At 62.2% G+C, this 55,132-nt stretch carries 54 protein-coding genes and 10 tRNA genes (1 of these 64 only partly in view); 14 read left to right on the top strand and 50 right to left on the bottom strand.

Annotation, left to right across the window (positions count from 1 at the left end):
* Positions 1-60 precede the first annotated feature (60 nt).
* The 12 genes from ACNFHO_RS21930 to gltX all read right to left on the bottom strand — a co-directional run bounded on the left by ACNFHO_RS21930 (position 61) and on the right by gltX (position 6,168).
* On the bottom strand, positions 61-504 hold the full coding sequence (locus tag ACNFHO_RS21930; RefSeq protein WP_054893093.1) for an Hsp20 family protein: 444 nt from the start codon (positions 502-504) through the stop codon (positions 61-63).
* A gap of 142 nt (positions 505-646) precedes the next feature.
* A complete protein-coding gene (locus ACNFHO_RS21925) occupies positions 647-1,627 on the bottom strand; it encodes a tRNA dihydrouridine synthase (RefSeq protein WP_416767334.1) in 981 nt (326 codons plus the stop codon).
* 51 nt (positions 1,628-1,678) lie between these two features.
* Positions 1,679-2,113, bottom strand: a complete 435-nt coding sequence (locus ACNFHO_RS21920) for an acyl-CoA thioesterase (protein WP_054893091.1) — start codon at positions 2,111-2,113, stop codon at positions 1,679-1,681.
* 43 nt (positions 2,114-2,156) lie between these two features.
* A complete protein-coding gene (locus tag ACNFHO_RS21915; RefSeq protein ID WP_416767332.1) occupies positions 2,157-2,990 on the bottom strand; it encodes an alpha/beta fold hydrolase in 834 nt (277 codons plus the stop codon).
* A 25-nt stretch (positions 2,991-3,015) separates the two neighbouring features.
* Entirely contained in the window at positions 3,016-3,555 is a 540-nt protein-coding gene (locus ACNFHO_RS21910) for a TetR/AcrR family transcriptional regulator (protein ID WP_054893089.1), read from the bottom strand.
* Between the two features lie 166 nt (positions 3,556-3,721).
* Positions 3,722-3,797: transfer RNA gene (locus tag ACNFHO_RS21905), tRNA-Glu, on the bottom strand.
* A 41-nt stretch (positions 3,798-3,838) separates the two neighbouring features.
* Positions 3,839-3,914: transfer RNA gene (locus ACNFHO_RS21900), tRNA-Ala, on the bottom strand.
* A gap of 67 nt (positions 3,915-3,981) precedes the next feature.
* Positions 3,982-4,057: transfer RNA gene (locus ACNFHO_RS21895), tRNA-Glu, on the bottom strand.
* A 42-nt stretch (positions 4,058-4,099) separates the two neighbouring features.
* Positions 4,100-4,175: transfer RNA gene (locus ACNFHO_RS21890), tRNA-Ala, on the bottom strand.
* 53 nt (positions 4,176-4,228) lie between these two features.
* Positions 4,229-4,304, bottom strand: a tRNA-Glu gene (locus ACNFHO_RS21885).
* Positions 4,305-4,375: 71 nt separating this feature from the next.
* Positions 4,376-4,451: transfer RNA gene (locus ACNFHO_RS21880), tRNA-Ala, on the bottom strand.
* A 235-nt stretch (positions 4,452-4,686) separates the two neighbouring features.
* Complete coding sequence (gene gltX / locus ACNFHO_RS21875; RefSeq protein ID WP_054893088.1) at positions 4,687-6,168, bottom strand: glutamate--tRNA ligase; 1,482 nt, start codon at positions 6,166-6,168, stop codon at positions 4,687-4,689.
* A 143-nt stretch (positions 6,169-6,311) separates the two neighbouring features.
* Between gltX and ACNFHO_RS21870 the strand changes: the two genes are divergently transcribed.
* Both ACNFHO_RS21870 and ACNFHO_RS21865 read left to right on the top strand, forming a co-directional pair.
* Positions 6,312-7,385 (top strand): HlyD family secretion protein, encoded by a 1,074-nt coding sequence (locus ACNFHO_RS21870; protein ID WP_054893087.1) that lies wholly within the window; start codon positions 6,312-6,314, stop codon positions 7,383-7,385.
* A 49-nt stretch (positions 7,386-7,434) separates the two neighbouring features.
* A complete protein-coding gene (locus tag ACNFHO_RS21865) occupies positions 7,435-8,925 on the top strand; it encodes an MDR family MFS transporter (protein ID WP_177339334.1) in 1,491 nt (496 codons plus the stop codon).
* Positions 8,926-8,962: 37 nt separating this feature from the next.
* Here the strand turns inward: ACNFHO_RS21865 and uvrB are convergent, their stop codons facing one another.
* The gene (uvrB, locus tag ACNFHO_RS21860) at positions 8,963-10,978 is read right to left on the bottom strand and encodes an excinuclease ABC subunit UvrB (RefSeq protein ID WP_054893085.1); all 2,016 of its coding nucleotides are present in this window, start codon (positions 10,976-10,978) and stop codon (positions 8,963-8,965) included.
* On the opposite strand from uvrB, the gene ACNFHO_RS21855 reads away from it, so the two are divergent.
* The 3 genes from ACNFHO_RS21855 to ACNFHO_RS21845 all read left to right on the top strand — a co-directional run bounded on the left by ACNFHO_RS21855 (position 10,977) and on the right by ACNFHO_RS21845 (position 12,600).
* On the top strand, positions 10,977-11,138 hold the full coding sequence (locus ACNFHO_RS21855; RefSeq protein WP_155738200.1) for a hypothetical protein: 162 nt from the start codon (positions 10,977-10,979) through the stop codon (positions 11,136-11,138). The two genes, uvrB and ACNFHO_RS21855, sit on opposite strands and share 2 nt — an antisense overlap.
* A 127-nt stretch (positions 11,139-11,265) precedes the next feature.
* Entirely contained in the window at positions 11,266-12,462 is a 1,197-nt protein-coding gene (locus ACNFHO_RS21850) for an amino acid aminotransferase (protein ID WP_065861187.1), read from the top strand.
* Positions 12,463-12,524: 62 nt separating this feature from the next.
* Positions 12,525-12,600, top strand: a tRNA-Asn gene (locus tag ACNFHO_RS21845).
* 80 nt (positions 12,601-12,680) lie between these two features.
* Here ACNFHO_RS21845 and ACNFHO_RS21840 read toward each other — a convergent pair.
* From ACNFHO_RS21840 to ACNFHO_RS21765, 16 genes are all read right to left on the bottom strand, one after another.
* A complete protein-coding gene (locus ACNFHO_RS21840) occupies positions 12,681-13,241 on the bottom strand; it encodes a DUF1285 domain-containing protein (protein ID WP_416767331.1) in 561 nt (186 codons plus the stop codon).
* 10 nt (positions 13,242-13,251) lie between these two features.
* A complete protein-coding gene (locus tag ACNFHO_RS21835; RefSeq protein ID WP_054893082.1) occupies positions 13,252-13,857 on the bottom strand; it encodes a DUF4823 domain-containing protein in 606 nt (201 codons plus the stop codon).
* A 65-nt stretch (positions 13,858-13,922) separates the two neighbouring features.
* Positions 13,923-14,891, bottom strand: a complete 969-nt coding sequence (locus ACNFHO_RS21830; RefSeq protein WP_416767330.1) for a GTP 3',8-cyclase MoaA — start codon at positions 14,889-14,891, stop codon at positions 13,923-13,925.
* Positions 14,892-15,021: 130 nt separating this feature from the next.
* On the bottom strand, positions 15,022-15,657 hold the full coding sequence (locus ACNFHO_RS21825) for a TetR/AcrR family transcriptional regulator (protein WP_054893080.1): 636 nt from the start codon (positions 15,655-15,657) through the stop codon (positions 15,022-15,024).
* A 568-nt stretch (positions 15,658-16,225) separates the two neighbouring features.
* The gene (locus ACNFHO_RS21820; protein WP_416767329.1) at positions 16,226-17,008 is read right to left on the bottom strand and encodes a TatD family hydrolase; all 783 of its coding nucleotides are present in this window, start codon (positions 17,006-17,008) and stop codon (positions 16,226-16,228) included.
* 36 nt (positions 17,009-17,044) lie between these two features.
* A complete protein-coding gene (locus tag ACNFHO_RS21815; RefSeq protein ID WP_414155041.1) occupies positions 17,045-18,031 on the bottom strand; it encodes a DNA polymerase III subunit delta' in 987 nt (328 codons plus the stop codon).
* Positions 18,024-18,656 (bottom strand): dTMP kinase, encoded by a 633-nt coding sequence (tmk, locus tag ACNFHO_RS21810; protein ID WP_054893077.1) that lies wholly within the window; start codon positions 18,654-18,656, stop codon positions 18,024-18,026. The genes ACNFHO_RS21815 and tmk overlap by 8 nt, the downstream gene beginning before the upstream one ends.
* 9 nt (positions 18,657-18,665) lie before the next feature.
* Positions 18,666-19,850 (bottom strand): endolytic transglycosylase MltG, encoded by a 1,185-nt coding sequence (gene mltG / locus ACNFHO_RS21805; RefSeq protein WP_416767328.1) that lies wholly within the window; start codon positions 19,848-19,850, stop codon positions 18,666-18,668.
* A 3-nt stretch (positions 19,851-19,853) separates the two neighbouring features.
* Positions 19,854-20,675 (bottom strand): aminodeoxychorismate lyase, encoded by an 822-nt coding sequence (pabC, locus tag ACNFHO_RS21800; protein WP_112897753.1) that lies wholly within the window; start codon positions 20,673-20,675, stop codon positions 19,854-19,856.
* Positions 20,675-21,919: a beta-ketoacyl-ACP synthase II gene (gene fabF, locus ACNFHO_RS21795; RefSeq protein WP_054893074.1), complete on the bottom strand. Its 1,245-nt coding sequence runs from the start codon at positions 21,917-21,919 to the stop codon at positions 20,675-20,677. Before fabF ends, pabC begins: the two co-directional genes overlap by 1 nt.
* Before the next feature lie 175 nt (positions 21,920-22,094).
* On the bottom strand, positions 22,095-22,331 hold the full coding sequence (gene acpP, locus ACNFHO_RS21790) for an acyl carrier protein (RefSeq protein ID WP_054893073.1): 237 nt from the start codon (positions 22,329-22,331) through the stop codon (positions 22,095-22,097).
* 204 nt (positions 22,332-22,535) lie between these two features.
* Positions 22,536-23,276 (bottom strand): 3-oxoacyl-ACP reductase FabG, encoded by a 741-nt coding sequence (gene fabG / locus ACNFHO_RS21785; RefSeq protein WP_054925392.1) that lies wholly within the window; start codon positions 23,274-23,276, stop codon positions 22,536-22,538.
* 17 nt (positions 23,277-23,293) lie between these two features.
* On the bottom strand, positions 23,294-24,232 hold the full coding sequence (gene fabD / locus ACNFHO_RS21780; RefSeq protein ID WP_112897752.1) for an ACP S-malonyltransferase: 939 nt from the start codon (positions 24,230-24,232) through the stop codon (positions 23,294-23,296).
* 127 nt (positions 24,233-24,359) lie between these two features.
* Positions 24,360-25,370, bottom strand: coding sequence for a phosphate acyltransferase PlsX (plsX, locus tag ACNFHO_RS21775; RefSeq protein WP_081255216.1), 1,011 nt, complete (start codon positions 25,368-25,370; stop codon positions 24,360-24,362).
* Between the two features lie 3 nt (positions 25,371-25,373).
* Positions 25,374-25,556, bottom strand: a complete 183-nt coding sequence (gene rpmF / locus ACNFHO_RS21770; protein ID WP_008096416.1) for a 50S ribosomal protein L32 — start codon at positions 25,554-25,556, stop codon at positions 25,374-25,376.
* A gap of 13 nt (positions 25,557-25,569) precedes the next feature.
* On the bottom strand, positions 25,570-26,097 hold the full coding sequence (locus tag ACNFHO_RS21765; RefSeq protein WP_081255215.1) for a YceD family protein: 528 nt from the start codon (positions 26,095-26,097) through the stop codon (positions 25,570-25,572).
* Positions 26,098-26,192: 95 nt separating this feature from the next.
* Between ACNFHO_RS21765 and ACNFHO_RS21760 the strand changes: the two genes are divergently transcribed.
* A complete protein-coding gene (locus ACNFHO_RS21760) occupies positions 26,193-26,771 on the top strand; it encodes a Maf family protein (protein WP_063543828.1) in 579 nt (192 codons plus the stop codon).
* 33 nt (positions 26,772-26,804) lie between these two features.
* Here ACNFHO_RS21760 and ACNFHO_RS21755 read toward each other — a convergent pair whose 3' ends face one another.
* The 3 genes from ACNFHO_RS21755 to rluC are packed head-to-tail and all read right to left on the bottom strand — an operon-like array spanning position 26,805 to position 29,446.
* Positions 26,805-27,800, bottom strand: a complete 996-nt coding sequence (locus ACNFHO_RS21755; RefSeq protein ID WP_416767327.1) for a S49 family peptidase — start codon at positions 27,798-27,800, stop codon at positions 26,805-26,807.
* Positions 27,801-27,802: 2 nt separating this feature from the next.
* A complete protein-coding gene (locus ACNFHO_RS21750) occupies positions 27,803-28,483 on the bottom strand; it encodes an HAD family hydrolase (RefSeq protein WP_416767326.1) in 681 nt (226 codons plus the stop codon).
* Between the two features lie 6 nt (positions 28,484-28,489).
* A complete protein-coding gene (gene rluC / locus ACNFHO_RS21745) occupies positions 28,490-29,446 on the bottom strand; it encodes a 23S rRNA pseudouridine(955/2504/2580) synthase RluC (RefSeq protein ID WP_063543827.1) in 957 nt (318 codons plus the stop codon).
* 742 nt (positions 29,447-30,188) lie between these two features.
* Here rluC and rne point away from each other — a divergent pair.
* Positions 30,189-33,419, top strand: a complete 3,231-nt coding sequence (gene rne, locus ACNFHO_RS21740; RefSeq protein ID WP_416767325.1) for a ribonuclease E — start codon at positions 30,189-30,191, stop codon at positions 33,417-33,419.
* A 100-nt stretch (positions 33,420-33,519) separates the two neighbouring features.
* Here rne and murB read toward each other — a convergent pair whose 3' ends face one another.
* The 8 genes from murB to ACNFHO_RS21700 form a co-directional block, all read right to left on the bottom strand.
* Positions 33,520-34,539: a UDP-N-acetylmuramate dehydrogenase gene (murB, locus tag ACNFHO_RS21735; protein ID WP_112897749.1), complete on the bottom strand. Its 1,020-nt coding sequence runs from the start codon at positions 34,537-34,539 to the stop codon at positions 33,520-33,522.
* Positions 34,536-35,000: a low molecular weight protein-tyrosine-phosphatase gene (locus tag ACNFHO_RS21730; RefSeq protein WP_323453847.1), complete on the bottom strand. Its 465-nt coding sequence runs from the start codon at positions 34,998-35,000 to the stop codon at positions 34,536-34,538. The genes murB and ACNFHO_RS21730 overlap by 4 nt, the downstream gene beginning before the upstream one ends.
* Positions 35,000-35,764: a 3-deoxy-manno-octulosonate cytidylyltransferase gene (gene kdsB / locus ACNFHO_RS21725; protein ID WP_054893061.1), complete on the bottom strand. Its 765-nt coding sequence runs from the start codon at positions 35,762-35,764 to the stop codon at positions 35,000-35,002. Before kdsB ends, ACNFHO_RS21730 begins: the two co-directional genes overlap by 1 nt.
* Entirely contained in the window at positions 35,761-35,946 is a 186-nt protein-coding gene (locus ACNFHO_RS21720) for a Trm112 family protein (protein ID WP_054893060.1), read from the bottom strand. Before ACNFHO_RS21720 ends, kdsB begins: the two co-directional genes overlap by 4 nt.
* Before the next feature lie 41 nt (positions 35,947-35,987).
* Positions 35,988-36,983: a tetraacyldisaccharide 4'-kinase gene (gene lpxK, locus ACNFHO_RS21715; protein WP_054893059.1), complete on the bottom strand. Its 996-nt coding sequence runs from the start codon at positions 36,981-36,983 to the stop codon at positions 35,988-35,990.
* Positions 36,983-37,417, bottom strand: coding sequence for an ExbD/TolR family protein (locus ACNFHO_RS21710; protein WP_054893058.1), 435 nt, complete (start codon positions 37,415-37,417; stop codon positions 36,983-36,985). The genes lpxK and ACNFHO_RS21710 overlap by 1 nt, the downstream gene beginning before the upstream one ends.
* Positions 37,414-38,049 (bottom strand): MotA/TolQ/ExbB proton channel family protein, encoded by a 636-nt coding sequence (locus ACNFHO_RS21705; protein ID WP_054893125.1) that lies wholly within the window; start codon positions 38,047-38,049, stop codon positions 37,414-37,416. The genes ACNFHO_RS21710 and ACNFHO_RS21705 overlap by 4 nt, the downstream gene beginning before the upstream one ends.
* Before the next feature lie 110 nt (positions 38,050-38,159).
* Positions 38,160-40,382, bottom strand: coding sequence for a DNA internalization-related competence protein ComEC/Rec2 (locus ACNFHO_RS21700; RefSeq protein ID WP_416767323.1), 2,223 nt, complete (start codon positions 40,380-40,382; stop codon positions 38,160-38,162).
* A gap of 142 nt (positions 40,383-40,524) precedes the next feature.
* Here ACNFHO_RS21700 and ACNFHO_RS21695 point away from each other — a divergent pair, with 142 nt between their 5' ends.
* Positions 40,525-41,151 carry a DUF2062 domain-containing protein gene (locus tag ACNFHO_RS21695; protein ID WP_151924181.1) on the top strand — a complete coding sequence of 209 codons (627 nt, stop codon included), beginning with the start codon at positions 40,525-40,527 and terminating at the stop codon, positions 41,149-41,151.
* Here the strand turns inward: ACNFHO_RS21695 and ACNFHO_RS21690 are convergent.
* The 3 genes from ACNFHO_RS21690 to ACNFHO_RS21680 form a co-directional block, all read right to left on the bottom strand.
* Positions 41,035-41,814, bottom strand: a complete 780-nt coding sequence (locus ACNFHO_RS21690; protein ID WP_054893055.1) for an ABC transporter permease — start codon at positions 41,812-41,814, stop codon at positions 41,035-41,037. The two genes, ACNFHO_RS21695 and ACNFHO_RS21690, sit on opposite strands and share 117 nt — an antisense overlap.
* Positions 41,811-42,743, bottom strand: coding sequence for an ABC transporter ATP-binding protein (locus tag ACNFHO_RS21685; RefSeq protein WP_416767322.1), 933 nt, complete (start codon positions 42,741-42,743; stop codon positions 41,811-41,813). The genes ACNFHO_RS21690 and ACNFHO_RS21685 overlap by 4 nt, the downstream gene beginning before the upstream one ends.
* A 147-nt stretch (positions 42,744-42,890) precedes the next feature.
* Entirely contained in the window at positions 42,891-43,514 is a 624-nt protein-coding gene (locus tag ACNFHO_RS21680) for a glutathione S-transferase (RefSeq protein WP_416767321.1), read from the bottom strand.
* A 184-nt stretch (positions 43,515-43,698) separates the two neighbouring features.
* Between ACNFHO_RS21680 and ACNFHO_RS21675 the strand changes: the two genes are divergently transcribed.
* Positions 43,699-46,146 carry an acyl-CoA dehydrogenase gene (locus ACNFHO_RS21675; RefSeq protein ID WP_416767320.1) on the top strand — a complete coding sequence of 816 codons (2,448 nt, stop codon included), beginning with the start codon at positions 43,699-43,701 and terminating at the stop codon, positions 46,144-46,146.
* A gap of 137 nt (positions 46,147-46,283) precedes the next feature.
* A complete protein-coding gene (locus ACNFHO_RS21670; RefSeq protein WP_416767319.1) occupies positions 46,284-46,694 on the top strand; it encodes a PA2817 family protein in 411 nt (136 codons plus the stop codon).
* 100 nt (positions 46,695-46,794) lie between these two features.
* On the opposite strand, the gene ACNFHO_RS21665 is transcribed toward ACNFHO_RS21670, so the two are convergent.
* From ACNFHO_RS21665 to ACNFHO_RS21655, 3 genes are all read right to left on the bottom strand, one after another.
* Positions 46,795-46,870: transfer RNA gene (locus ACNFHO_RS21665), tRNA-Gly, on the bottom strand.
* An 85-nt stretch (positions 46,871-46,955) separates the two neighbouring features.
* Positions 46,956-47,031, bottom strand: a tRNA-Gly gene (locus ACNFHO_RS21660).
* A 2-nt stretch (positions 47,032-47,033) separates the two neighbouring features.
* Positions 47,034-47,109 (bottom strand) — tRNA-Glu (locus tag ACNFHO_RS21655).
* Positions 47,110-47,446: 337 nt separating this feature from the next.
* Between ACNFHO_RS21655 and ACNFHO_RS21650 the strand changes: the two genes are divergently transcribed.
* Entirely contained in the window at positions 47,447-48,214 is a 768-nt protein-coding gene (locus ACNFHO_RS21650; RefSeq protein WP_054893050.1) for a hypothetical protein, read from the top strand.
* Positions 48,215-48,265: 51 nt separating this feature from the next.
* On the opposite strand, the gene ACNFHO_RS21645 is transcribed toward ACNFHO_RS21650, so the two are convergent.
* Positions 48,266-48,748, bottom strand: a complete 483-nt coding sequence (locus ACNFHO_RS21645; RefSeq protein ID WP_416767317.1) for a GAF domain-containing protein — start codon at positions 48,746-48,748, stop codon at positions 48,266-48,268.
* Entirely contained in the window at positions 48,745-49,635 is an 891-nt protein-coding gene (locus tag ACNFHO_RS21640) for an ATP-binding protein (RefSeq protein WP_054893048.1), read from the bottom strand. Before ACNFHO_RS21640 ends, ACNFHO_RS21645 begins: the two co-directional genes overlap by 4 nt.
* A gap of 225 nt (positions 49,636-49,860) precedes the next feature.
* Between ACNFHO_RS21640 and ACNFHO_RS21635 the strand changes: the two genes are divergently transcribed.
* Positions 49,861-52,173: a response regulator gene (locus ACNFHO_RS21635; protein ID WP_416767314.1), complete on the top strand. Its 2,313-nt coding sequence runs from the start codon at positions 49,861-49,863 to the stop codon at positions 52,171-52,173.
* Here ACNFHO_RS21635 and ACNFHO_RS21630 read toward each other — a convergent pair.
* Together ACNFHO_RS21630 and msrB are read right to left on the bottom strand one after the other, a co-directional pair.
* Positions 52,163-52,651, bottom strand: a complete 489-nt coding sequence (locus ACNFHO_RS21630; protein ID WP_063543806.1) for a glutathione peroxidase — start codon at positions 52,649-52,651, stop codon at positions 52,163-52,165. The genes ACNFHO_RS21635 and ACNFHO_RS21630 overlap by 11 nt on opposite strands.
* A gap of 12 nt (positions 52,652-52,663) precedes the next feature.
* The gene (msrB, locus tag ACNFHO_RS21625) at positions 52,664-53,059 is read right to left on the bottom strand and encodes a peptide-methionine (R)-S-oxide reductase MsrB (RefSeq protein WP_054893045.1); all 396 of its coding nucleotides are present in this window, start codon (positions 53,057-53,059) and stop codon (positions 52,664-52,666) included.
* A 168-nt stretch (positions 53,060-53,227) separates the two neighbouring features.
* Between msrB and ACNFHO_RS21620 the strand changes: the two genes are divergently transcribed.
* Positions 53,228-54,439, top strand: a complete 1,212-nt coding sequence (locus ACNFHO_RS21620) for a pyridoxal phosphate-dependent aminotransferase (protein WP_054893044.1) — start codon at positions 53,228-53,230, stop codon at positions 54,437-54,439.
* A gap of 227 nt (positions 54,440-54,666) precedes the next feature.
* Positions 54,667-55,132 carry the 5' portion of a protease HtpX gene (htpX, locus tag ACNFHO_RS21615; protein WP_402763611.1) on the top strand. 422 nt of this gene lie beyond the right edge of the window, so the window shows 466 of its 888 coding nt (coding positions 1-466); it begins with the start codon at positions 54,667-54,669; its stop codon lies off the right edge, out of view.

The following is a 55,132-nucleotide window of genomic DNA, read 5'->3' as shown; positions in this document are numbered from 1 at the left end:
GGTGTGCCCCATAAATGCGAAAGGGCACCCTAGGGTGCCCTTCCATTCACTTCACTGCATTCAATTCAGTGCAGCCTTTTCACCATTGATCGGAATACGCTTGGCCTTGGCTTCTTCCGGCACGATGCGCAGCAGGTCGATGCTGAGCAGGCCGTTAGCCAGACCGGCAGCTTTTACTTCAATGTGATCCGCCAGGCGGAACGACAGCTTGAAAGCACGCTGGGCGATACCCTGATGCAGATAGGTGACTTCGGCAGCGCCATTTTCGCGCTTGCCACCGGTAACGGTCAGGACGCCTTTTTCGACCTGAAGGTCGAGATCCTGCTCCTGGAAGCCGGCTGCAGCAACCACGATGCGATAGTGGTCATCGCCATGCTTTTCGACGTTGTAGGGCGGGTAGCTGCTACCGGCCTCATTACGTGCCGCGGATTCGAACAGGTCATTGAAACGATCGAAACCTACGGAATGGCGGAACAGTGGTGCGAGGGAGAAAGCAGTAGTCATGGTCATAAACTCCTGAGATTCAGCAAGTAAGTCACTACGCGACCCGACTTCGGCATCGCGTACTCAAGAGATAGGGTCAGGCAACGGACTTTCAAGGGCTCTCATGAAAAAATCTTCCCACCCCGCTCGACGCAGTTGCACATCAGGCGACGCACTCGGTGAAAGAGGCCGTTTTCACTGGCTCGACACCCAGCAGCCGGCTGATGCGGGCGCAGTCATCCTCGCGCCGCAACTCGGCGAACAACAGCACCGCCTCTGGGTAGCTGCGGGTCAACATCGCCAACCACTGCTTCATCCGCCCGGGCGCATAGCGCGGCGACAGTTTGGCTTGCGCCTGGCGCCAGAACTCGCGCAGCAGCGGTAGCAGGTCGCTCCACACCATCGGCTGGTAGTCCCGCCCCTCGCGCGCTGCGGCGATCTGCAAGCCCAGATCCGGCCTCGACACCAGCCCGCGCCCGAGCATGATGTTTTCAGCGCCGCTGACTTCGCGGCAGCGTCGCCAATCATCGACGGTCCAGATCTCGCCATTGGCAAAGACCGGCACCTTGACCACATCCTGCACCCGCGCCACCCACTCCCAGTGAGCCGGCGGCTTGTAACCCTCTACCTTGGTTCGCGCATGCACCACCAAGTGCTGCGCCCCACCGTCGGCCAGCGCGATGCCACACTCCAGCGCACCATCCGGGCTGTCGAAGCCCAGACGCATCTTCGCCGTCACCGGGATCTGCGCCGGTACCGCCCGTCGAACTTCACGAACGATGGCATGCAGCAGCTCGGGCTCCTTGAGCAGCACAGCGCCCCCGCGAGACTTGTTCACGGTCTTGGCCGGGCAGCCGAAGTTGAGGTCGATTACCGGTGCCCCGAGTTCACAGGCCAGGGCGGCGTTGTCCGCCAGGCACAGCGGATCGGAGCCCAGCAACTGCACACGCATCGGCGTGCCGGCAGCCGTGCGCGCACCGTTGCGCAACTCGGGTGCCAACTTGTCGAACGACGAAGGTGGCAGCAGGCGATCACAGACACGGATGAACTCGGTGACACACCAGTCGATACCCCCGACGCGGGTCAGCACGTCGCGCAGGATGTTGTCGACCAGCCCCTCCATGGGGGCCAGGGCAATTTGCATTTCAGGGTCCCGACGAGAAAAGGCGGCAGTCTAGCAAAAAATGCCCGTGGATCAGGCGCCGATCAGCGCCGGACCATAGCCCTCGATGAACTCGGCCGGCATCCGCCTGGGCTTGCCGCTGGACAGTTCGATACAGGCAAAGGTGGTTTGCGCGCGCAACAGGGTGACGCCGTCACGTGGGCGCTTGAGTTGAAAACGACGGGTCATGCGCAGGCGCTGATCCCAGTCGATGATCCAGGTGGCCAATTGCAGCTCGTCGTCTTCGTACGCCGCTGCCAGGTAGTCGATCTCATGGCGCACCACGGCCATTGCCCGGTCCAGACGACGGTACTCGGCCAGGTCCAGTCCCAGGCGCTGAGAGTGGCGCCAGGCGCAGCGCTCCAGCCAGGTGACGTAGACAGCGTTGTTGGCATGACCGAGGCCGTCGATATCCTCGGTGCCAACGCGAAGGTCGATGATGAATGGCGCTGCCAGATCCCAGCTCATGCCCGCTCCTGTAGTCAGTGAACGGGCAAAGTGTAACGGATGCTCAGGCGCTTTGCCGTGCCGGTTGCGTCGTACGCGCCAGCAGCTCGAGCACAGCCTGGGCCAGACGCGGGTCAGCCAGCACCCGTTGATGCCCACCTTCCTCCAGCAGCAACAGGCGACTGTCGAACCAGGCCTTGTGGATGAGCTGCGCCTCACTGGCCGCGACCAGCGCATCGTCGGCTGCATGAACCACCAACCCAGGCAACTCGAGCTGGTAGCCACTGACATCCAGCCGATCGATCTGCACGCCCACGTCACGCTCGACCTGGCGGATGAAGGCTGCACGCGCCCGCTTGGGCATCCCCAGGCGCCGGGCAAAACCGCGCAACACCCCGAGCAATTGAGCAGGTGCCGCAATGCTCACCGCCGACTCGGCACGCAAGCCCCACTGCAAGGCCAACATGACACTGGCGCCCCCCATCGAATGACCGATCACGGCCCGCAACGGCGGCAGCTCCGCCGCGGCTTCAAGCAGTGCCCGGGCGAACAGCACCACATGCGCCTGCTGCCCCGGCGAACGGCCATGGGCTGGCCCCTCCAGGGACACGACCGTGTGTCCTGCCTGCACCAGGGCTTCGATCAGCGCGGCAAACTGGGTGGGCCGCCCTTCCCAGCCGTGCATCAGGAGCACCGTCGGCCCCTTGCCCCAGCGCAAGGCCGAAAGACCGAAGCGCAGGGTGATACGCTCGGCCGAAGCCAATAGCGGCAACTCCCACTGCCGCGCAGGCAGGTTACGCGGCGTCATGAAGGCGCGCCGCATGCGCCCGGCGACATGCTCGGGGGCCAGATGGCCGAGGGTGCCGTTGACGCTGCGAATCCAGCTCAGGGTCGTCATCGCCTTGCTCCAGAGTTGAGGTTGCTCAGATAACCGCCGACTTGGCGGCGCGCAGAATACGGTCGGAAAGTTCGGTAGCGCCCAGGGCTCGGGCCAGGGCCAGGCCGCCGACCATCAGGGCGAGGTCGGCGAACGCCTTGTCGATATCCTCGGGACGATCGACCATCTGCGCCGTCATAAGCTCGAGGTGTTCGGCCAACATTTCGCGAAAGGCTGCCGGCAAACGCTGCATCTCACCCAACGCGTTAGGCAAGGGACAGGCGTGCTCATGGGCATCACGGTGCTTGCGCGACAGATAGAAAGCCGCTGCCAGCGCACGACGCTCAGCACCAGACAGGCTGGGGTCGACCTGCGAAAGCAAGGCCCGTCGCTCACCGAGCAACTGGTCGAATGCCGCCAGCATCAATTCATCCTTGCTATCGAAATGGGCGTAGAAGCCTCCAACGGTGAGGCCTGCTGCAGCCATTACCTGACCTACGCTGGGGTCGGCTGGCCCCTGCTGGATCAGTGCGCTACAGGCGGCGTCGAGAATACGTTCGCGAGTCCTGGTCTTTTTATCGTTCATGGGCACCCCCAAATATGATGATAGAAATATTACGCATGTAATATTTTCTGGCAAGCGAAATCGTGTACCGCTGATCGGGCACCTGAAACATGAAGGAGGTAGAAAAACAAAAGGCCCATTCAATAATCGAATGAGCCTTTGAAGTCCCGTAAAACACGGGTAAAAGTGGCGTCCCCTAGGGGACTCGAACCCCTGTTACCGCCGTGAAAGGGCGGTGTCCTAGGCCACTAGACGAAGGGGACGTAACCTTCGTGCCGATCCGTTTTCACGAACCGTGGCAGATTGGTGGAGCTAAGCGGGATCGAACCGCTGACCTCCTGCATGCCATGCAGGCGCTCTCCCAGCTGAGCTATAGCCCCGAAACAAAACAAAAAGCTCACTCAACAGTCGAATGAGCCTTTCAACCCCGCAAAACGCGGGAAGAAATGGCGTCCCCTAGGGGACTCGAACCCCTGTTACCGCCGTGAAAGGGCGGTGTCCTAGGCCACTAGACGAAGGGGACGTAACCTTCGTGCCGATCCGTTTTCACGAACCGCGGCAAAATTGGTGGAGCTAAGCGGGATCGAACCGCTGACCTCCTGCATGCCATGCAGGCGCTCTCCCAGCTGAGCTATAGCCCCGGATTTCTAGCCTCTCGGCCCAGCGACATCATGAAATATCGCTTGTGCAATACTGGCGTCCCCTAGGGGACTCGAACCCCTGTTACCGCCGTGAAAGGGCGGTGTCCTAGGCCACTAGACGAAGGGGACGAACCTTCTTACCTTCAAGACCTGGTTGCTGGACCAGTCTTGCTTCACGACCTTGATCACGAAGCGGAATTTGGTGGAGCTAAGCGGGATCGAACCGCTGACCTCCTGCATGCCATGCAGGCGCTCTCCCAGCTGAGCTATAGCCCCACAATGTCGCTTTGAACTGAATCACCGGCTGGGTGCCTGGTGCTTCATTTTCGTTCATCGCTGTGGACGGGGCGCATATTAAGATCGGATTGCAGCACTGTCAAACGAATTCGTGAAAATATCAAAAATTTTTTTCACAGATAACAATCACTTACCGCCCTGCCCTGCTCCCGGCGATTGCCAGGTCCTGTGGCAGCGGGCAAGCCCACTGCCACAGGAGCGTGAGATAAGCCAATCAGGCGATGTTCGCCAGCAGCTTTTCCCACTCCTTGTTCTCTTTCTTCGACACGCCGCCCAGCAGTTCCAGCGCCTGGCGCAGACGGTAGCGGGTCAGGTCGGGGCCGAGAATCTCCATGGCATCGAGCACCGACACCGAGCTGGCCTGCCCCGAAATTGCGGCGAACATCAGCGGCATGGCGTCACGCAGCTTCAGCTCCAAGGCCTCGACCACCGCCTGGATGCAGCCGGTAATACGCTCCTTTTCCCACTGCCGCAGGCTTTCGAGCTTCCACAAGATCAACTGCATGACCTGACGCACCTGATCGGGCGACAGTTTCTTGTGCTCGAACAGCTTGGCATCGAGCTTGAGGGCGCCCTCGAAGAAGAACCCGCCCAGTGGCGCGATCTGGCTGAAGGTTTCGACACGACCCTGTACATGCGGTGCGATCTTCATCATGTAGTCGCTGTTGAACGCCCACTTCTGCACGCGCGCAGCGAACTCCTCGACCGGCAGGTCGCGCAGCCACTGGCCATTGAGCCAGGACAGCTTCTCGATGTCGAAGATCGGCCCGCCAAGGGAAATACGCGACAGGTCAAAATGCTCGACCATTTCTGCCAGGGAGAACTTCTCGCGCTCATCAGGCATCGACCAGCCCATGCGCCCCAGGTAGTTGAGCATGGCTTCAGGCATGAAGCCCATACGCTCGTAGAACGTGACCGAGGTCGGGTTCTTGCGCTTGGACAGCTTGGATTTGTCCGGGTTACGCAGCAGCGGCATATAGCACAGCTTGGGCTGCTCCCAGCCAAAATACTCGTAGAGCTTGATCAGCTTCGGCGCCGACGGCAGCCACTCCTCGCCTCGCAAGACGTGGGTGATGCCCATCAGGTGGTCATCGACCACGTTGGCGAGGAAGTACGTCGGCAGGCCATCGTTCTTCATCAGAACCTGCATGTCCATGCGGTCCCATGGAATCTCGACATCGCCACGCAGCATGTCCGGCACCACACAGATACCTTCGCTCGGCACTTTCATGCGAATCACGTGGGGCTCGCCAGCGGCCAGTCGACGCTGCACTTCCTCGGCGCTCATTTTCAATGCGCGGCCGTCATAGCGCGGTGTTTCGCCACGGGCCATCTGTTCGGCACGCATCTGATCCAGCTCTTCGGCGGTGCAGAAGCAATAGAACGCATGGCCGGCATCGACCAGTTGCTTGGCGTACTTGGCGTAGATCTCGCCGCGCTCGCTCTGGCGGTACGGGCCGTGCGGGCCGCCAACGTCCGGACCTTCATTCCATTCGATACCGAGCCAGCGCAGGGCATCGAAAATCTGCTGTTCCGACTCGCGGGTCGAACGCAACTGATCGGTGTCTTCGATGCGCAGGATGAACTCGCCGCCGTGCTGCTTGGCGAAGCAGTAGTTGAACAGGGCGATGTAGGCAGTGCCGACGTGGGGGTCGCCAGTGGGCGATGGCGCGATACGCGTGCGAACGGTGGTCATGGACAGTCTCGGACGAAAGATGAAACAAAGGCGGGATGTTAGCAGGGTGCGGGCATCGGGCTCCAGCAATGGCGCTATCGTCACTTGTGACGGTGCATTGCCGAGCTGTTAAATTTGCTTACATTTCTGGAACGATAGTCCCTATGCCTGCTCAACTCAAACGCCGCCTGCTGATCTTTCTCACCTTGGTGGTGCTGATCGCCCTCGCCTTTCTCGCCCACTGGTATTTCAAGGGGCGTTTCTACGAGAGCACCGACAATGCCTATGTGCAGGGTGAGATCACTCGCATTTCCAGCCAGCTGGGTGCGCGGGTCGACGAGGTGCTGGTAGAGGACAATCAACACGTTACGCAAGGCGATCTGCTGGTCCGCCTGGAGGTCGCCGACTTCCAGCTGGCGGTCGAGCGTGCCCGCGCGGCACTGGCTACGCGTGAAGCCGAACGCGTCCAGGCGCAAAGCCGACTGACCCAGCAAGACAGCTTGATCGCCGCCGGCCGAGCCCAGGTGGCCGCCAACCAGGCCACCCTTGATCGCTCGCGCCTGGACCTCAATCGTGCCGAAGCCCTGCGCAAACCTGGGTTCGTCTCGGAGGAGCGAGTCACCACCCTGTCTGCGGAAAACCACGTCGCCCGCTCCCAAGTCGACAAAGCCCAGGCCGACCTGCAGAGCCAGCGCCAGCAGATCGATGCATTGACGGCCGAGCTCAAGCGCCTCGATGCGCAAATTGCCAACGCCCGCGCAGATCTGGCACAGGCAGAACTCAACCTTACCCGCTGTGAAATCCACGCCCCCATCAGTGGCACCATCGGCCAGCGCAGCGCCCGCAATGGCCAGGTGGTGCAGGCCGGCGCCTATCTGCTATCGATCGTCCCGGACGAAGACATCTGGGTGCAGGCCAACTTCAAGGAAACCCAGATCGGCAACATGCATCGGGGTCTGCGTGCCGAACTGATCTTCGACAGCTATCCCGACACCCCGATCGAAGGCCGTGTCGACAGCCTGTTCGCCGCATCCGGGGCGCAATTCAGCCTGCTGCCTCCAGACAATGCCACCGGCAACTTTACCAAGGTGGTGCAACGCATTCCGGTCAAGCTGACCTTTGCAGCCAATAACCCCTTGCACGGTCGCATTCGCCCAGGCATGTCGGTAACCGCCACCGTCGACCTGCGCAACAGCGCCGATCAGGCAGAGCGCGGCGAAACTCACGATGGCCGGTGACCAACTGCTGCGACCGACTGCGGAGCCTAGCCGGCGCGACTGGATTGCGGTGATGAGCGTGATGCTCGGTGCATTCATGGCCGTGCTGGACATTCAGATCACCAACTCCTCGCTCAAGGATATCCAGGGGGCATTGTCTGCCACCTTGGAAGAGGGCTCGTGGATCTCGACCTCCTATCTCGTGGCGGAAATCATCATGATTCCGCTGACCGCCTGGCTTGTGCAGTTACTATCCGCGAGGCGCCTGGCGGTGTGGGTCTCGCTTGGTTTCCTGGCGGCCTCGCTGTTGTGCTCGATGGCCTGGAACCTGGAAAGCATGATCGTGTTTCGCGCTCTCCAGGGCTTTACCGGCGGCGCACTGATTCCGCTGGCCTTCACCCTGACCCTGATCAAGTTGCCCGAACACCATCGAGCCAAGGGCATGGCGATGTTCGCCATGACCGCGACCTTCGCCCCTTCCATCGGTCCGACCCTGGGCGGTTGGCTCACCGAAAACTGGGGGTGGGAATACATCTTCTACATCAACATCCCGCCGGGGCTGGTGATGATCGCAGGGCTGCTCTACGGGCTGGAGAAGAAAGAGGCGCACTGGGAGCTGCTCAAAAGCACCGACTACGCCGGCATCGTCACCCTGGGGGTCGGCCTGGGCTGCCTGCAAGTCTTTCTGGAAGAAGGCCATCGCAAGGACTGGCTGGAGTCGAGCCTTATTGTCGGCCTGGGTACCGTGGCCCTGCTCTGCCTGATCACCTTCGTCATCCTCCAGCTTTCGCGGGCCAACCCCCTGATCAACCTGCGCATCCTCGGCAACCGCAACTTCGGCCTGTCGAGCATCGCCAGCCTGGGGATGGGTGTTGGGCTTTATGGTTCGATCTATCTGCTGCCGCTGTACCTTGCGCAGATCCAGGGCTACAACGCCCTGCAGATCGGCGAGGTGATCATGTGGATGGGAATTCCACAGCTGTTCCTGATTCCGCTGGTGCCGCAACTGATGAAGGTGATTGCGCCCAAGTTGCTCTGTGCACTGGGCTTTTGCCTGTTCGGGGCTGCCAGCTTCGGCTCGGGAGTGCTCAACCCGGACTTCGCAGGGCCACAGTTCAACCATATCCAGATCATTCGCGCACTCGGGCAGCCCATGATCATGGTCACCATCTCGCTGATCGCCACAGCTTACATTCAGCCCCAGGATGCGGGCTCGGCTTCGAGCCTGTTCAACATCCTGCGCAACCTGGGCGGCGCCATTGGTATCGCCTTGCTGGCCACCTTGCTGGATGCAAGGACCAAGGTGTATTTCGACTACCTGCGCGAATCAGTGGTGCCAAGCAACCCGCAAGTGGCGGAGCGGCTGGCCCAGTTGGCCGAACGACTGGGCAGTGACAGCGCGGCACTGGGGCGCTTGAGCGAAATCACCCACCAGCAGGCATTGATCATGGCCTACAACGATGCCTTCCATCTGGTAGGGATCGGTTTGGCGGTCAGCATGGTGGCGGTCTTGCTGACACGCAAACTGCCGCAGGGGCTGAAGGCCGGCGAGGCACACTGACCCTGTAACCCGGCCATTTCTGCGCCGACGAGTGCACTCAGCTGGCGATCAGGCGCTCACGCAGTTGCCCGATCTCGTCGCGCAACTGGGCGGCGGCCTCGAACTCCAGGTCGCGCGCCAGCTGGAACATCTTCTCTTCCAGCACCTTGATGCGCTTGGTGATCTCGCCAGGAGTGGCGAGCTCTGCCTCGTAGCGCGCAGCCTCCTCCGCCGCCTTGGCCATGCCCTTGCGCTTCTTGCTGCGCGCACCGGGCACCGTGGCGCCTTCCAGGATATCGGTGATGTCCTTGACCACCCCCTTGGGCACGATGCCATTCGCCTCGTTGAACGCCACCTGCTTGGCCCGACGCCGCTCGGTCTCGTCGATCGCCCGCTGCATGGAGCCTGTCACCTGGTCGGCATAGAGAATCGCTTTGCCGTTTAGGTTGCGCGCAGCGCGGCCAATGGTCTGGATCAGCGAACGCTCCGAACGCAGGAAGCCTTCCTTGTCGGCATCGAGAATGGCCACCAGCGACACCTCCGGCATGTCCAACCCCTCACGCAACAGGTTGATGCCCACCAGTACATCAAAGGTACCCAGACGCAGGTCTCGGATGATCTCCACCCGCTCCACGGTGTCAATGTCCGAGTGCAGGTAGCGCACACGCACATCGTGGTCTGCGAGGTAGTCGGTAAGGTCCTCGGCCATGCGCTTGGTCAGGGTCGTCGCCAGCACCCGTTCCCCCACCGCCACGCGCTTGCCGATTTCCGACAGCAGGTCATCCACCTGAGTGAGGGCTGGACGCACCTCTACCTGAGGATCGACCAGACCGGTTGGCCGCACCACCTGCTCGACCACACGCCCGGCATGCTCTGCCTCGTAAGGGCCAGGCGTCGCCGAGACGAAGATGGTCTGCGGGCTGACTGACTCCCACTCGTCGAAGCGCATAGGCCGGTTATCCAACGCCGATGGCAGGCGGAAGCCATACTCCACCAGTGTCTCTTTGCGAGAACGGTCGCCCTTGTACATGGCGCCGACCTGAGGAACGCTGACGTGTGACTCATCGATCACCAGCAACGCGTCGGCAGGAAGATAATCGTAGAGCGTCGGCGGCGGGGCGCCAGCCGGGCGACCGGACAGATAGCGCGAGTAGTTTTCGATACCGTTGCAATAACCCAGCTCGAGAATCATCTCAAGGTCGAAGCGCGTACGCTGCTCCAGACGCTGGGCCTCTACCAGCTTGTTGGCCTTGTTGAGGTACTCCAGCCGCTCGCCGAGCTCCTCCTTGATGCCGTCCACCGCCTCGAGCAGAGTCTCGCGCGGGGTCACATAGTGGCTCTTGGGGTAGAAAGTGAAACGCGGCAGCTTGCGGATCACTTCGCCGGTCAAGGGGTCGAAGGCGGCAATGTTCTCCACCTCGTCGTCGAACAGCTCGATACGGATGGCCTCAAGGTCCGATTCGGCCGGAAAGATGTCGATCACATCACCACGCACCCGGAAGGTGGCACGGGCGAAGTCCATCTCGTTGCGGGTGTACTGCAGGTCGGCCAGCCGGCGCAGCAGTGCGCGCTGGTCGAGCTTGTCGCCGCGATCGACGTGCAGAACCATCTTCAGGTAGGTTTCCGGGCTGCCCAGGCCATAGATACACGACACCGTGGTGACGATGATCGCGTCGCGCCGCTCCAGCAATGCCTTGGTCGCCGACAGGCGCATCTGCTCGATGTGGTCGTTGATCGAGGCATCCTTCTCGATGAAAGTGTCCGACGACGGGACGTAGGCTTCCGGCTGGTAGTAGTCGTAGTAGGAGACGAAGTACTCCACCGCGTTGTGCGGGAAGAAGGCCTTGAACTCGCCATACAGCTGGGCAGCCAGCGTCTTGTTCGGCGCCAGCACCATGGTCGGGCGCTGGACCTGTTGAATGACATTGGCGATGCTGAAGGTCTTGCCGGAGCCGGTCACCCCGAGCAGGGTCTGGTGCGACAGGCCCGCTTCGATACCCTCGACCATCAGGCGAATGGCTTCGGGCTGGTCGCCGGCCGGCTGGAATCGGGTAACGAGCTGGAACTCGGACATGACGGACCTCTTGGATGTCGCGGCAACTGTAAATTTAGCCAGTAGTCTATACGCAAAAAGACGCGTCGGGGTGGCCTTTGCCGCCGCAGATGTGAACGCTCATTGCGGTGGACAAGGCAATTCGACCAATGGTCGAAAAATATTTGCGCAAAGCGCCTGAAAACCTGTGCCAGAGTGTCGCAGTGACCGATCGGTATCACTATACTGACTCCCCGTTTGCACCGCTTCAGTGCACTGGGCTGGAGGGTGCATTTCCTATCACTCTCCTATTCAGAGCCAAGGTAACAATGAGCCTGTTTTCCGCTGTCGAGCTGGCACCCCGCGACCCCATCCTGGGCCTCAACGAAGCATTCAACGCTGACCCACGTACCGACAAGGTCAATCTGGGCGTTGGCGTCTATTGCAATGAGGAAGGCCGCATCCCGCTGCTGCGCGCGGTGATCGAAGCCGAAACCCAGCGTGTCGCCCAACATGCCTCCCGCGGCTACCTGCCGATCGACGGTATCGCTGCCTACGACCAGGCCGTACAAAAACTGCTGTTCGGCGCTGAATCCGCACTGCTGGCTGAAGGCCGCGTTGTGACCGTGCAGGCTGTCGGCGGTACCGGCGCCCTCAAGATCGGTGCCGACTTCCTCAAGCGCCTTTCGCCGAACGCGGTAGTCGCCATCAGCGATCCGAGCTGGGAAAACCATCGCGCCCTGTTCGAGACTGCAGGCTTCCCAGTACAGAACTACCGCTATTACGACGCACCGAGCAACGACGTCAACCGTGCCGGCATGCTCGAAGACCTGAACAAGCTGCCCTCGGGCTCGATCGTCGTCCTGCACGCCTGCTGCCATAACCCGACCGGTGTCGATCTGTCGCTCGACGACTGGAAGAACGTACTGGAAGTGGTCAAGGCAAAAGGCCACGTGCCATTCCTCGACATGGCCTACCAGGGCTTCGGCGAAGGCATCGGCGAAGATGCCTTCGCCGTACGCCTGTTCGCCGAGTCGGGCCTGGAGTTCTTTGTCTCCAGCTCGTTCTCCAAATCGTTCTCGCTGTATGGCGAGCGCGTCGGCGCGCTGTCGATCGTCACCGCTTCGAAAGACGAGAGCACGCGCGTGCTGTCGCAGGTCAAGCGCGTGATTCGCACCACCTACTCCAACCCGCCGACTCACGGTGCAACCATCGTCGCCACCGTGCTCAACAGCCCGGAACTGCGTCAGATGTGGGAAGCCGAACTGGGCGAAATGCGTGAACGCATCCACGGCATGCGCAAACAGATGGTCTCGCTCCTGGCCGAGTACGGTGCCAACCGCGACTTCAGCTTCGTCGGTCGCCAAGTCGGCATGTTCTCCTACTCGGGCCTGACCGTGGAACAGGTCGCGCGCCTGAAGAACGACTTCGGCATCTACGCGCTGGACACCGGTCGCATCGCTGTGGCGGCACTGAACCAAAGCAACATCCACGTGGTCACCAAGGCCATCGTCGAAGTGCTGTAACTGCTTGATTTGCCAGGGGGCAGCTTGACTTCCCCTTGGCATTCAGTAAGATACGCGCAGATTCCGCGATAGCTCAGTCGGTAGAGCAAATGACTGTTAATCATTGGGTCCCTGGTTCGAGTCCAGGTCGCGGAGCCAGACACTGAAAAACCTCCAGATGCGCAAGCACTGGAGGTTTTTTGTTTTTCCGGGATCAGAAAGATCGTCGCAAGATGCGCTCAGTGGTCGCGCCCGATGGGGTAGAACACCCCGCCACTCCAAACCCCCAACCACTCCTCGCCATCGATCACGCGTGGCACCGCAAGCTCCACCAGTTGGTAGAACACATTGCGGTGGATGAGCGCTTCGAGGTTGCTGCGCATCAGCAGGTAAGGCGATGGCTCATGCGTTGTCGGATCGGTCTCTACCCGAATGGGGTGATCAGGACCGGCCTCGACCTGATCCTCGACATTGCTGGTGAATCGCAGGACCTGCTGCTCACCACTGCCCTCCACTTCCAGCCTGACCGCCACGAACGGCGCATCATCGACACGAATGCCGACCTTCTCCACAGGCGTTACCAGGAAATAGTCATCACCGTCGCGACGAATGATAGTAGAGAACAAGCGCACCATCGGCTTGCGCCCGATCGGCGTCCCCAGGTAGTACCAGGTGCCGTCGCGGGCGATGCGCATATCGATGTCGCCGCAGAAATCGGGATTCCACAGATGTACGGGAGGCAGCCCCTTCTCCTTGGGTATCTGCGCCAGAAGATCGTTGGCCTTGCCCGTACCTGTCATCGCCCGTTCCTTACCGACTCATTCCCAGGAGGCTACGAGCGTACTCGCGCATGGGTGCCGCGAGCAAATCCTGCGGCGTATTGTCGTGGAACGTCAACAAACCGCCACGGCTCTTGATGCGTGCGGTATCGATCAAATAGCGCGTGCTGGTTTCGATCAGCATCATCTGCACCACACCCGTGTCCCAACCAAGGCGATCCACTGCCTGCTCGTCGTACCATTCGTCGCCATTACCAATGCGGTCATCGGTGCGAGCGAAACGGGTATAGAGCACGTAATGGGCTCCGACCGAACGCGCCTCGGCTATCGCGTCCTCCAACCCCAACGGCGCCCTGGCGCGACGCACCAGCGGGAAGTACTCGACGAAGCTCTTGAATGCTTCTTCTGCAACGGCATTCTGCTGCGGCACCGGCCCTTTTCCAGGCGGTACGAAAGCGCCCTGGCCAATGAAGATGAACGAATCAGGCTGCAGCCGAACCGACAGGGTTCGAGCGGTATCGCTGTGATCGAGCAGACCGGCGTCGCTCATCTGATAGCGAACACCTTCGCCCATGTCGCTGACTTTCATGCAGCCGCTCAACGCCATCAGCGCCAGCAGCAAGACCAGGCTACGCATCTTTCCTCCAGTGACCGGTGACGAAAAACCGGCGAATAGCCGCCAGATGCAGCTTTTGCGCCAGCTCAGCCGCCGATCACCTTCATCACTGTCACACCCCCCGAGAACGCCAGCTCCTGCTTGTCCGCCAGAGCCTTGACCAGCAGCCGCTGAATCACTGGAAGTGCCTGGTGACGCGGCTTGTCGAGCAGATCGCCGATAAAGTGGCGATTGCCCGAAGACAGGCAGCCATGCAGCCAGCCAGTAGAGGACAGACGCAAGCGCGAGCAGGTCCGGCAAAACGGCACGCTCTCGTTGGCAATCACACCAAAGTAACCTTGGCCCGGAATCTGGTAGCGCAGGGCCGTTGCATCCAAAGCCGCTGGCGCCTGCTGGAAGTGATGATGATCGCCGATCAATGCCAGCAATTGCTCGAGACTGACGAACTGACGCAGGAATGCATTCGAATCAAGCGCCAGGTGACCCATGCGCATCAACTCGATGAAACGCAGTTCATAGCCTCTTGCCAGGCAGTAGTCGAGCAGCGGCACCACCTGATCGAGATTGTGCCCGCGCATCGGCACCATGTTGACCTTGATGCGCATACCCGCCGCACTCGCCTCCTCCATACCCCTCAGCACGCTGGCCAGGTCGCCGCCCCGAGCGATGCTGCGAAACGCGGTGGGGTCGAGGGTATCGAGCGAGACATTGAGCCGGTCGATACCCGCTGCACGCAACATCGCAAGCTTGCGACTGAGCAACTGACCGTTGGTGGTCAAGGCGATATCCTTGAGCCCCAAGCCACCGATAACCTTCAGGAACGGCTCCAGGCGGGGGCTGATCAATGGTTCGCCACCGGTGATGCGCAGACGCTCGATACCTGCGGTATCGACCAGAAGAGCCACCCCGCGCGCCAGTGCATCGGCAGACAGCTCATCCTGCGCCGCCACCAGGCGCTTGCCATCGGGCACACAGTAACTGCACGCATAGTTGCAGGCAGCTGTCAGGCTGACGCGCAGGTTGCGAAAACGCCTGCCTTGACGATCGACGATCATGGGTGACTCCGGCATGAGAAAAGCGGGCCGGCAAAACTTGACTCAAAGATCAGGTTTTTGCAAGCCCTGTCGCCGAAGCAGAAGTGACTGGCGGAGCCTGTCCGTCATGGACAACGCTCCGCAGGGGTCTTCAGGTGGCCGGTTCCGGGTCGCGCTTGCGCTTGTTGCCCATGCGCACGCCGATGTCCATCAGGAACTGGAAGAAACCTTCCTGATCCTCGAGAACGTTGCTCCAGAACGGCGAGTGATACAGCGCTACGGCGCCATGCACCAACGCCCAGGCAGCGCAGTAGTGGAAGTATGGCGGCACATCCTCGAGCTTGCCTTCACTGATACGGCCCTTGATCAGCTGGGTCAGTCGCTCGAAATTGGAGGCGCGAATACGGTGCAGTTCCTCGACCATCTCCGGCACCTGGTTACCCTTGACCACCTTCTCCTCGAGACGGTCGAACAAGCGGTAGCGCTGGGGATCGCGCATGCGGAACTCGAAGTAGGCTCGCGACAGGGCTTCTTTGTCGCGATCGACGTCGTCCGAATGCAACAGCGCGTTCAAATCACGCTCGTAGTCGAGCATCAGGCGCAGGTAGATCTCCGCCTTGGACTTGAAGTGCTTGTAGATCGTGCCTTTGCCGATACCGACCGCGTCGGCGATCATCTCGACGGTGACACTGTCTTCACCCTGTTCGAGAAACAGCTTGAGCGCCGTGTCGAGGATTTCTTGCTCGCGGCGACGAAACTCACGGACCTTACGAGGTTCTTTCTGCATAAGAAGGACTGGATGACAATCGAAGCGGATTATTATGCCTAACTTGCAGCAAATTGCACGGATCATCCAACCATATCTGTGTTTCATGATGAGTTCGAGTGCAGACCGGGTCTGCTTGGTCTGAATCCCAGGGATGCGTGAGATACTCCGCGCCCGACTGACACTCGTCTACAACCGACGCGGCAGGGCTCGCCAGACACGCCAGGCTCATCGAACGCTGTACGCGGCCGGGACGCCGCGCACACTCTACGCACCCTTTAAACTTTTCACCGTACATCAATACAGATAGCTACGTAATAGCGGCAAACTCATCCGATTTCTGCCGGCTGCCATACCCTGATGGCCCATTGGTTGTCAGGTGTATTCCAAATCTGTTTAAAAAACGACCAACTGACGCTGGCAGTGCGAGGATACTCGCCAATACTTGAAGTGTTGGCGCGGCGCATCCCCCCAAGTGGCGCGCCGATAAAGGTGCCCAGGGACCGCGTACCTTTGTTTTACTCCTAATGGTCTTAACCCGGATTCCTCCCCCAGAATCCGGGTTTTTTTTGCCCGCCTTGCTTTAGCTTCAGGCGACGCGTGCCAAGGGGAACAGGCGCTTGAAGTTGGCGGTCGTCTGCTCGGCCAACTGCGCGTAGCTCACCCCTCGCAATGAGGCGACGTACTCGGCGACCTCACGCACGTACTGCGGCAGATTGGGTTTGCCGCGATACGGGATGGGCGCCAGGTATGGCGAGTCGGTCTCTACCAGCAGCCGGTCGACAGGCACCTGGCGTGCGACCTCGCGCAGGGCGTCGGCATTGCGGAAAGTAACGATTCCGGAGAGCGAGATGTAATACCCCAGATCGAGTGCAGCCTTGGCCATGTCCCAGTCTTCTGTAAAGCAGTGCAACACGCCCGCCTGCGGCAGACTGGCCTCGCGCAGCAGCGCCAGGGTGTCGGCCCGCGCCGCGCGCGTGTGAACGATCACCGGCTTGCCTGTCTGCCGGGACGCCTCCAGGTGCAAGCGGAAAGACGCCTGCTGCAACTCGGCGGCCTCAGGCTCGTAGTGATAGTCCAATCCGGTTTCGCCAATGGCCACCACGTGCGGGTGAGCCAGTTCGCGCAACAACCATTCCAGCGCCGGCGTCTCCCCCGGGGCCAGGTCGAGCGGGTGCACGCCCACCGAACAGTCGACGTCGGCGTACTGCTCGCTCAGGGCCTTGACCGCCCCGGCGTTCTCGGCGCTTACGCCGATGCACAGAAAATGCCCGACCCCACGCTCGCGGGCCGCCTGCAGGGCGGCGTCGAGCGAGCCCGCATGGGCGCTCAGGTCAAGTCGGTCGAGGTGGCAATGGGAATCTACGAGCATGGAATGAAAGCACACATGAAAATGAACGATGGGGAATCAGCGCGTGGCCAGCATCTGCAGCCAATGGGCCAACAGGGCTTCGAGCAGCAGCACGCGATTGAGGTTGGCCTTGCCCTGCACTTTCTGGCGCTGCTCGAGAATCCAGGCCTGGACCTCGAGCACCCTGCCCTGCCTGCTCTTCTGCGCAAGGTATTGTATGACCTTGCGCATGTCGGCCAAGCCTAGCCCGTCTTCGTCCTGGGTCAATTGGTAGCGCAGGATCAGGTGCGACCAGTCGCAGAACCAGTCGAACAGCAACAGCAGCGGCACGTTGTTCCAGGCCTCGGCCAACTGGCTGGGCGATTGCTGCTGCTTGATCAGCTTCTTCACCCCCTCGGTGACCAGTGCCCGTTGCTCGCGCACACCCTGGGACTGCAACTTTACAGCCATCAGAGGCGACTCTGCCGCCAGGGTCAGCAGTTCGTCACGCTCGACCTGATCGAGCTCCGGGAGCGCCGTCGCCAGCCAGGCCTGACTCTGCGCAAGCGTCGGCTGCGCACAGGCGACTTGCTGGCAACGGCTCTTGATCGTTGGCAACAAACGGCTGGGCTGATGGCTCACCAGCAGCAGCACAGTATCGCCCGAAGGCTCTTCGAGACTCTTGAGCAAAGCGTTGGAGGCGTTGACGTTCATCGCTTCGACCGGCTCGATCAGTACCACCTTGCGCCCGCCCAGCTGCGCAGTCTGCACCACGAACGAAACCAGATCCCGCACCTGGTCGACCTTGATGGGCTTGTCGGCCTCTTCGGGTTCCAGCACGAAGTTATCGGGATGGCTGCCAGCCTTGAGCAACAGGCACGACTTGCATTGCCCGCAGGCATCCACCCCTTGCGGCTGCTGGCACAGCAGGCGAGCCATCAGGCGCTCGGCCATGGCGCGCTTACCGATACCCTGCGGCCCGTGCAACAGGTAGGCATGGGCATGCTGGCTGCGCCCGGCCAACTGCTGCCAGAGCGCTTGCTGCCAGGGGTAGGCCTCAGCCACGGCAACGCTCCAGGATACCTGGCAGCAATGCGTCGATGGCGCGCTGCACCGCCTCAAGCGGCTGCCCGGCATCCAGCAGGCTGTAGCGCTGCGGCGCTTGGCCTGCGCGCTGCAGATAAGCCTGACGCACCGCCTCGAAGAATGCCTGGCCCTCCTGCTCGAAGCGGTCCAGGCGACCGCGGGCGGCAGCACGGGCAAGACCGACTTCTACTGGCAAATCGAAGACCAGGGTCAGGTCTGGGCGCAGCGTACCCTGTACGAAGTCTTCCAGCACCGCGATGCGCTCCACGGGCAAGCCACGTCCCCCGCCCTGATAGGCGTAGGTGGCGTCGGTGAAACGGTCGCAAAGCACCACGGCGCCCCGCGCCAGTGCTGGGCGAATGACCTCGGCCAAGTGCTGGGCGCGCGCAGCGAACATCAACAGGAGCTCGGTGTCGACCGCCATGGTTTCGTCGCTGGGAGCGAGGAGCAACTCGCGGATACGCTCGGCCAACGGCGTACCACCAGGCTCACGGGTCATGACCACATCCACGCCCTGCTCACGCAGGCGCGCGGCCAGGTACTCGCGATTGGTGCTCTTGCCTGCACCTTCGGGGCCTTCCAGAGTGATGAACAAACCGCTCACGGGCATTCCTTACTGTTTTTCGGTGGGCGCCGGCGCTTGTGCGGGCGCGGGCTCTTCGGCGGACTGGGCTGGTGCGCCTTCAAGGGGTTCGCCGGACCGAGGCGCGGCGTCAGTCGGCGGCTCGGCGTTCGGTGCCTGATCGGCCGTACCCTGCGGGGCTTGTGGCGCCGGACTGGAACGGTAGTCGGCGCGGCGCTTGAGCTGGTATTCGCGCACAGCCGTGTTGTGGTCGTCCAGGTCATCGGAGAAGACGTGGCTGCCATCGCCACGCGCGACGAAATACAGGCTGGTACCGCCTGACGGATTCAGCGCGGCGTGAATCGCTTCGCGCCCGACCATGGCGATCGGTGTCGGCGGCAGGCCGGTCATGGTGTATGTGTTGTAGGGTGTCGGTGCACGCAGGTCGGCACGCGTGATCTTGCCGTTATAGCGCTCCCCCATGCCGTAGATAACCGTAGGATCGGTCTGCAGCATCATGCCCAAGCGAAGGCGGCGCACAAATACGCCTGCGATCTGCCCTCGCTCCTGAGGAATACCGGTTTCCTTCTCCACCAGCGAGGCCATGATCAGCGCCTGGTAGGGATCACGGTATGGCAAATCGGTCATCCGATCCGCCCACTCCTTGGCCAGCACCTCCTCAAGGCGCATGTAGGCTTGCTGCAACAGTTCGACATCGGTCATGCCGCGCACGAAGCGATAGGTGTCCGGGAAGAAACGCCCCTCAGGGAAAACACCGGTATGCCCAAGCTTGTCCATCACTTCAGTGTCGGAGAGCCCGTCGAGGGTGTGCTTGATCTTTTCATGCCTGGCCACGGCCGTGCGCACCTGGCGGAAGGTCCACCCCTCGACCAGGGTGAGGTTGTACTGCACCACATCGCCACGGCGCCAGGCGTCGAACAGGGCTTCGACGGTCATTCCGGGCGTCAGGCGGTACTCACCCGTATGCAGTGCGGTGCCAGCCATATTGAAACGCCAGTAAAGACGCAACCAGAAGGCATCGTCGAGCAGCCCCTCGCTCTGCATGCGGTAGAACATGCGGTTGGGGTTGGTGCCATTGGGCACATCGAGCAGGCGCTCTTCGGTGACATGCAGCGGCTGCTCCAGGACCGAGTTAACCTTCCAGGCCGACCAGCCTACGGCCAGGCCGGCAAGGATCAGGCCCATTTCCAGCAGCAGCAGGATTTTGCGTCTCACGAATCAGGTATCCAGTAACGTACGGGCAACGGCCTGCAGTTTACGGGTGAGCGGCCCGGCCGGCCAGTCGAGGTTGAGCGCAGCGACAGTACGCACGGGCCAAATTCCATACACGCTGTTGCAGACGAACACCTCGTCGGCCGCCTCCAGATCGGCTTGCACAAGGTCGCCGGTCCGGACTTCGATACCCAGCGCCGGGGCTTCGTCCAGCAGCGCAGCGCGCATGACGCCTGCCACGCCGCAGCGGCTCAGGTCGGCAGTCAGCAGCACGCCGTCGCGGACCAGGAACAGATTACTGTAGACCCCTTCGATCAGGTGCCCCTGCACGTCACGCATCAGACCCTCGGCATAGGCAGAGTCCTGCCATTCGGCGCGAGCCATTACCTGCTCCAGGCGATTGAGGTGCTTGAGCCCGGCCAGCAGAGGCTGCTGCGCAAGACGGGTCTGGCAGTCGAACAGCCCGATGCCTTGCTCCGCGTTGCCCGCAGGATAAGCTGGCATTGGACCGCCCTGGAGAATGCGTCGGGTCAAGGCTTCGGAGGCGGGCGCATAGCCGCGCTGGCTATCACCACGAGTGACGATCAGTTTGGCTACGCCTTCACCGAGCTGGCTGGCGTAGCGCAGCAACTCGTCGCGAACAAGCGCAAGATCGATATCGATCGCCAGCCGCTGGCAACCCAGCGCGAGACGTTCGAGATGTCGCGACAGCAGGCTGGGCCTGCCGCCGCGCACGGCGATAGTCTCGAACAGACCATCGCCATAGGCCAGGCCGCGGTTCTGCAGGTTGACTGCAGTCGCCGGCTGGCCGTCGATCCAGCTGTGCATCAATCGGCGAACCGGCGGAATACCAGCGAACCGTTGGTACCGCCAAAGCCGAAGGAGTTGGAGAGCACGACATCGATCGGCATGCTGCGCGCCTGGTGCGGCACGAAGTCCAGATCGCAACCTTCGTCGGGCTCGTCCAGGTTGATCGTCGGCGGCGCCATCTGGCTGTTGATCGCCAACACGCTGAAGATCGCTTCTACCGCACCGGCAGCCCCCAGCAGATGGCCGGTCATCGACTTGGTCGAGCTGACGGCCAGCTTGTAGGCGTGCTCGCCGAAGACACGCTTGATGGCCGCCACTTCGGCGATATCGCCAGCAGGAGTCGAGGTGCCGTGGGCGTTGATGTAGCTGACCTCTTCAGGCTTCACACCCGCATCACGCAGGGCGTTGACCATGCAGCGTGCAGCGCCGTCGCCGGTATCCGGTGGCGACGTCATGTGGAACGCGTCGCCACTCATGCCGAAACCGACCAGCTCGGCATAGATGGTCGCGCCACGAGCCTTGGCGTGTTCGAGTTCCTCCAGCACCAGGGCACCGGCGCCATCGGACAACACAAAGCCATCGCGCCCCTTGTCCCACGGACGGCTGGCACGGGACGGCTCGTCATTGCGAGTCGAAAGCGCCCGCGATGCGCCGAAACCGCCCATGCCCAAACCGCACGCCGCCATTTCCGCACCGCCGGCGATCATCACGTCGGCCTCGCCATAGGCGATATTGCGCGCAGCCATGCCGATACAGTGGGTACCGGTGGTGCACGCAGTGGAGATAGCGTAGTTGGGGCCCTGCAGCCCAAGGTGGATCGACAGGAAGCCGGAGATCATGTTGATGATCGAGCCGGGGACGAAGAATGGCGAAATCCGGCGCGGCCCTTGCTCGTGCAGGGTTCGGCTGGTGTCTTCTATATTGGTCAAGCCACCGATGCCCGACCCCATGGCCACGCCGATACGCTCGCGGTTGGCGTCGGTCACTTCCAGGCCGGCATTGCGCACCGCCTGGAAACCGGCCGCCAGGCCGTACTGGATGAACAGGTCAAGCTTGCGAGCTTCCTTGGCCGACAGGTACTGCTCGACCTCAAAGCCCTTCACCGAGCCGCCAAAACGGGTGGAGTAGGCACTCAGGTCCGTGTGTTCGATCGGACCGATGCCACTGCGGCCAGCCAGAATGCCCTGCCAGGTGCTTGGTACATCAGTACCCAGTGGCGACAGCATACCCATACCGGTGACCACGACGCGTCTACGCGACACAGCACTCTCCTTTTCTAATAACAGAGTCTCTTGCGATTGCATTCAGCATGGCCGAATGAAATGGCAACAGGCTCTCGATTGCCCGGTGAATGACGCCAATGGCTCGCAAAGAAAAAACCGCACGCCGGCAAAGGCAGTGCGGTTTTTCCCGACAAGAAGCGTCGACTGGAACGTCTTAGGCCTTGTGGCTGTTGACGTAGTCGATTGCAGCTTGAACGGTAGTGATCTTCTCGGCTTCTTCGTCAGGGATTTCGGTCTCGAATTCCTCTTCCAGAGCCATCACCAGCTCAACGGTGTCAAGCGAATCGGCACCCAGGTCATCAACGAAGGAAGATTCGTTCTTGACTTCCTCTTCCTTGACGCCCAGTTGCTCGGCGACGATTTTCTTGACGCGTTCTTCGATGGTGCTCATACCTAGTTTTCACTCCTAATGGACATATGTCATGCAGCTGGCCGGTGACCAAGTTTATAGGAAGACGCCTGCTTTTCAAGCGTAACGCGCCTTCACGAGAGACACCCGGCCTGCCACCTGGAATCTGGTTGCAGCTTTATAACGGATTTTAGGCTTGCAGTATGACTGTTTTTTTAAGCAATCCGTCACATTGAGTTGCTGATGTTACATGTACATCCCGCCGTTCACCGGCACGGTAGCGCCTGTGACATAGGCTGCGCCGTCGGATGCCAGGAAGGAAACCACTTTCGCGATCTCCTCGGCCTGACCCAGGCGGCCCAGCGGAATCTGGGTCTGCAGCGCTTCACGCTGCGCTTCGGGCAGCTCGCGGGTCATGTCGGTATCGATGAAGCCCGGGGTGACCGAGTTTACAGTGATACCGCGCGAGCCGACTTCACGCGCCAGGGCACGGCTGAAACCTTCGAGGCCCGCCTTGGCAGCGGCGTAGTTGGCCTGGCCGGCGTTACCCATGGCACCGACGACCGAACCGATGCTGATGATACGACCCCAGCGCGCCTTGGTCATGCCGCGCAGCACGCCCTTGGACAGACGGTAGAGGCTGTTGAGGTTGGTGTCGATGACATCGAACCATTCTTCATCTTTCATGCGCAGCATCAGGTTGTCGCGGGTGATGCCGGCATTGTTGACCAGGATCGCCGGAGCACCGAACTGCTCGGTGATCGCTGCCAGCACGGCACTCACGGACTCTTCGCTGGTGACATTGAGCTCAAGACCGGTACCGGTGATACCGTGCTCCTTGAGGGTCTCGGCGATACGCTGGGCACCCGAAGCGGAAGTGGCGGTACCGATTACGGTAGCGCCCTGGCGGCCCAGTTCCAGGGCGATGGCCTGGCCAATACCACGGCTGGCGCCGGTGACCAGTGCAACTTTACCTTGCAGGCTCATGCAAGTTTCTCCAGATATCAGGCCAGCGCCGCACGGGTGGCGGCGACGGCGTCAGGGGTATTGAGGTTGTAGGTGGTAACGCCATCGGCGCAACGCTTGTTCAGGCCAGCCAGGACCTTGCCCGGGCCGCACTCGACCAGATTGACCGCACCGCTGGCCGCCAGGGTCTGCACACACTCCACCCAACGTACCGGCTGGTACAACTGCGCCAACAGGTCGCGCTTGAGTGCGTCGAGATCGGCGGCGATGGCGGCGGTGACGTTCTGCACTACCGGAATCTGCGGCGCCTTCCACTCGATGGCGTTGACCGCTTCAGCGAAACGCTCGGCAGCCGGCTTCATCAGCGCACAATGCGACGGCACGCTGACCGCCAGTGGCAGCGCACGCTTGGCGCCCTTGGCCTTGCACAGCTCGATCGCACGATCGACCGCCGCCTTGTTACCGGCGATGACGACCTGGCCCGGGGAGTTGAAGTTGACCGCACTGACCACTTCATCCTCGGCAGCCTCGGCGCAGATGGCTACCACATCAGCATCATCCAGGCCGAGAATCGCAGCCATGGCACCGTGACCTGCAGGCACGGCCTCCTGCATCAGCTGGCCACGGCGCTCGACCAGGCGAACGGCGTCTTTGAGCGACAGGCTACCGGCAGCGACCAGGGCACTGTACTCACCCAGGCTGTGACCAGAGACCAGAGCCGGTTGCGCACCACCCTCCTCCAGCCACAGACGCCAAAGGGCAATCGAGGCCGTCAGGATCGCCGGCTGGGTCTTGTCGGTTTGATTGAGTTGTTCTTCCGGACCTTCCTGGACCAGCTTCCACAGGTCGTAGCCCAGAGCCTCGGAAGCTTCCTTGAAGGTCTCGACGATTACCGGCTTTTCAGCGCCGAGCTCGGCGAGCATGCCCAGCGACTGGGAGCCTTGACCAGGAAAGACGAATGCGAGGGATGCAGACATTGAACAAGCCCTTATGATCTTGTCGTCGGATAGGGTGCGCCCCACCAATGGCGAGGCGCGGAATCTGAAAACTTGGATGGAAACGCAGACCAAGCGGTCACATTTAACCACTTCATCGCCAATATGCCTAAAGCAACAGGTCTTCGAGACGACCGTGCAGCCGCTGCGGCAGGTTTTCCTGGATCTCGATCAGCGCGCGCTGGATGGCGCTCTGCAGGCCCTGTACGCCCGCCGAACCATGACTCTTGATGACGATCCCCTGCAAACCGAGAAAACTTGCGCCATTGTGTCGCGCCGGCGCCAGGTCAGCCTGCAGGCGCCTGAGCAACGGCATCGCCACCACCCCGGCCGCACGAGAAAACAGCCCACCCTTGAACAGCGCCTCTATACGCGCACCGATCATGCTCGCCAGCCCTTCGCTGGACTTGAGCAGGATATTGCCGACGAAGCCGTCGCACACCACCACATCCGCCTCGCCGCGATACAGGCCATCGCCTTCGACAAAACCGATGTAGTTCAGCCCACGGGCATTGTGCAACAGACTGGCGGCCAGTTTGACCTGCTGGTTGCCCTTGATATCCTCGGTACCGACATTGAGCAACGCCACGCGCGGTCGCTGGATCCCCAGGGCCTGAGCCGCCACCGACCCCATCACGGCGAACTGGTAGAGGTTCTCGGCACTGCAATCGACATTGGCCCCCAGGTCAAGCAACTGACAATAGCCAGCCTGGGTCGGAATCGCCGCCACCATGGCGGGGCGATCGATGCCCGGCAGCGTCTTGAGGACAAAGCGCGACAGCGCCATCAGCGCCCCGGTATTCCCGGCGCTCACACAGGCCTGAGCCTTGCCGTCACGCACCAGCTCAAGGGCGACGCGCATCGACGAATCAGGCTTGCCGCGCAACGCCTGCGAAGGCCGCTCGTCCATGCCCACCACCTCGCTCGCCGCGACAATTTGCAGGCGCGCACGATCGGCAGCTGCAAGGCCACTGACAAGTTCTTCAAGGAGAGAGGGTTGACCGACGAGGGTCAGGTGCAGCGAGGGGGTAGCCGAAAGGCAGGCAATGCTAGCCTGGACAATGCTGCGGGGACCGAAGTCCCCGCCCATTGCGTCGATCGCGATGATCTGAGCGGACAAGGATTACTCGTCAGCGCCCTTGTCGATCACTTTGCGACCACGGTATACGCCTTCTGGCGAAACGTGGTGGCGCAGGTGTACTTCACCGGTGCTCTTCTCTACGGACAGCGCGTTTTCCGACAGGGCGTCGTGCGAACGGCGCATGTCACGGGCAGAGCGGGATTTTTTGTTCTGCTGAACAGCCATAATTGATTAACTCCTAAACGTTTGGGTCACGCTTTAACTGCGCCAAGACACTGAACGGGTTGGACCGCGATACCTCGTCCTTGCTCGATTCGGGCTCGTCTGCGCCCGCCGGCTGCTGGCATTCTTCCGGATGATGAGCAGGCACGATGGGGAGGGCGAGCAAAAGCTCCTCCTCGATCAGCGCCTGCAGATCCAAAGGATCTTCGCCCAGTTCCAGCACGTCATAGCCTTTCGGCAACGACTGGGTATTCGCACCCTCCTTCACCACGGCATAAGTACATTCGCTGTGGATCGGCAGGGTGACCAGCTCAAGACAACGCTGGCAAACCATTTTGACTTCGACATTCAGATCGCTGTGGATAACCACAACGTGCTGCTCGTCTCGCTCAAAATCGAACTTCGCCTGCACCGTACCGACATTATCGGAAAGCGGGTCGCAGAGTCTTTCCAAATCAGCGAGTTGCAGCGAACCTTGGAGGGTTACGCCACGATCGGCTAATTTGCGCGGGTCAACGTGAGGTGGAATCGGGTCATTCAACATAGGCGCAGCATTCTAGGGATGCCCCCCGCCCCTGTCAAAGGAAATTAGGCGGCATCACGCATGTTAGAATCGGTTCAATTGCGAAGGAGTCTACCATGCTTCCCCTGCTGCTTGCTTCAAGCTCCCCCTACCGGCGCGAATTGCTCCAGCGCCTGCGCCTGCCTTTCACCTGGGCAAGCCCCGATATAGACGAAGGGCGCAATGCCGAGGAGCCGGCCACCGAACTGGTTCGCCGCCTGGCCCGACAAAAAGCCGAAGCCCTGGCGAACAGCCATTCGCAACACCTGATCATCGGCTCGGACCAGGTCGCCGTGCTGGGCGAGCAGATCCTTGGCAAGCCACACACCTTCGAACGCGCGTGCGAGCAATTGCTGGCTGCCAGCGGCCAGCAAGTCACTTTCCTGACCGGCCTCGCCCTGCTCAACAGCAGCACAGGGCAATGCCAGGTCGACTGCATACCATTCACCGTAACCCTGCGCGAACTGGACCGCGAACGAGTCGAGCGCTACGTGCACGCAGAGCAACCACTGGACTGCGCAGGGAGCTTCAAGGCGGAGGGATTGGGGGTGACACTGTTCCAGAGCACCCACGGCTGCGATGCGACGAGCCTGATCGGGCTCCCGCTGATTCGCCTGGTGGACATGCTGCACGCAGAAGGTGTGCAGCTACCCTGAAAGACGGGGCTGCCAAGCAGCCCCACTCATGATTCAACGCAGGGATGACCCCTGGAAGCCCATGTACATGGCCAGACGCTCGGCGACGCTGGCACCGATACGCTTGGAGAAGCGATCGAACGGCGATTCCTGCACCGTGAAGTCCACCAACTCCTTCTCGCCGACAATGTCACGCGCCACATAGCTGGCACTGCCCAGGCCATCGATCAAGCCTAGCGTCTTGGCCTGCTCGCCCGACCAGATCAAACCACTGAACAGCTCGGGATGCTCCTTGTCCTTCAGACGCTCACCTCGCCCCTGCTTCACCATGGCGATGAACTGATTGTGCGTGGTATCCAGCACACCCTGCCAGAACGCTGTCTCTTCAGGCTTTTGCGGCGAGAACGGGTCGAGGAAGGCCTTGTGCTCACCAGAGGTATAGGCACGACGCTCGACACCAAGCTTCTCCATGGCGCCGACGAAGCCGTAGCCCGCGGCAGTTACACCAATGGATCCGACCAGGCTGGCCTTGTCGGCGTAGATCTCGTCCGCCGCACTGGCGATGTAGTAGGCGCCCGAAGCACCAAGGTCAGTGATCACCGCATACAGCTTGATTGCCGGATATTCAGCACGCAGCCGACGAATCTCGTCATATACGTAACCCGCCTGCACCGGGCTGCCGCCCGGACTGTTGATGCGCATCACCACAGCCTTGGTCTTGGCGTCCTTGAACGCCTCGCGCAGGCTCTTGATGATGTTGTCGGCGCTGGCAGCTTCCTGATCGGCGATCACCCCGCGCACTTCCACCAAGGCGGTATGATTGGCACTGCGCGAAGCCGTGCTCTCCATATCCATCAGCGGAGAGAACAGGAACAGGAGACCGAACAGGTAGAGAAAGGTCAGCAGCTTGAAGAAGATCCCCCAGCGCCGCGCACGACGCTGCTCCTGAACACCCGCCAGGAGCGTCTTCTCGAGCAGCTTCCAACTCTTGCGCTCTTCCTTGTCCTGCGCTGCACCCTCGGACTCAGGGGCTTTCCACTCGTCAGCCATGCTCACCCACCTTGGAATTGAAGCTGCGCGGGACCAGCCAGCCACTCACGCAACTGTGAAAAATGCTCGACGCACACCTGCGGCCCGAATTCGCTCAGCGCCTGCAGCGACATCGCGCCATACCCCACGGCAACCGAATGCATGCCTGCATTACTGGCCATCTGCAGATCGAATGCCGAATCTCCGACCATCAGCGCCCTGCCAGGTTCGACCCGGCAATGGGCGAGAATTTCCTCAAGCATCAACGGATGGGGTTTACCGCGGGTTTCGTCAGCGGCCCGAGTGATATCGAAATACCCTTCCCAGCCATTGGCCTTGAGCACCCGGTCGAGCCCACGACGCGCCTTGCCGGTGGCCACTGCCAGACGATAGCCCTCACTACGAAAGGCTTCCAGCGACTCCACCACCCCTTCGAACAGCGGTGAGGGCTGCTGATCCAGCGCCGTGTAGATATCTGCATAGTGCTGGCGAAAAATCTCGAGCTGCCGGGCATCCAGATGCGGATAGAGCACCGAGATCGCCTCGCTCAAGGCCAGGCCAATGATGCCCTTGACCGCAGCGTCAGCACTGGGAGCCTCGCCGGCACGCTCGGCAGCGGCATTCATCGCTTCGACGATGCGTCCGATGGAGTCGGCAAGGGTGCCATCCCAATCGAAGATCAGCAGCTCGTAGGGTTTGCTCATGACAGATCAGGTCGCACTCAGGCGCTCCACGGTCTTGGCCCACATCTCGTCCACCGGCGCCTCGAGCTTCAATTCGCCACCGTCCGGCAGGGGCACGGTCAACGCATAAGCGTGGAGGAACAGGCGCTTGCCCCCCAGATCACGAATTTCGCGAGTGAAGTCTTCATCGCCGTACTTGCTGTCACCGGCGATCATGTGCCCGGCATGGAGCGTGTGCACACGGATCTGGTGGGTGCGACCGGTAATCGGACGCGCCTCGACCATCGTGGCGAACTCACCGAAGCGACGCAGCACGCGGAACAGCGTCAACGCTTCCTTGCCCTCTTCGTCTACTTCGACCATGCGCTCGCCAGAGCGCAGGTTGCTTTTCTGCAAGGGCGCATTGACCTGTTTCTTCGACGTTGGCCAGTGCCCACGCACCAACGCCATGTAACGCTTGTCGACGCCATCGCCACGCAGCGCTGCGTGGAGGTGACGAAGCATGCTGCGTTTCTTGGCGATCATCAGCAGGCCCGAGGTGTCGCGGTCCAGCCGGTGCACCAATTCGAGCTCCTTGGCATCCGGACGCAACTGGCGCAGCGCCTCGATCACCCCGAAGCTCAGGCCACTGCCACCATGCACGGCAATACCGGCGGGCTTGTTCATCACGATCAGCGCCTTGTCTTCGTAGACGATCGCCGCCTCCAGCCGCTGTAGCAACCCCTGCGCCACGGGAGCCGGCTCGTCGCGCTCGGGCAATCGGACAGGCGGCACGCGCACGATGTCACCCGCCTGCAGCTTGTATTCGGGTTTGATGCGCCCCTTGTTCACCCGCACCTCACCCTTGCGCAGGATGCGATAGACCAGGGTCTTGGGCACGCCCTTGAGGGCCGTGATGAGGAAGTTGTCGATGCGTTGGCCGGCAAGTTCCGGCGCGACTTCGATCAGCTGAACGCCGGAAGTCGGGGGATTATTGGTCGTCATTGCTGGATCATAACAATTTTTTATGGAATTGAAGCACTTAATGATTACTGCTATAGTCGCGAACGCCGCCAAAAGCGGTAGGTCAGTACCGCACGGTTTCGAACCGGCCCTGACCAACGCAATTCTCGAGGACGCGAGGCCGTCCGACGGGGTTTTCGCCAGTTTACCGAAATGCCTGGAATCGCCACCAGCGCCGAGCAGAGAAGAACGAAAAAAAACGACAAGTGCGGTGTTTCACCTCCCTCCTGTTCTTTTTCGCATGCCCCTGCCCCGCCTCGTCGCTTCCGTGCAGCGCCTGGCGAATGCTTCGGAAATACCTGCCTTGGACATGAATGGCGCCAGCCCAGAATCTGCGCTGGCGAAAAATGCAACCCGTTGCGGATTCAGCGCGCGGCAGCACCCGAATTATCAGGGATACGTGCAGGGTGGAGATGTACAGCCCGGACCGTACAGCACGGCCGGCCACCGGCCCACTGTAATGGCCCGGCGAGCGGAACCGGTGTTTGCAGATGCCCCAGAGGCGTCCACGGCCCTCGGCTGATTCCTCCTCCTGACTGAGTGCGATAGGCACCGCAGCAAACAGGACGCGTCGTCGCGACAACGGCAGGCTGGGCAACCGGCTGGTGCCGAACGTCGTTGGACACGGGGGTGGCACGCCACCCTTTGCGCACCTTGGCACCGACCATGAGAAGTCGTGTGTGCCGAACGCCGTTTCCGGCAGCCCGGAAACCGACGGTACAACATGAAAAGAATGCTGATTAACGCAACTCAACCCGAAGAGTTGCGTGTAGCCCTGGTGGATGGCCAACGCCTCTACGACCTGGATATCGAGTCCGGCGCGCGTGAGCAGAAAAAGGCCAACATCTACAAAGGCAAGATCACCCGCATCGAACCCAGCCTCGAAGCCGCCTTCGTCGACTTCGGTTCCGAACGTCACGGCTTCCTGCCGCTGAAGGAAATCTCCCGCGAGTATTTCAAGAAGTCGCCTGAAGGTCGGGTGAACATCAAGGAAGTGCTGAGCGAAGGCCAGGAAGTCATCGTCCAGGTCGAGAAAGAAGAACGTGGCAACAAGGGCGCTGCCCTGACCACCTTCATCAGCCTCGCCGGCCGCTACTTGGTCCTGATGCCGAACAACCCACGCGCTGGCGGCATTTCCCGCCGCATCGAAGGCGAAGAGCGCAACGAGCTGCGCGAAGCCCTCAACGGCCTGACCGTTCCTGGCGACATGGGCCTGATCGTGCGCACTGCCGGCCTGGGCCGCAGCAGCGAAGAGATGCAGTGGGACCTCGACTACCTGCTGCAACTCTGGACCGCCATCAAGGAAGCCTCCCAGGATCGCGTCGCGCCCTTCCTGATCTACCAGGAAAGCAACGTCATCATCCGCGCCATTCGCGACTACCTGCGCCAGGACATCGGTGAAGTGCTGATCGACAGCATCGATGCCCAGGAAGAAGCCCTGACCTTCATCCGCCAGGTGATGCCGCAGTACGCCAGCAAGGTCAAGCTGTACGAAGACAGCGTCCCGCTGTTCAACCGCTTCCAGATCGAAAGCCAGATCGAGACCGCCTTCCAGCGCGTGGTCGACCTGCCGTCCGGCGGTTCGATCGTCATCGATCCGACCGAAGCCCTGGTCTCCATCGACATCAACTCGGCGCGCGCCACCAAAGGCAGCGACATCGAGGAAACCGCCCTGCAGACCAACCTGGAAGCGGCTGAGGAAATCGCCCGCCAGCTGCGCCTGCGTGACATCGGTGGCCTGATCGTCATCGACTTCATCGACATGACCCCGGCCAAGAACCAGCGCGCCGTCGAGGAACGCGTTCGCGAATGCCTCGAAGCCGACCGCGCCCGCGTCCAGGTCGGCCGCATCTCGCGCTTCGGCCTGCTGGAGATGTCTCGCCAGCGCCTGCGTCCGTCGCTGGGCGAAAGCAGCGGCATCGTCTGCCCGCGCTGCTCGGGCACCGGCATCATCCGTGACGTCGAGTCCCTGTCGCTGGCGATCCTGCGCCTGATCGAGGAAGAAGCACTGAAGGACCGTACCGCCGAGGTACGCGCACAGGTGCCGATCCCGGTAGCCGCCTTCCTGCTCAACGAGAAGCGCAACTCGATCACCAAGATCGAACTGCGCACCCGTGCACGCATCATCATCCTGCCGAACGACCACCTGGAAACCCCGCACTTCGAAGTCCAGCGCCTGCGCGACGACAATCCGGACGTGCTGAACAACCAGTCGAGCTACGAGATCGCCACCAGCGAAGCCGAGGAAGCGCCGCAACCAACCGCTACCCGCACCCTGGTTCGCCAGGAAGCTGCAGTGAAGACCGCTCCGGCTCGCACCAACGCTCCCGAGCCTAGCCCGAGCGAAGAAAAACCTGCTGCAACCACTCCAGCGCCTGTCGCCGCGCCAGAGCCAAGCCTGTTCAAGGGCCTGGTCAAGTCGCTGGTCAGCCTGTTCGCCGGCAAGGAAGAACCCGTCGTCGCTCCCGCCGCCACCCCCGAGAAGCCAACCACCGAGCGCAGCCAGCGCAACGAGGAACGCCGCAACGGCCGTCAGCAGAGCCGCAACCGCAATGGCCGTCGCGATGAAGACCGCAAACCGCGTGAAGAGCGCAGTGAGCGCACCCCACGCGAAGAGCGCCAGCCACGCGAAGAGCGCGCACCTCGTGAAGAACGTGCACCACGCGAAGAACGTGCACCTCGTCAACCACGCGAAGACCGCCGTGGTAATCGTGAAGAACGCGTCCGCGAATTGCGCGAGCCACTGGATACCGCCCCGGCGGCCCGTGAGGAGCGTGCTCCACGCGAAGAGCGCGCACCTCGCGAGGAACGCGTAGCCCGCGAAGAGCGCGCGCCACGTGAGGAACGCGCACCACGCGAAGAACGTGCCCCACGCGAAGAGCGCGCACCTCGTGAAGAGCGCCCGGCCCGTGAGGAACGCGCACCACGCGAGGAGCGTGAAGAGCGCGCACCACGCGAAGAACGGCAACCACGCCAGCCGCGCGAAGAGCGCCAGCCACGTGCCGCCGAACAGGCTGCCGAGGCGAGCGAGGAGCAACTGCCTAACGAAGAACTGCTGCAGGATGAGCAGGAGGGTGCCGATGGCGAACGCCCTCGCCGCCGCTCCCGTGGCCAGCGTCGCCGCAGCAACCGTCGTGAGCGCCAGCGCAATGCCAATGGTGAACTGATCGACGGCGATGATGAAACCGGCGAAGAGCAGCAGCCACAGCAGCACAAGGCCACTGAGCTGGGTGCCGAACTGGCCGCAGGCCTGGCAGTCACCGCTGCCGTTGCCAGCAGCAATATCAGTGCCGACGCCGAGGCCCAGGCCAACGAGCAGGCCGAGCGCGCCACCGCCACTGTCGTGGAGGCTGACGACCGTGAAGTGGTTCAGCCCGCCGAGCCGGCCGAGGTTGTCGCCAAAGCTGAGGAAGTCGCGATCGCGCCTGTCGTCGAGCAGCCGGTCAATGCGCCTGTGACCGTGGTCGAACCAGGCATCGAGCCTGTCGTCGAAGCGCCTGCACAACCACAGGCCGAAGTGGCCACCAGCGAGCCTGCGCCTGCAGTCGAAGCGCCAGCCACCGAAGCACCGGCCGTGGAAGCGAGCGAAGCGGAGAAGGCACCGGTTGCTGAAACTGCCGTAGAGCAAGCACCCGCTGTCGAAGCCGAAGTGATCGAGCCTGTCGTGGTCGAGCCAGTGGCTGTCGAGGCAGCACCGGTCGTCGCTGAAGCAGCCCCTGCCGAAGAGCCTGCCCCTGCCGTAGCTGAAACTGCTCCGGCCCAAGAGCCGGCTGTAGAAGAAGCGGCCACCATCATGCTGCCGAACGGCCGTGCGCCGAACGACCCGCGTGAAGTGCGTCGCCGCAAGCGTGAGGCTGAAGCCGCTGCCGCTGCTGCTGCCGCAGCCCAGGCTGCCGCCGAAGCTGCCCCGGCACTGGAAACCACCGAGGATGAGCACAAACCTCACCACGGTTGATTCCAGCAGCTGAATGAAAAACCCCCGCCAGTGCGAACTGGCGGGGGTTTTTCTTTATCGCTCAAAACCCAGGAAAGCCGGGCCAGCCTGGTGGTGGCGATCAGTACAGATTTGGCTCCATCTCCAACTCGACGCCAAACCGTTCAAGGATATCCGCCTGGATTCGCTGCGCCAGGGCGTGCAACTGTGCGCCACTCGCCTGGCCGTAATTGACCAGCACCAGCGACTGCAAGCGATGCACACCAGCATCACCCTCACGGTAGCCCTTCCAGCCCGCCTGCTCGATCAGCCAGCCTGCCGCCAGCTTGACCTGCCCCTCAGACTGGGGATAGGCGACCAGACTCGGATAACGTGCGCGAATACTCTCAGCCAACTGCACCGAGACCACCGGGTTCTTGAAGAAGCTGCCAGCATTGCCCAGCTCTGCCGGATCCGGAAGCTTTTCGCGACGAATACTGCAGATGGCATCGCTGATGGCCTGTGCAGTCACTTCCTGCACGCCCTGCTCTTGCAAGCGCTGTCGAACCGGCCCGTAGTCCAGGTGCGCACGCAATGTACGGCTCAGCACAAAACGCACACGCAGGATCAACCAACGGCCCGGGTTGCGCTTGAACACACTGTCGCGATAGGCGAACGCACACTCGTTCAACGTGAAGTCGCGCAGCTGGCCGGTCTCACGGTCCAGAGCGGTCAAGCCTGCGAACACATCCTTGATCTCGACCCCGTACGCACCGACGTTCTGCATCGGTGCCGCCCCGACCGTGCCGGGAATCAGGCTGAGGTTCTCCAGCCCGCACAAGCCCTGCGCCAGGCTCCATTGCACGAACGGATGCCAGGGCTCGCCTGCCTCGGCCTCGATCACGACACGCTCGCCATCGTCACTGAGGATGCGTCGGCCACGACTGGCCACGTGCAGTACCAAGGCATCGACGTCGCGGGTCAGCAGCAGGTTGCTGCCGCCGCCGACCACCAGCACCGGCAACTGCCGTTGCGCAGCCAGTGCCAGAGCCTGGCGGACCTCATCGTCGTCATGGGCCAAAGCGAGGTAGCGCGCCTTGACGTCGATACCGAAGGTGTTGAACGGCTTGAGCGATACACGCTCCTGCCACTGCGCTGTCATAACCGCCCCTTGATTTCCACGACCAGCTCGCGACAGGCCGCTTCGATCAGGTCCAGAACCTGCTCGAAACCTTCGGCACCGCCATAGTAAGGGTCCGGCACCTCATCCAGCATCGCGCCATACCTGCGCAGGAACAGGTCGAGCTCGCCGCGCGCATCGTGCGGGCGTAGCGCCTGCAGGTTACCCAGATTGCTCTTGTCCATGGCCAGGATCAGGTCGTACTCACCGAAGTGAGCGGCCTTGACCTGCTGTGCGCGCTGGCGCGACAAGTCATAACCCCGTACCAGTGCAGCCTTGCAGGTACGGCTGTCGGGCGCCTTGCCCACGTGCCAGTCTCCGGTGCCTGCTGAGGCCACGTGCACGCGCTCTGCAAGCCCTGCAGCCTGCAATTGGTGGCGCAGAACACCCTCGGCGGTGGGTGAACGGCAGATATTGCCCAGGCAGACGAACAATACGCGCATCAGGCCTCCAGCAAGCGCCGTACGCGCTCCAGGTCTTCAGGGGTATCGACACCCACTGCCGGCGCTTCGATGGCATCCTCGACATGGATACGCACCCCATGCCAAAGCGCCCGCAACTGCTCCAGCGCCTCGGTCTGCTCGAGCCAGCACGGGCCCCAACCGACGAAATCCTGCAGGAAGCCGACACGGTAGGCATACATGCCGATATGACGACGATACGGCACCCCTTCCGGCAACAGGTCGCGGCCTTTGGCGAAGGCATCGCGCGCCCATGGCAGCGGCGCACGACTGAAGGTCAGGGCAAGGCCATTCTTGTCGCTGACCACCTTGACCGCGTTGGGGTTGAACACGCTTTGCGGCTCGTGGATCGGTTCGGCCAGGGTTGCGATACCCGCCTCGGGGTGAGCCGCCAGATTGGCGGCCACTTGGTCGATGATCACCGGCGGAATCAACGGCTCGTCGCCCTGCACGTTGACTACGATGGCGTCTGGCGGCAGACCCAGATGCGCGACCACCTCGGCCAAACGGTCGGTACCCGACTCATGGTCGGCACGCGTCATCAGCACTTCGGCGCCAAAGGCCTGGCATGCTTCGAGAATACTGGCATCGTCGGTAGCAATGACTACCCGTGCAGCACCGCTCTTGAGGGCCTGTTCCCAGACATGCTGGATCATTGGCTTGCCGGCGATCGGTAGCAACGGCTTGCCCGGCAGGCGCGTGGAGCGCAGCCTGGCAGGAATCACCACAGTGAAATTCAGGCTCATTTGTCCAGGCGCTCGTCGTCGCTCAGGGTGCGCGCCTCGCTCTCCAGCATGACCGGGATGCCGTCGCGGATCGGATAGGCCAGGCCGGCGCCCTTGCTGATCAGCTCGGTCTTGTCGGCGCTGAGCTTGAGTGGGCTTTTGGTGATCGGGCAGGCCAGGATATCGAGCAGTTTGGTGTCCATGGAGGTGTCCTTGAGGCCGGAGGCCGGAAAGTGGAAGTGATTCAAGGCAGCAGACGAGCGAGCTGCGCATCGAACCAGGCGACGAAGGATGGAGACGGTTCGGCATCAACGGCCAGGTACCACCAGTCGTCACCTGCAAAGTCACGGCATTTCACCGCGTCCTTTTCAGTCATGACCAATGGCAGCGGTGGCTCGAATGCCAGGCTCTGGGCATCGAACTGCGCATGGTCGGCGAAAGGGTGCGGCACGGGCTGCCAGTTTAGCCCTTGCAGGGTGTTGAAGAAACGTTGCGGGTTGCCAATGCCAGCCACGGCATGAAGGGCCTGACCGGCAGGAAAATGCTCGAGCGGACGACGCTCGCCGGTACGTAGGTTGACCAATGCACTCGGGCGCAGACCGAACGCGAATCCACGCGGCGGATCGACGGTCGCACCGTTGTGCAGCACTGCACCGACGTCATCCAGGCGCTCGACCGGCTCACGCAACGGGCCGGCCGGCAGGCACCGGCCGTTGCCGAGACCACGGGCCGCGTCGATCAGCACCAGCTCCAGGTCGCGCGCCAGCCGGTAATGCTGCATGCCGTCATCACAGAGAATCAGGTCCAAGGGCTCGCTGGCCAACAGCGCTCGCACGGCACGGGATCGGTCAGGGTCGATCATCAGCGGCACGTCGGTACGCTGCACGATCAGCAACGGTTCGTCTCCGGCCTGCGCAGCGCTCTGACTGGCGCGGACCCGCCAGGGGAAATGAGGCGGCTTGGCGCCATATCCACGACTGACCACGCCGACCTTCAGCCCCAGGCTTCGGCAATGCTCGATCAACCAGAGGATCATCGGCGTCTTGCCGGTCCCTCCGACGGTGATATTACCCACCACGATGACCGGCACCGGAGCCCGATAGCTGGCGCTTTCGCCACTGAGGAAGCGCGCACGCTTGCGCGTCACCACCCGCCGGTAAAGGGCCTCGAGCGGGCGCAACAGCCCCAGAGCGGGATGGCCTTGGTACCAGGCGGCGAGCAGGCGATCGGTGAAAGCCATCAGGGCGTCCCCGGAGCCGCCTCGACGGTGGTCATGCGCAGGTGGCTGAAGCCGAGCTTGCCGGCAGCATCCATCGCCGTGATCACCGCCTGGTGCGGGGTCTTGCCATCGGCACTGATCGCCAGAGGCAATGTGTTGTCCCCCCCGGACTCTCGCTCAAGGGCCTCGGTCAGGGTGGCCAGGTCGCTCTTGGGCAGCAGGTGGTTGTTCACCGAATACACGCCATCCGCGCTGATCGTCACCTCCACCAGCTTGCCATCCTGCGGCGCGGCCGGTGCGCCGCTGGCGGCCTCGGGCAACTCGACACGCAGTTGGGTCTCGCGGGTGAACGTGGTGGTGACCACGAAGAACAGCAAGAGCACGAACACCACATCGATCAGCGATGCAAGGTTGATGTCGACGTTCTCACGTTGTCGATTGCGCCGGAACTTCACGCCTTGCCTCCGGCCACCTCGACCTCGCGATCGCCCTGCAGCACCTCGACCAGCTTGATCGCCTCCTGCTCCATGCCAACCACCAGCTCATCGATGCGGCGCAGCAGGAAACGGTGGAAGAATACGGCGGGGATACCAACCATCAGGCCCGCTGCGGTGGTCACCAGCGCCTTGGAAATACCCCCGGCGAGCACCGCAGCGTTGGCAGTCATCTGCGAGCCCATGAACGCACTGAAGATGTCGATCATGCCAAGTACGGTGCCAAGCAGACCGAGCAACGGCGCCATTGCAGCGATGGTGCCCAGCGTGCTGATGTAGCGCTCGAGCTCGTGGATGACCCGGGAGGCGGCCTCCTCGATGCATTCCTTCATGATCTCGCGGCCATGGCGGGAGTTTGCCAGGCCCGCGGCGAGGATCTCGCCCAAGGGGGAGTCGGCGCGCAAGGCCTTGAGCTTGTCACTGGTCAGTTGCTTGTCCTTGATCCACATCCATACCTGGCCCAGCAGGTGCGGCGGGGTGACGCGACTGGCACGCAGGGTCCACAGGCGCTCGACGACAATTGCCATGGCTGCGACGGAGCTCAGAATGATCGGCAGCATCATCCAGCCGCCGGACTTGACCAATTCCCACACAGTAAGCATCCCCCTGAAAAAGGCCGCCACTCTACCATAGGCAGACATGGGGCTCATCTGCCGAAGGTCAGGGGCTGGCGGGTGACCAGCATATTTCAGGTGTGCACGGCCTAGGAAGGCGGCTCACGCCAGAAGCGCCGCTGCGCACGCAATCCCTCGACCTCTCCGTGCCTGCCCAGTCGCAGGCGCAGCGCCCCTTGCAGTGCCGTGTCATGCACTGCCAGCCCATGCCGCCGATAGCGCTCGATCACCTGCGGGTGCGGGTGACCGAAACCATTGTGTCGCCCACGGGAAATCATCACGCCACGCGGCGCGATGGCGCGGATGAAAGGCTCGGTGGAGGAACTACGGCTACCATGATGCGGGGACTGCAGCCAGTCGATACGCGCCGCATCGGCGGACTCCAGCCAGGCACGCTCGGCACCGGCCTCCATGTCACCAGCCAGCAGCAAGCGCTCCCCTTGGGCCTCGACCAGCAGCACACAGGAGCGGTCGTTGCTGTTCTTGCCACTGGGCCAGTGCCACAGCGAGAACATCACGCCATCCCACTCCCAGCGCTCACCACTGCTGCACACCTGTGCGCCCAAGACAGCGGGCAACTCCCGAGCCTCGCCAGCCAGCACCCGCGCCACCGGCAGGCCGCGCTGCACGGCGAGAGCGCCGCCGGCGTGGTCGGCATGTGCATGGCTGATCAGCATCAGATCGAGCTGGTTGACACCCATCCTGCGCAAGGTCGGCAGCACCACGGTCTGCCCAAGGTCACTGGTGCCCATCGCCGGCCCGGCATCGTAAAGCAGGCTGTGATGCCGCGTGCGCAACAGCACCGCCAAGCCTTGGCCAACGTCCAGTTGCCAGACTTCCACCTCTGCGTGCGGCACCTGCTCGCGAGGCGCCCACAGCGCCAGCAGCATCACCGCCCCCAGTCCTCGCAGCGGCACGCCGCGTGGCAGCAAGAGCAGCAACGCGCCCGCACACACCAGCGTCCACGCCCACAGCGAAAGCGGCGGGGGCGTCCAGGGTGGACGCCATTCGGCCAGCAGGCCGAGCGCGCGAAACATCAGGTCGATCAACCCACCCGCCAGCCACAGCAACGATTCCCCCACCCCTGCCAACGGCAGCGTCGCCGTTCCGAGCAGGGCCAATGGCAACACCGCCAGGCTGATCCAGGGTACTGCCAGGAGATTGACCAACGGCGCGCTGAGGCTGACAGGCAGACCCAGCGCCAGCATCGCGGGCAGCAAACCAATGGCGATCACCCATTGAGCACGACTCCAGGCCTGCCAGGGCCGCCAGCCACCCAGACGCGCGCTGAAGCAGTAGATCAGCACTGCCACCGCCGCGAAAGACAGCCAGAAGCCCGGCATCAGGCTGGCCAGGGGCTCGAACAGCAATACACCTATCAAAGCCAGCAACAAGGGGAAGAACGCCCCCAGATGACGAAAGCGCAGACGCCAGACCAAGACAGTGGCCAGCATCTGGCATGCACGCTGCACCGGCACCTGAAAGCCAGCCAGGGCGCCATAGGCCAAGGCTGCTGCCATTGCCAGGCCGCACGCCCAGGGCAACCACGGTAGCCTCCCTGGCCAGGCACCCAGACGGGCCAGTCCGGCAACCAGCCCATAGATCAGCCCCGCCAGCAAGCCAATGTGCTGCCCCGAAATCACCATCAGGTGCACGGTGCCGGTCGCCTGCAAGGCCTGCCAGTTCTCCCGCGCCAGCCCAGAACCGTCACCGAGCACCAACGCCGCCAGCACCACCTCCCGCCCTTGGGCGTCCACCGCCAGCAAGCGCTGGCGCAGCCTGTCTCGCCAGCCCCCGCTCGCCGGGGCCAGCATCTCCCCGGCCTTGACCGTTCCTGTGGCACCAATGCGCCGTGCCAGCAGCATCGCTTCGCGGTCGGGACCATGGGGATTGAGCAGCCCATGAGGGCGTCTGAGGTTGACCGCGAGCCGCCAGCGCTCGCCAGTCCGGACCATGGGACCGTCGAACCAGCTCAGTTGCATCCGGCGGGGTAACTTCGCACGCCGGGACTGTGCCTCGTCCAGCTCGAAACGCACGCTGCGCCCGGACTGCGTCGCCAGCCCCGTCACCCTGCCCTCCAGCCACAGCGTGCGCCCATCGAGCTCGGCGATGAGGCGATCATCAAGGGCCTGCTGCGACGACCAGCAGGCCCAGCTCAGCCCCAGCAGGAACCACCCTATCGGCCAGACGCGAGTGAACAGGCACATCAGTGCCGACAAGAACAGAAGGAACAGCCATCCGACCGACGGCAAGACAGGCAAGAGACCCAGGCTCAACAACCCGAGCGCCAGCGCAGACATCCCTGTGCGCATGAAGTAAAGCTCCGCAAGCGTAATCGCCCCGTCAGGCTAGGCCTGTTTGGCCGCCGAGCTCACTCAACAATTGTCACAAACTCTGAACGAGGCCGACGTGGAATCAAGGCATACTCGCCCTATTCGAGCACCGGGAGCCTACATGCCGCGCCGCCTCTTCAAACGCTACATGCCGGATCCGACCAGCATTCGGGAACACAAGTCCTTACGCTTTTTCGGCCGATTGCTGCACGACCCCAACCTCTGGCACCTGAATCGCCATTCGGTCGCTCGGGCCATGGGCGTAGGGTTGTTCGCAGCGCTCATCCCCATCCCCATGCAGATGCTGCTGGCCGCCAGCCTGGCGATACCGGTACGCGGCAACCTCCCTATTGCGGTCAGCCTGGTCTGGCTGACCAACCCGCTGACCATGCCACCGGTGTTCTTCGTCACCTACATGACCGGCGCGTGGTTGATGCAGATTCCTCCGCGAACGCTCCCGGAAGAACTGACCTTCGAATGGATCACCGACCAACTGTCCACCGTCTGGCAGCCGTTCCTGCTCGGCTCGGTGGTGTGCGGCGTGATACTGGGCGTTGCCGCCTACTTCACTACCTTGCTCTACTGGCGCTGGTGGGTCGGCCGGCAGTGGCGCCGGCGCAAGTGCAGGGTGTCATGCACGCATGCCGCGACCACTGACCAGCAGGCGGACGCACAGGGTATAGAGCACCGCGGTAGCCACCAGCATGAAGGTGATCGCCGTACCAATGCTGATATCCGACACCCCTAGAATGCCGTAGCGGAACGAGTTGACCATGTGCAGCACCGGGTTCGCCAGCGACACGGTCTGCCAGAACGGCGGCAGCAGGTTGATGGAGTAGAACACGCCACCCAGGTAGGTCAGCGGTGTCAGAACAAAGGTCGGAATGATCGAGATATCGTCGAAATTACGTGCGAAAACGGCATTGACGAACCCCAGCAGCGAGAAGATCGTCGCCGTCAGCAGCACCACAACGATGGTCACACCCAAGTGATGCACCTGCAGGTGGGTGAAGAACATCGACAGGATGGTCACGATCACGCCGACCGCCAGGCCGCGTAACACACCACCGAGGGCGTAGCCGACGAGAATGGTGTGCGGCGAGACCGGCGAGACCATCAACTCTTCGATCGAACGCTGGAACTTGCTGCCGAAGAAGCTCGACACCACGTTGCCGTAGGAGTTGGTGATCACCGACATCATGATCAGCCCCGGCACGATGTACTCCATGTAGGTGAAGCCACCCATGTCGCCGATCTGACGGCCGATCAGGTTACCGAAGATGACGAAGTACAGCACCATGGTGATCGCCGGCGGCAGCAGGGTCTGCGGCCAGATACGCAGAAAGCGTCGAACCTCGCGATAGACGATCGTATTCAGGGCGACCCAGTTGGTGCGCAGTTCCACACTCATACCGCCACCTTCGACAGATTCTTTTCCACCAGGGCCACGAACAACTCCTCGAGTCGATTGGTCTTGTTACGCAGGCTCTGCACCTCGATGTTCTGCAACGCCAATTGGCCGAACAACGCAGTGATGCCGATATCCTTTTCCACCTGCACTTCCAGCGTGTGCGGCGTGATCAGCCGGCACGGGTAACCTTGCAGCTTCGGCGCCACGGGCAGGTCCTGCTTGAGGTCGAGGACGAAGGTCTCGACGTGCAGCTTGCCCAGCAACTGGCGCATGCTGGTGTTCTCGACAATGGTGCCGTGGTCGATGATGCCGATGTTGCGGCACAGCTGCTCGGCTTCCTCGAGATAGTGGGTGGTGAGGATGATGGTGATGCCTTTCTGGTTCAGCTCGGTGAGGAAACTCCACATCGAGCGACGCAGTTCGATATCCACGCCAGCCGTCGGCTCGTCGAGGATCAGCAAGCGCGGCTCATGGATCAGCGCACGGGCGATCATCAGGCGACGCTTCATGCCGCCGGACAGCGACCGCGACTGCACGTCGCGCTTGTCCCACAGCCCCAGTTGGGTGAGGTACTGCTCGGCACGCTCCTTGGCCAGCTTCGGCGGGATGCCGTAGTAGCCGGCCTGGGTGACGACGATGTCGAAGGTCTTCTCGAACTGGTTGAAGTTGAACTCCTGGGGCACCACGCCGATGCTGCGCTTGAGCGCGGCTGGCTGGCGGTCCAGGTCGTGGCCGAAGACATTCACCGTGCCGCTGGTCTTGTTCACCAGGGTCGAGAGAATGCCGATGGTGGTGGATTTACCGGCGCCATTGGGGCCGAGCAAGGCAAAGAAGTCACCTTCCGCGACCTCCAGGTCGATGCCCTTGAGGGCCTGAAAGCCGTTGCCGTAGGTCTTGGTCAGCTGTCTTATGGACAGGGCAGAACTCATAGCGGGTCACGTACCGAAGAAAAAGGTTCAGGACACGCCAGGTCAAGTCACTGGCGCAGTGAGTAGTGCGGCCATGGTGCAAGGCCTGACCGCACAAGTACAGTCATGTATATCGATAGTGACTATCGAAACGGGCGGGGTATCCGCTCAGGTCAGCGCCGTCATTACTGCGGCCTGATAGGCCGGACGCGCCTTCAGGCGCTCGTACCAGGCCTGCAGGTTGGGGAGATCGGGACGCTCGATGGGCATCTCGAACCAGGCGTAGGCAAAGCAGCCCAGCGGAATGTCGCCCATGCCGATCTGCTCACCGGAAAGGTAGGGTTGGGTGGCCAGCGTCTTGTCGACGATCGCCAGCAACTCGCCGCACTTTTCCCGCGCAGCGTTGATCGCCGTCCAGTCACGCTCATTCTCTGGGGTACGCAGCATGCCCCAGAACAGCGGGCGGAACGGCGCGGCAAAGGAAGAGGTGGTCCAGTCCATCCACTTGTCCGCCAGGGCACGCTGGCGCGGATCGTCCAGGTACCAGCCCTGCTCGGCACCATATTCAGCGCTCAGGTAGCGCACGATGGTGTTGGACTCCCAGAGGACGAAGTCGCCATCCTCGAGCATCGGCACCAGGCCATTGGGGTTGCGCTCACGGTACTCAGGCTCGTTGACCACACCGAACGCCCCACCGGCGTCGATCGACTCGAACTCCAGCCCCAACTCGTGGGCAATCCACAACGCCTTGCGCACATTGCTCGAGTTCTTGCGACCCCAGATCTTCAGCATGACAACGTCCTTAGTGAGTGCAGAGGGTGGACAGTCTACTCCACAGTGACGCCACCTGTACCAGGGGACAATGCTCTGAAACTCCTGTGGCCACACCCTGTCACTGTTCTTAGCGAGCCATCCGGCGCATCGCGTCTAAGCTATCCGGGATGGCTCGAGCCCAAGCTTCCAAGGAGGAAGAACTATGCTGCTGTTGTGGTTGGTGGTGCTGGTGATCGGCGCCGCATATCTCACCCATCGACGTCTGGCACCGCTGCAGATCCTCGGGGTGATCGCCGCCTATGTGCTGTTGATGGGCATCTTCGCCGACGCACCTGGCTGGCTGCTGACCGTGATCTGGCTGGTGCTGGCCGCCAAGGCCGCCCTGCTGATATTGCCGCAGTGGCGGAGCCACGTGTTCACCGGCCCCGTGTTCAAATGGTTCCAGCGCACCCTGCCACCCATGTCGCAGACCGAGCGCGAAGCGATCGACGCGGGCACTGTATGGTGGGACGGCCAGCTGTTCAGCGGCCAGCCCGACTGGAATACCCTGCTCGACTACCCTGCCCCCACGCTCACCGCAGAAGAACAGGCGTTCATCGATGGCCCCACCGAGGAACTCTGCGCCCTGGTCAGCGACTGGCAGATCGGCCAGGACCTCGACCTGCCACCCGCAGCCTGGGAACACATCAAGCAGCACGGCTTCTTCGCCCTGATCATCCCCAAGGAATACGGCGGCAAGGGCTTCTCCGCCTACGCTCACTCCCAGGTGGCGATGAAACTCGCCACTCGCAGCGGCGACCTGGCTTCGACCGTGATGGTGCCCAACTCGCTCGGCCCGGCCGAACTGCTGCTGCACTATGGCACCGATGAACAGCGTAACCACTACCTGCCGCGCCTGGCCCGTGGCGACGAAATCCCCTGCTTCGCCCTCACAGGCCCACTGGCCGGCTCCGACGCTGGCGCCATGCCTGACACCGGCATCGTCTGCAAGGGGGAATGGAACGGCGAGGAAGTCATCGGCCTTCGCCTGAACTGGGAGAAGCGCTACATCACCCTCGGCCCGGTGGCCACCCTGCTGGGCCTGGCCTTCAAGGCCTACGACCCCGATCACCTGCTGGGCGAACAGGAATCCCTGGGCATCAGCCTGGCACTCATCCCCACCGACACCCCGGGCGTGGAGATCGGCAAGCGCCACCTGCCGCTGGGTGCAGCCTTCATGAATGGCCCGAACAGCGGCAAGGACGTGTTCGTGCCCCTGGACTTCCTCATCGGCGGCAAGGACATGCTCGGCAAGGGCTGGATGATGCTGATGAACTGCCTGTCGGTCGGGCGCTCCATCTCGCTGCCTGCGGTTGGCACAGGCGCTGCCAAGTACACCAGCCTGGTCACCGGCCAGTACGCCCGCGTCCGCGAGCAGTTCAACGTGCCGCTGTCCGCCTTCGAGGGCATCCAGGAATCGCTGGCACGAATCGGTGGCAACGCCTGGCTGATGGACAGCGCCCGCCTGCTCACCGCCAAGGCAGTGGACCTGGGCGAGAAGCCCTCGGTACTTTCGGCAATCCTCAAGTACCACCTGACCGAACGCGGCCGTGAATGCATCCAGCACGCCATGGACGTACACGGCGGCAAGGGCATCATCATGGGCCCGAACAACTACCTGGGTCGCAATTGGCAAGGCGCGCCGATCTTCATCACCGTCGAGGGCGCCAACATCCTGTCACGCAACCTGATGATCTTCGGACAGGGCGCGATCCGCTGCCACCCCTTCGTCCTCAAGGAAATGGCCCTCGCTGGGCGCGAGGATCGCGAGCAGGCACTCAACGAGTTCGACGATCTGCTGATGAAGCACATCATGTTCGCCGCCAGCAATGCGGCCAGCACTTTCGTGCTCGGCATCGGACTGGGGCACTTCGAGAAGATGCCGGGCGACGCCCTCAGCCAGGGCTACTTCCGTGCGCTGAACCGTCAGGCGGCCGCATTCGCCTTGCTTGCCGACCTGTCGATGATGCTGCTCGGCGGCGCGCTGAAGCGGCGCGAACGCCTGAGCGCGCGCCTGGGGGATGTCCTCAGCTACCTGTACCTGTCATCCGCAGCGCTCAAGCGCTATCATGACCTCGGCTCACCCGAGCACATGCAACCTCTGCTGCGCTGGGCGCTGGAAGAAAGTCTGGGGCAGGCCGAAAAAGCCCTCGACCGGCTGCTCGACAACTTCCCCAATCGTTTCATCGGCTGTGCGTTGCGGGTTCTGGTCTTCCCGTTCGGTCGCCGCCACACCGGGCCAAGCGATGAACTGGATAAAGAAGTTGCTGAACTGATCGGCCGACGCAAGGGTGATCCGGCACTGGAGGAACTGCTGGCGGGCTGCTTCCGCCCTGACGGCGAAGGTGATCCGGTAGCCGCCCTGCAGACAGCTTGCGACCTGCTGGACGAGGTGGCGCCACTGCACAAGGCGCTGCACCAGGGGCTCAAGGAGGGTAAGGTGCATCCCGCGCCGGGCCAGTCGGACATCGAAGCCGCCGTGCAGGCCGGCGTGCTCCAGGCTGATGAAGGCGAGAGACTCCAGGCAGCCGAAGCCGCGCGCCGGAAAGTTATCGATGTGGATGCTTTCGACAAGGCGCAACTGCTGCCCGCGGAAGGCAAGATGCGCTGAGCACCTTCAGTCAGACAGACAGATCCCCGGCCCCTGGCGGGCCGGCGGTCAAGGCAGTACGAGCGGCTGCGCCTGCCCCTGAGGGGCAAAACCTGCGTATACTCCGGCCCCCGTTTCAACACCAGAGGATCGCCCCAATGGCCAACCCCCACCTGGAGTACCACCTGCAACTGCTCCAACACCTGCGCACCATCCTGGTGGCCCTGGGCGACGCCGAGCAAGTGCCGGAAGAAAGCCACGCCCTGTTCCTCGAACGCTTCGACGAACTGCTGACCCTGCTGCCGCAGGACCCACTGGAAAGTCAGTACCTGGGTCAGGACCTGATCTGCCAGGCGATCACGCGCTACCCGCAGATCGCTCATCTGGTTCCGCGTGACCTGCTGTGGTTCTTCGGCGGCGACTGCCTGCACTACATGCCCGATGAAGAACTCGAGCTGTACCAGACGCTGGAAGAGCGTCGCTACGAGGCCGAGCAGAATGAAGAGCCCTTCGACTGGAACCTGGAGAAGCAGTTGCTGAGCGCACCCGACCAGGGCGAGCGCCACTGAGCAAAAATGGCCACGGGCATTAAAAATGTCCGTGGCCCCATGGCTGCGATGTTTTTGAAGGTAAAAAAAAACGCCACTTCGATGAAGTGGCGTTTTCAAATGGAGCGGGAAACGAGACTCGAACTCGCGACCCCGACCTTGGCAAGGTCGTGCTCTACCAACTGAGCTATTCCCGCAATGTGAAGCAAAACCGCATTTGGCGTGAATGGCCTGAACCTTTCACTGCCGCTGCACCGTCAATGGACGCCACAGTTCTAAAACTGGAGCGGGAAACGAGACTCGAACTCGCGACCCCGACCTTGGCAAGGTCGTGCTCTACCAACTGAGCTATTCCCGCATTGGCGTCCCCTAGGGGACTCGAACCCCTGTTACCGCCGTGAAAGGGCGGTGTCCTAGGCCACTAGACGAAGGGGACACACTACAACTTCACTGCCTGCTGCGTTTGGCTGTGTGCTTTACGCTGCAAGTGGCGCGCATTCTATGGATGCCTCGACAAGCCGTCAACCCCTTTGTGGAAATTTATTTAAATCAACGACTTCCGCCCCTGTACAGAGGCTGCGCATGATGCGCCCGGGGATTGGCGTTGCTTTTCTGACGCCAGCCCGGCAAGCTCGCATCAAAGTGCCAGCACTGTAGATTTTTGCCCTTGAGCCGACACCCATGGGTAGAGCCTGTCCGCCAGGCTGCACTGTTCGCCCTCTGGCGAACTCACTACACTCAATGATGCAAAACTTCTTCATGAGGCGTTAACGGTGACACCACTTCTGATCACCCTGCTCATCGTGGCGGGTATCGCGTTGCTGATCGTGATCGGCTACCTCAACAATGTCGTGGAAAACGCCAAGCTCGAGCGCGCGCGCCTTAAAGTCGAGCTGACCGAACGCCTGCGCCGCTGCGGCGAGATCACCGAAACCTTCCCCGGCCAACTGATGACTCCGGCGCTCAAGCTGCTGCTGACCCGCCTGGAGCTGAATCTCAATCAGCGCCTGCTGGCGCTGGACAAGCACAACGGCGATTTCAAGGCGCGGATTGTGGAACTCGAAGGGTTGATTGCCAAGGGCGACAAGTTGCCGGTCAACAACCCGCCGAGCCCGATTCAGACCGAGGTCAAGGCCAAGGACGTGCGCTTCCTGCTCGAGTCGCTGCACAACCAGATCGTGCGCGCTACCCAGGAAAACTTCCTGCAGTCCAACGAAGGCAAGTACTGGGTCAGGGAAATTCGCCACATCCTGGTGCTACTGCACATCGAATTCTTCAATAACCTGGGCCAGCAGGCGTTGCAGCAGAATCAACCAGGCCATGCGCGCCTGGCGTTCGAACGCGGCGTGCAGTACCTGCGCAAACAACCGGAACCGAAACAATATGAAGAGCAGCTGACCTACCTGGAAAAACTGCTCGCTCGCGCCAACGCGCAAGTACTGGACCAGATGGAACCGGCCGAAAATGACCAGAACGCGCTGACCCAGGGTCTGAAAACCGATGAAGACGAGACGTGGAAAAAGCGGGTGATCTACGACTGATCCACAACCGTTGAAAACAAGAAGGGCCGCAAAAGCGGCCCTTCTCGTTTTTCAGCAGTCGCTCAACGCCAGGAAGATCGACGCCAGGCGTTCCAGCCCTTGCTGATCGGCCTCACTGAAACGCGCAAGGCTCGGGCTGTCCAGATCGAGCACGCCAATCAGCCTGCCCTCCTTTACCAGCGGAATCACCAGCTCGCTGTTGGATGCGCTGTCACAGGCGATGTGTCCAGGGAAGGCATGCACATCCTCCACTCGCTGGGTCTGCAGGGTGGCTGCTGCCGCACCACACACACCCTTGCCGAATGCGATGCGCACGCACGCCACCTGCCCCTGGAACGGCCCGAGCACCAGTTCCTCGTTGCGGTTGAGGTAGAAACCCGCCCAATTCAGGTCTTCCACCTGGTGGTAGAGAAATGCCGAGAACTGCGCGGCGTTGGCGATGAAATCACGCTCGTCGGCGAACAGCGCCTGCACTTGCGCAGCCAGCAGGTCGTAGCCATCGAGGCCTTTGCCACTGGCGTTGAGGTCGATCATTGGTTCTGCTCCAGCAATTGCAGTCCAACCCAGTAGCGGGCGAACTGGTAGGCACAACGGCCATTACGGTTGCCGCGGCCGGTGGCCCAGCGCGCAGCGAGGATGTCGAGTTCTTCAGTACGCTGCCAGACCAGCCCGGCCGGGCGCGCCAGTTGGCCGATCCAGTGCTCGACCACGTTGAGGAAATGCTCCTGGGTGAACGGGTAGAACGACAACCACAAGCCAAAACGGTCGGACAGGGCGATCTTGTCTTCCACCGCTTCGTTGGGGTGCAGTTCGCCGTCGATCATCTTCCAGTTTTCATTGTCGCTCTGCTTCTCGGGCACCAGGTGACGGCGGTTCGAGGTGGCATAGAGCAGGACGTTGTCCGGCGCCTGTTCGAGCGAACCATCGAGCACACTCTTGAGCACTCGGTAATCGCCCTCTCCCGCCTCGAACGAAAGGTCGTCGCAGAACAGGATGAAGCGTTGCTCGAGCTTTTGCAGTTGCTCGACCACCCGCGGCAAGTCGGCCAGATGATCGCGCTCGATCTCGATCAGGCGCAGGCCCTGCCCGGCATGTTCGGCCAGCAGCGCACGTACCAGCGACGACTTGCCGGTGCCCCGCGAGCCCCACAGCAGGGCGTGGTTGGCGGGCATGCCATTGATGAACTGATGGGTGTTGCGGCCCAGTTGCTCACGCTGCTGATCGACCCCGATCAGGTCCGAGAGCCGGATGTCGAGGCTGACTTCCAACGGCATGAGGTAGCCGCTGCGGCCATCACGCTGCCAGCGCGCAGCGAGGGTCGACGACCAGTCGATCTGCGGGCGGGGCGCCGGCAGCAGTGGTTCGAGGCGCGTCAGTATGGATTCAGCGTGTTCCAGGAATGCAATGAGGCGGGTGTCCATGAAGGTTTCCTTAATCAAGACCGATTCAGGAGCCGAGGCGCAGCCATTGCGCGACGACACTGCCCCTACAGAGCCAACAGGGGTTGTGGGAGCGAGCTCGTCTCGCGATGGCCGCGCACCGGCCCATTGATTGGATCGCTCGAAACAACAGACAGACCCGCCAGCAGCCGGGGCTGATCGGCTATGCTTGCGCAGCGCAAGGGGCGTTGAACCGGCTCGGGAACCATGGATATCAAGTTCACCAATCGCCTGTCATACAAGCAAGCCCGGTTGACAGTCCTGGTCGGCTTCATCCTGGGAACATTGCTCAGTCTCATCCAGATCGGCATCGATTATGCCAGCGAAGACGCGTCCATCAACCGCGAAGTGCAGGCATTGCTGCAAATAAGCCATGACCCGGCCTCGCGCATCGCCTACAACATCGACGCGGAGCTGGCCCAGGAGCTCACCGGCGGGCTGCTGCAATCGCCAGCGATCATCCGCGCACGCCTGATCGACAACAACGATACGGTGCTGGCCGACGTCCATCGCCCGCGCCAGGAAGACAGCTACCGGCCGCTCAGCGACTTCCTGTTCGGCGAGCAGCGCCAGTTCAAGGATCGCCTGTTCCTCGCCCACATGCCCGACGATTACCTCGGCACCCTGTACCTGGATGTCGACACCTATGCCTTCGGCAGCCGCTTTCTCGACCGAGCCGGCATCACCCTGCTCAACGGCTTCGCCCGCAGCCTGGTGCTGACCGGTATTCTCCTGGGGTTGTTCTACATCATGCTGACCAAACCCCTGGTCACCGTCATCGGCGCCCTGAGCGGCAGCGACCCACGCCAGCCCGGCCAGACCCGTCTGGACTACCCCAACGGTCATGAGCACGACGAGATCGGGGTACTGGTGAAGGTCGCCAACCAGCAATTCGTCAGCATGGCCACCGAGATCCAGCAGCGGCGCAACGCCGAAAACCGCCTCACCCAGTACCTCAACGAACTGGAAGACATCGTTTCGGCCCGCACCGAAGAACTCAAGGCCAGCAACAGCCGGCTGAGCCAGTCCAACGAGGAACTGGAGGAAGCCCGCCGCCGCGCCCTGGACATGGCCCAGGCGCGCGCCGCCTTCCTGGCCAACATGAGCCACGAGATCCGCACGCCGCTCAACGGCATGCTCGGCATGATCGCCCTGGCCCTGGACAGCGGGCTGAACGCCGAGCAACGCCAGCAGCTGTCGATCGCCCACGACTCAGGCAAGGTGCTGGTCGAGCTGCTCAACGATATCCTCGACCTGTCCAAGTTCGATGCCGGGCAACTGGAGCTCGAACGCATCCCTTTCGACATGGGGGCGATGGTCGAGGACACCGCCAACCTGCTGTCGCAGAACGCCGCGCCCAGTGTGGAACTGACCTGCCTGATCGCTCCGGACTTTCCCAGCACCGTGCTCGGCGACCCCACCCGGGTGCGCCAGATCGTCAGCAACCTGCTGTCCAATGCGCTCAAGTTCACTCGCTTCGGGCGTGTCGACCTTCGTCTTTCGAGCATCGTCGGCGGCGTACGCCTGGAAGTGTGCGACACCGGTATCGGAATCCCGGAGGAAGCCCAGGTGCGCATCTTCCAGCCCTTCACCCAGGCTGGCGCAGGCATCACCCGCCAGTATGGCGGCACCGGCCTGGGCTTGGCCCTGACCCGTAACCTGTGCAAGGCCATGCAGGGGCATCTGCATATCAACTCGCAAACCGGCTTCGGCAGCCGCTTCAGCGCCGATCTTCCGCTGCCCACACACACCGAAGCGGTCCCGTTTACGCCGCTGAAGGGTCAGGTGGTGGCACTGAGCAACGCCTCCAGCGGTCTGGCTGAACTGTTGCATGGCCTGCTGCCAAGCTGGGGGCTGGATTATCAGCGACGCGACGATGCCAGTGGGCTCGACGGCATGGCCATCGACCTGCTCATCACCGACGACACCGAGCACCTGTTCGAACTGCGCCCCGGTATCAACGCACCGATCCTGCTGGTCACGGCCTATGGCAACTTCCTGCCCGCAGAGCAGACCGCGCAATTGGCCCCTTTGCACCAGCAGGCACGCCCGCTGGCGCGCAATGCCCTGTACCAGATGCTGCGCCGCACCCTGCAAGGCGAAAACGCTACACCTGCACCCTCGGAGGTCGGCCGCCTGCTGGAACGACGCGCTCAGATCCTGCTGGTGGAAGACAACCCCGTGAACCAGTTGGTAGCCAAGGGCATGCTCGCCAAGCTCGGCTGCCAGGTGCAGGTTGCCGCCCATGGTGCCGAAGCGCTGGAGATCCTCGAGCGCGAAGGCTTCGACATGGTGCTGATGGACTGCAACATGCCGGTGATGGATGGCTACGAGGCCAGCCGGCGCATCCGCCAGAGCGGGCGCTGGCCCGACCTGCCGATCGTCGCCCTGACCGCCAACGCCATGCCCGAAGAGCGCGAACGCTGTCGCGCCGCGGGCATGAACGACTACTTGGCCAAGCCGTTCCGGCGCGAAGAATTACTCGCCCTGATCGACCATTGGGTGCCGGTCAGCGGCTGAGCAGACGCTCGATATCGGCTTCCAGCGCCTGCGGCTTGGTGGTCGGTGCGTAGCGCGTGACCTTGCCACTGGACGGGTCGACCAGGAACTTGGTGAAGTTCCACTTGATTTTCTGCGTCCCCAGCAGGCCGGGCGCACGCTTCTTCAGCTCGGCGAACAGCGGGTGGGCGCCCGGGCCGTTCACCTCGATCTTGCGAAACAGCGGGAAGCTCACGCCAAAGTTGAGTTCACAGAACTGCGAGATTTCCAACGCATCGCCCGGTTCCTGCTTGCCGAACTGATTACACGGAAAGCCCAGTACCACCAGGCCCTGCGCGGCATGGTCCTGCCACAGTTTCTCAAGCCCCTTGTACTGCGGCGTGAAACCGCACTGACTGGCGGTATTGACCACCAGCAGCGCCTTGCCGGCGAAGTCGCCGAGTTTTTTCTGCTCCCCCTTGAGGGTGACGCAGGGAATGTCCAGCAACGCATCGGCCATGTCGATCTCCCTTCACGCTTGCGGTTTGAAATCCAGGCATACCGAGTTGATGCAGTAGCGCAGCCCTGTCGGTGGCGGGCCGTCCGGGAACACGTGGCCCAGGTGCGCGTCGCACTGGGCGCAGGTGACTTCGGTGCGGATCATGCCGTGGGAGGTGTCGCGGATCTCGATCATCGCACTGTCCTCGATCGGCGCGTAGAAGCTCGGCCAGCCGCAACCGGAGTCGAACTTGGTCTGCGCATCGAACAACGGCAGGCCACAGCAGATGCAGTTATAGATGCCGGCGCGCTTTTCGCTGTTGTATTTGCCTGTGAACGGTCGTTCGGTCCCCTTCAGGCGGCATACCTGGTATTGAGCGGGGTCGAGCATCTCGCGCCATTCTTCAAGTGTTTTGTCGATCTTTTGCATGGATGGACCTCGGCAGGCTGAATTTCACCCTGCGCCGTCTTTTCCCTGGCGCGGGTGGCACGTATATTAGTTGGCTTGTGTGCAGACGATCAGTCTGGCACCCGCGCCCCGTCCTTTTCAAACCTTTTGACGACCGCGCCCCGCGACTTATCCATTCGGGATCACATCATGCAGTTCAGCAAATCGAACAAGCTCGCCAATGTCTGCTACGACATTCGCGGTCCGGTGCTCAAGCACGCCAAGCGTCTGGAAGAGGAAGGCCAGCGCATCCTCAAGCTGAACATCGGCAACCCGGCGCCCTTTGGTTTCGAGGCGCCGGACGAAATCCTCCAGGACGTGATCCGCAACCTGCCGACCGCCCAGGGCTACAGCGACTCCAAAGGCCTGTTCAGCGCGCGCAAGGCGGTGATGCAATACTGCCAGCAGAAGCAGATCGAAGGCGTCGGCATCGAGGACATCTACCTGGGCAACGGTGTGTCCGAGCTGATCGTGATGTCGATGCAGGCGCTGCTCAACAACAATGACGAGGTGCTGATCCCGGCCCCCGACTACCCACTGTGGACCGCAGCGGTGAGCCTGGCCGGCGGCAAACCCGTGCACTACCTGTGCGACGAGCAGGCCGACTGGTTCCCCGACCTTGACGATATCAAGGCCAAGATCACCCCGAACACCAAGGCCCTGGTGATCATCAACCCGAACAACCCGACCGGCGCGGTGTACTCCAGGGAGCTGCTGCTCGGCATGCTGGAACTGGCCCGCCAGCACAACCTGGTGGTGTTCTCCGACGAGATCTACGACAAGATCCTCTACGACGAAGCCGTGCACATCAGCACCGCCTCGCTCGCCCCGGACGTGCTGTGCCTGACCTTCAACGGCCTGTCGAAGTCCTATCGGGTCGCAGGCTTCCGCTCCGGCTGGCTGATCATCTCCGGGCCCAAGCACCACGCGCAGAGCTATATCGAAGGCATCGACATGCTGGCCAACATGCGCCTGTGTGCCAACGTGCCGGCGCAGCACGCCATCCAGACCGCCCTGGGTGGCTACCAGAGCATCAACGACCTGGTATTGCCGCCGGGCCGCCTGCTCGAACAGCGCAACCGCACCTACGAGTTGCTCAACGCCATCCCCGGCGTCAGCTGTGTCAAGCCTATGGGCGCCTTGTACGCCTTCCCGAAAATCGACCCGAAGGTCTGCCCGATCCACAACGACGAGAAGTTCGTCCTCGACCTGCTGCTGTCAGAGAAACTGCTGATCGTCCAGGGCACCGCCTTCAACTGGCCGTGGCCGGACCACTTCCGCGTCGTCACCCTGCCGCGAGTGGATGACCTGGAGCAAGCCATCGGCCGCATCGGCAACTTCCTGCGCACCTACTCGCAGTAAGCGATCAAGGCCTCGTCGTGCCAACCGGCCGTGTTGGCACGACGCCCTCCGCCCCACGGATGAATTCTTACATCCTGCAACGGTCTATCTCCCGGCGACTCGCCGCGGCTCTGTCATACTTCGCGGTACACAGTTTGAAATAGTCGGCCAGTTGAATCGCCTCGGCCGCCACCTTATATACCCCGCAGTAGAGCGACATTTTCATCCGTCAGGAGAACGTAACAACCATGATGCGCATTCTGTTGTTTGTAGCCACCAACCTTGCGGTGGTGCTGGTTGCAAGCATTACCCTCAGCCTGTTCGGTTTCAACGGGTTCATGGCCGCCAACGGCGTCGACCTGGACCTGGGCCGCCTGCTGGTCTTCTGCGCCGTGTTCGGGTTTGCTGGCTCGCTGGTTTCGCTGTTCATCTCCAAGTGGATGGCGAAGATGACCACCGGTACCCAGATCATCACCCAGCCGCGCACCCACCACGAACAGTGGCTGCTGCAGACGGTCGAGGAGCTGTCCCGCGAGGCGGGCATCAAGATGCCGGAAGTGGGCGTGTTCCCCGCCTACGAGGCGAACGCCTTCGCCACAGGCTGGAACCGCAACGACGCACTGGTCGCCGTTTCGCAGGGCCTGCTCGAGCGCTTCTCGCGGGACGAAGTACGTGCGGTACTGGCCCATGAGATCGGCCACGTCGCCAACGGCG

The sequence above is a fragment of the Pseudomonas sp. NY15374 genome (assembly GCF_048068255.1).
Taxonomy (GTDB): domain Bacteria; phylum Pseudomonadota; class Gammaproteobacteria; order Pseudomonadales; family Pseudomonadaceae; genus Aquipseudomonas; species Aquipseudomonas machongensis.
This window is presented reverse-complemented; position numbering and strand designations above follow the sequence as displayed.

What these genes read in the sequence shown, in the direction of transcription:
- ACNFHO_RS21630 (WP_063543806.1), bottom strand. Translation starts at nt 52,651, where the DNA reads ATGGCCGATGCGTTGCTGGACATTCCCTGCGTCACCCTCAAGGGGGAG.
- murB (WP_112897749.1), bottom strand. Translation starts at nt 34,539, where the DNA reads ATGACAGCGCAGTGGCAGGAGCGTGTATCGCTCAAGCCGTTCAACACC.
- rpmF (WP_008096416.1), bottom strand. Translation starts at nt 25,556, where the DNA reads ATGGCTGTTCAGCAGAACAAAAAATCCCGCTCTGCCCGTGACATGCGC.
- ACNFHO_RS21820 (WP_416767329.1), bottom strand. Translation starts at nt 17,008, where the DNA reads ATGCTCGTAGATTCCCATTGCCACCTCGACCGACTTGACCTGAGCGCC.
- uvrB (WP_054893085.1), bottom strand. Translation starts at nt 10,978, where the DNA reads ATGTCCGAGTTCCAGCTCGTTACCCGATTCCAGCCGGCCGGCGACCAG.
- ACNFHO_RS21635 (WP_416767314.1), top strand. Translation starts at nt 49,861, where the DNA reads ATGGATATCAAGTTCACCAATCGCCTGTCATACAAGCAAGCCCGGTTG.
- ACNFHO_RS21760 (WP_063543828.1), top strand. Translation starts at nt 26,193, where the DNA reads ATGCTTCCCCTGCTGCTTGCTTCAAGCTCCCCCTACCGGCGCGAATTG.
- acpP (WP_054893073.1), bottom strand. Translation starts at nt 22,331, where the DNA reads ATGAGCACCATCGAAGAACGCGTCAAGAAAATCGTCGCCGAGCAACTG.
- kdsB (WP_054893061.1), bottom strand. Translation starts at nt 35,764, where the DNA reads ATGAGCCTGAATTTCACTGTGGTGATTCCTGCCAGGCTGCGCTCCACG.
- ACNFHO_RS21910 (WP_054893089.1), bottom strand. Translation starts at nt 3,555, where the DNA reads ATGAACGATAAAAAGACCAGGACTCGCGAACGTATTCTCGACGCCGCC.
- ACNFHO_RS21930 (WP_054893093.1), bottom strand. Translation starts at nt 504, where the DNA reads ATGACTACTGCTTTCTCCCTCGCACCACTGTTCCGCCATTCCGTAGGT.
- ACNFHO_RS21675 (WP_416767320.1), top strand. Translation starts at nt 43,699, where the DNA reads ATGCTGCTGTTGTGGTTGGTGGTGCTGGTGATCGGCGCCGCATATCTC.
- ACNFHO_RS21700 (WP_416767323.1), bottom strand. Translation starts at nt 40,382, where the DNA reads ATGCGCACAGGGATGTCTGCGCTGGCGCTCGGGTTGTTGAGCCTGGGT.
- rne (WP_416767325.1), top strand. Translation starts at nt 30,189, where the DNA reads ATGAAAAGAATGCTGATTAACGCAACTCAACCCGAAGAGTTGCGTGTA.
- ACNFHO_RS21870 (WP_054893087.1), top strand. Translation starts at nt 6,312, where the DNA reads ATGCCTGCTCAACTCAAACGCCGCCTGCTGATCTTTCTCACCTTGGTG.
- ACNFHO_RS21835 (WP_054893082.1), bottom strand. Translation starts at nt 13,857, where the DNA reads ATGCGTAGCCTGGTCTTGCTGCTGGCGCTGATGGCGTTGAGCGGCTGC.
- ACNFHO_RS21670 (WP_416767319.1), top strand. Translation starts at nt 46,284, where the DNA reads ATGGCCAACCCCCACCTGGAGTACCACCTGCAACTGCTCCAACACCTG.
- fabG (WP_054925392.1), bottom strand. Translation starts at nt 23,276, where the DNA reads ATGAGCCTGCAAGGTAAAGTTGCACTGGTCACCGGCGCCAGCCGTGGT.
- ACNFHO_RS21640 (WP_054893048.1), bottom strand. Translation starts at nt 49,635, where the DNA reads ATGGACACCCGCCTCATTGCATTCCTGGAACACGCTGAATCCATACTG.
- pabC (WP_112897753.1), bottom strand. Translation starts at nt 20,675, where the DNA reads ATGCACAGCTGGATCGACGGCCAGCCGGCGACTGCAGTCAACCTGCAG.
- ACNFHO_RS21855 (WP_155738200.1), top strand. Translation starts at nt 10,977, where the DNA reads ATGACGGACCTCTTGGATGTCGCGGCAACTGTAAATTTAGCCAGTAGT.
- gltX (WP_054893088.1), bottom strand. Translation starts at nt 6,168, where the DNA reads ATGACCACCGTTCGCACGCGTATCGCGCCATCGCCCACTGGCGACCCC.
- ACNFHO_RS21685 (WP_416767322.1), bottom strand. Translation starts at nt 42,743, where the DNA reads ATGAGTTCTGCCCTGTCCATAAGACAGCTGACCAAGACCTACGGCAAC.
- ACNFHO_RS21750 (WP_416767326.1), bottom strand. Translation starts at nt 28,483, where the DNA reads ATGAGCAAACCCTACGAGCTGCTGATCTTCGATTGGGATGGCACCCTT.
- ACNFHO_RS21680 (WP_416767321.1), bottom strand. Translation starts at nt 43,514, where the DNA reads ATGCTGAAGATCTGGGGTCGCAAGAACTCGAGCAATGTGCGCAAGGCG.
- ACNFHO_RS21765 (WP_081255215.1), bottom strand. Translation starts at nt 26,097, where the DNA reads ATGTTGAATGACCCGATTCCACCTCACGTTGACCCGCGCAAATTAGCC.
- ACNFHO_RS21645 (WP_416767317.1), bottom strand. Translation starts at nt 48,748, where the DNA reads ATGATCGACCTCAACGCCAGTGGCAAAGGCCTCGATGGCTACGACCTG.
- ACNFHO_RS21925 (WP_416767334.1), bottom strand. Translation starts at nt 1,627, where the DNA reads ATGCAAATTGCCCTGGCCCCCATGGAGGGGCTGGTCGACAACATCCTG.
- ACNFHO_RS21850 (WP_065861187.1), top strand. Translation starts at nt 11,266, where the DNA reads ATGAGCCTGTTTTCCGCTGTCGAGCTGGCACCCCGCGACCCCATCCTG.
- ACNFHO_RS21915 (WP_416767332.1), bottom strand. Translation starts at nt 2,990, where the DNA reads ATGACGACCCTGAGCTGGATTCGCAGCGTCAACGGCACCCTCGGCCAT.
- ACNFHO_RS21620 (WP_054893044.1), top strand. Translation starts at nt 53,228, where the DNA reads ATGCAGTTCAGCAAATCGAACAAGCTCGCCAATGTCTGCTACGACATT.
- ACNFHO_RS21840 (WP_416767331.1), bottom strand. Translation starts at nt 13,241, where the DNA reads ATGACAGGTACGGGCAAGGCCAACGATCTTCTGGCGCAGATACCCAAG.
- ACNFHO_RS21690 (WP_054893055.1), bottom strand. Translation starts at nt 41,814, where the DNA reads ATGAGTGTGGAACTGCGCACCAACTGGGTCGCCCTGAATACGATCGTC.
- ACNFHO_RS21825 (WP_054893080.1), bottom strand. Translation starts at nt 15,657, where the DNA reads ATGCAGAAAGAACCTCGTAAGGTCCGTGAGTTTCGTCGCCGCGAGCAA.
- ACNFHO_RS21755 (WP_416767327.1), bottom strand. Translation starts at nt 27,800, where the DNA reads ATGGCTGACGAGTGGAAAGCCCCTGAGTCCGAGGGTGCAGCGCAGGAC.
- ACNFHO_RS21720 (WP_054893060.1), bottom strand. Translation starts at nt 35,946, where the DNA reads ATGGACACCAAACTGCTCGATATCCTGGCCTGCCCGATCACCAAAAGC.
- fabD (WP_112897752.1), bottom strand. Translation starts at nt 24,232, where the DNA reads ATGTCTGCATCCCTCGCATTCGTCTTTCCTGGTCAAGGCTCCCAGTCG.
- rluC (WP_063543827.1), bottom strand. Translation starts at nt 29,446, where the DNA reads ATGACGACCAATAATCCCCCGACTTCCGGCGTTCAGCTGATCGAAGTC.
- ACNFHO_RS21920 (WP_054893091.1), bottom strand. Translation starts at nt 2,113, where the DNA reads ATGAGCTGGGATCTGGCAGCGCCATTCATCATCGACCTTCGCGTTGGC.
- lpxK (WP_054893059.1), bottom strand. Translation starts at nt 36,983, where the DNA reads ATGGCTTTCACCGATCGCCTGCTCGCCGCCTGGTACCAAGGCCATCCC.
- msrB (WP_054893045.1), bottom strand. Translation starts at nt 53,059, where the DNA reads ATGCAAAAGATCGACAAAACACTTGAAGAATGGCGCGAGATGCTCGAC.
- ACNFHO_RS21730 (WP_323453847.1), bottom strand. Translation starts at nt 35,000, where the DNA reads ATGCGCGTATTGTTCGTCTGCCTGGGCAATATCTGCCGTTCACCCACC.
- ACNFHO_RS21695 (WP_151924181.1), top strand. Translation starts at nt 40,525, where the DNA reads ATGCCGCGCCGCCTCTTCAAACGCTACATGCCGGATCCGACCAGCATT.
- ACNFHO_RS21830 (WP_416767330.1), bottom strand. Translation starts at nt 14,891, where the DNA reads ATGATCGTCGATCGTCAAGGCAGGCGTTTTCGCAACCTGCGCGTCAGC.